Origin of the sequence: Streptomyces sp. NPDC091281, assembly GCF_044757425.1 — a bacterium.
Classification (GTDB): Bacteria; Actinomycetota; Actinomycetes; order Streptomycetales; family Streptomycetaceae; genus Streptomyces.
Genome location: NZ_JBIVUY010000017.1, coordinates 1 through 56,885, shown reverse-complemented (window position 1 = coordinate 56,885; position 56,885 = coordinate 1). Strand labels below are relative to the sequence as shown.

The window sequence follows — 56,885 nt, the reverse complement described above, 5'->3', positions numbered from 1 at the left end:
CGCCGAGGCCGTCGTTTACCAGGCAGGTCCTCGACGGTTGTGGGACGAGGTCTCCGATGCTCTTCGATGGTGGAAAGCCGCCGGAGCGCCGGGCCATGACCGGTTCGGCCTGACCGTCACCGCCACCGGCGAGCACCTCGCCTGGCTCGACTCTCCGGATGAGTCCTGGCCGGTGTGAGGCCCTGATCGGCCCCGTCTGTCCGCTTCCCCCGTGGCGGATGGGCGGGGTCTTCACTCTGCATCCCCAAGGAGGAAAGCGTCGTATGAACGCTCGGGACGCGGGACTGCCTGCCCCACCAGCCTTCATGTGGGCGTGTGACGACTGTGTTCGGCTGCTGTGCGCCGTCTGGCTGCGGATCAGGACAGGCGGCGCCTGTATGAGCGCCCAGTTCACCCTGGCCCGGCACATCGCTCGTGATCATCCTGACAAGGTGCCCGCGCCGCACGACGACGGCTGCCATCCGTGCTCCCGGTACGCGGACCGCCCCGACGGCGACCTATGGGCGCAACACAGGGCGCGCGGTCTGTTCCTCCCAGCACGGGTGGCACGCCTGCTGTAGACCGCGAGGGGTCAGTCCGAGCCGACGAGGGCGGAGATCTTCTGATCGAGCACCGAGGCCATGCGCAGGAGGTCTCCGAAGCGGGGATCGGTCTCGCCTGCCTCGATCCGTTGGAGAGCACTGCGCGAGATTCCGGTAGCGGCGGAGAAGCTCAGCTGGGTGTGGTGAGCTGCCGCGCGCATGTCAGCGATGCGTTCGCCCAGGTCGCGGCGTCGCCTGATGATCCATTCCGGGGTCTCGCGGGGCACTCGACAAAATTGGACGGGGCATGGTCAGATGTCAGCACCAGTTCTGATGCTTTTTCTGACGAAACGTCATATGGGGTGTCCAGTCTGGTACTCATCCGTCCCGCCGGGCTCCCGGAAGGGCTCGGCGGGACGGGTTTCTGCCTCTCCGGCGTCCCGGAGAATGTGCGGTTCACACGGGGTGCGCACCCGACGTACCGTCATAAGCCGACCGCGCGGTACTGAATCCGACGTTCCGGTCTAGTCTGAAGCGAGCCCCACCAGCCCCGCTGCGCACTGAGGTCCGGAAGCCTCATGCGCGGCGGGGCCGCTTGCGTGGCGGTCCCAGTCCGTGCACCGGTGGTCAAGTGCTAGTGATTACTTGTTTTTCATCCCGATGACGCCCGCGCCGACGATCACCATCGACTGCGGCACGCGTTCGATCGTGAGGACGTTGTCGGAGTCGAGGATCGTCCGCTCGTCGAACTCCACGCTCGCCGGACGGGCGGGCCGGGTGCCGGTCGCGATCACGATGTGGTCGGCACGCAGCAGTTGTTCCTGCCCGCCGGGTTCGCTGACGGCGACGGTGTGCGCGTCCACGAACCGGCCGGTGCCGGAGAACAGCGCGACGTGGTTGCGGGAGAGCTGGCTGCGGATCACGTCGGTCTCCCGGCCCACCACGTGCTCGGTGCGCGCGGTGAGGTCGGCGACGGTGATGTCCTCCTTCAGGCGGTAACTCTGCCCGTAGAGGTCGCGCTGCGTGAGACCGGTCAGATAGAGGACCGCCTCCCGCAGGGTCTTGGAGGGAATGGTCCCGGTGTGGAGCGAGACCCCACCGAGCATGTCGGGGCGGTCGACCACGGCGACGCGGCGGCCGAGTTTGGCCGCGGCGATGGCGGCCTTCTGGCCGCCGGGACCGGAACCGAGGACGAGCATGTCGAAGTCGGGCACCCTCCGGAGTCTGACACCCGGAGGGGCCCGCGCGTAAGGGTGAACGGGCAACGAGGTGCGGCGACGAGGCGCGGGAACGCGGCAACGCGGTGCGGCGGCGGGACGGGGAGGCCGTGGTCCCGGCCAGGCGCCAACAGACCCGAGCGGGGACCAACCGTCCCTGGCAGGGATCAACCGTCCCTGGCGGGGACCATCCGTCCGGCCGTTCGGACGCCCCTTGCCGACCGCCCGTGGTGGGCTTCGCCCGCCCTCGACTGACCCGTCCGTCAGGGCAGCAGTTTCTCGATCGCCGCCGGTCCCTCCTCGTCCAGCTTGCGCCGCGCCCAGGCGAGGTTCCCCGGGGTGAGGTCGCGGCCGGTGGCCAGCACCATGTCCTCGGGCGAGACCTCGGTGCCGGTCCTGGTGTGCAGCAGGGCGTCCGGAGTGACGCGTTCGGGAGAGGGCGGGGAGGCGTCGGGCTGTGAGGTCGGCATGGTCTGCTCCTCGGTCCGGTGGGGCCGCGGCGGCCCCGGTACTGACGTACGCGTCCACCACCGACGGCGTACGCGTCCACTAACACCGTCCACCGCGCGGCCCGACCCTGCATCCCGAGGGCGCCCCCGCCCGGATGCCGCCTTCCCCGTGCCGTCGTCTAATGGGCCGTATCGGGGCAGTCCGCAGCGTTCCCGGCAGAGAAGGCCAGGTCATGGAGACGAGCGGTGACGAGGCGAAGGGGAAGCCGGGGGACGGGCCAGGGAAGGACGCCGCCCCGCGGCCGGCCGGTGTGCTGCGGCGGCTGGGCACCTGGTGCGCCCGCCACTACCTGGTCGTGATCATCGGCTGGCTGGTCGCCCTCGTCGCGCTCCAGGTCGTCGACCGCTCCGTCGGCGGCACCTACCAGGACGACTTCCAGCTCTCCGACGTGCAGTCCGAACACGGTCTGGAAGTGCTGCGCCAGCACGACCCGCAGGCGGGGGGATACAGCAGCCAGATCGTGCTGCACGACGCGGACCAGCCGCTCAGCGCCCTGTCGTCGCAGATGTCCACCAGCGTGGCCGACCTCCAGAAGCTGCCGCACGTGCTGGCCGTGCAGAACCCGCTGTCCCAGACCGCGACCAAGGTCGGGCCCGTCTCCTCCGACGGGAAGACCGCCTACATCACGGTCGGTTTCGACGTGCAGCCCTCCACCCTCGGCGACAGCTACCTCGACGGCGTCGACACGGCCGTACAGCCGCTGCGCGCCGCGGGGGCCGACGTCGAGTACGGCGGGCCGCTCGGTGAACTCGCCCGGCCCGCCCCCGACGACCGGATCAGCGAACTCATCGGCTTCGCCGTCGCCGTCGTCGTGCTGCTGATCGGCTTCGGCAGCGTCATCGCCGCGGGCCTGCCGCTGCTCACCGCCCTGATCAGCGTGGTCGGCGGCCTCGCTGTCCTCGGGCTGCTCGCCGCCGCGTTCACCTTCGCCACCGTGTCACCGACCCTGGCCACCATGATCGGCCTGGGCGTCGGCATCGACTACGCCCTCTTCCTGATCACCCGGCACCGGCAGAACCTCATGGACGGCGCCGACCCCGACGAGGCCGCCGGACACGCCACCGCCACCAGCGGACGCGCCGTCCTCGTCTCCGGCTGCACGGTGATCATCGCGCTGGCCGGGCTCTACGCGTCCGGCGTGAGCTTCATCGGCAAACTCGGCCTCGCCGCCGCCGTCACCGTCGTCTCCGCGGTCGCCGGTGCCCTCACCCTCGTGCCCGCCCTGCTCGGCCTCATCGGCCGCCGCCTCGACCGTTACCGGGTCCGCCACCCCGTCGCCGAGACGAACGCGCCGCCCGGCAGCGACCCCACGGGCACCTGGCACCGGTACGCCAAGCGCGTCGAGCGCCGCCCGTGGAGCTACCTCGCCGCGGGCGTCGCCACGATCGCGGTCCTCGCCATCCCGGTGTTCTCCATCCAGCTCGGGCACATCGGCGACGGCGCCGACCCCACGTCCTTCACCGACCGGCGCGCCTACGACCTGATGACCGACGCCTTCGGCCCCGGCTCCAACGGGCCCCTCACCGTCGTCATCGACCAGACGTCCGTCCCCTCCGACCAGCGCTCCGACCTCTCCTCGCAGGCGCAGAAGACGCTGAACGCCGTCCCCGACGCCGCCACCGTCACCCCGCTCACCGCCACCTCCGACGGCGACGTGCTGATCGGCACCGTCTACTCCACGAAGTCCCCGCAGAGCGCCACCACCACCGACCTCACCAACCGCCTGATCCACGACACCCTCCCCGCCGCCGTCTCCGGCACCGACGCCAAGGGCTACGTCACCGGCACCACCGCCGCCCAGGTCGACTTCCGCGACATCGTGGCGAGCCGGCTGCCGCTGATCATCGGCGTGGTCGTCGCGCTCGCGTTCCTGATCATCCTGGCCGTCTTCCGCGGCCTCCTCGTCGCCGTCAAGGCCGCCGTCCTCAACGTCCTGTCCATCACGGCCTCGTACGGCGTCGTCGTCGCCGTCTTCCAGTGGGGCTGGGGCGGCCCCGCGCTCGGCGTCTCCGGCACGGTGCCCATCGAGAGCTACGTCCCGATGATGATGTTCGCGATCATCTTCGGCCTCAGCATGGACTACGAGATCTTCCTGCTGTCCCGCGTCCACGAGGCCTGGCTGCGCACGGGCAACGCCGAGGACTCCGTCGCCCACGCCCTGGAGATCACCGCGCGGGTCATCACCTGCGCCGCGCTGATCATGGTGAGCGTCTTCGCGGCGTTCATCATCAGCGACAACATCGTCGTGAAGATGCTGGGACTCGGCCTCGCGGTGAGCGTCCTCATCGACGCCACCGTGGTCCGCCTCCTCATGGTGCCCGCCGTGATGACCCTCCTCGGCCGCCACGCCTGGTGGACGCCGCGCTGGCTGGACCGCGTCCTGCCGCACATCGACGCCGAGGGCGGCGGCGCGGCCCCCGCGACGGGGCCCGCCGGACCGGGGAAAGCCGGTGGCCCCACGGCCGGGAGCCCCCCTGCCGTGTGACCGTCCCACCCGCGGCGCCGCCGCCCACGCCGAGGAGTTGGAGGCCGTGTACGCGCGGATCGGGCCGTGTACGCGCGGATCGGGGAAACCGTCGAACTCGTCGCCCCGGACGGCCCGGTGGCCGAGTTCCTGCTCCACATCGAGGACGACCGCGCCTGGTTCCGGTGGAACGACGAGCTTTTCGCCGAGGACTGAGACCGCCCCACGCGACCGCACGTGACCCGCCCGGAACGTCCCGTCGAAGTGGGCCGTCCCCCGCAGGTTTGCGACGGCGCTTCCCGTGCATCCGGAAGACGTACAGATTTTCCGACGGAAAGGGGAGAACCGTGGGCATCATCGCGTGGATTCTGATAGGGCTGCTCGCCGGAGCGATCGCCAAGCTGCTGCTGCCGGGCAAGGACCCGGGCGGCATCATCATCACCATGCTCATCGGCGTCGCCGGTGGTCTGCTCGGCGGCTGGCTCGGCAAGGTGATCTTCGGCGTCGACTCGATCGACGGGTTCTTCGACCTGTCGACCTGGATCGCGGCCATCGCGGGCTCGCTGATCCTCCTCATCCTCTACCGCGCCGTCACCGGCAACCGCCGCTCGCACCGGCACGCCTGACGGACCGTCAGGTAGACGCCTGTCAGGCCTGACGGTCCGTCATCACCGACCGACCGGCACACCTGGCAGACCGTCACCCCCGGTCACCCCGCCACCCGCGTGCCCCGGCTCCTCAGCCGGCGGCGCCCGGCACCCTCGCCAGTACGGCTTCCGCCTCCGCGAGGATCTCGGTGACCCGCAGGCCGAACGCGGCGTCACAGCCGTGGGGACGCCCGTCCCGGGCCGCGGCGCCCAGCGCGTCCGCGGCCCGGCCGAGCGCCACGGCCGCGTCGGAAGCACTCTCCGGCAGCCGTATGACCCCGGCCTCGCCCCGCAGCTCCACCGCCTGACCGGCCGCCTCGGGCGGCGCCGTCAGGCTCAGCGTGAGGGTGCTCGACGCACCCCCGGCGTGCTCCAGGACCAGGTGCGTGGTGTCCCCGGGACCCGGCGCCGCGGCGGCCACCCGGCGCACGTCGCCCAGGACGGGCAGCAGCACCGACAGCGCGTGCGGGCCGACGTCCCACAGGGCGCCCTTCTCCCGCCGCCACGGCGTGGCGAACATGTGGTCCTCGCTCGCGAACACCGAGCCCACCCACTGCGCGTGACCGGTGAACCAGCCGCCCGCGCCCGCCTGTTCGTCGATCCAGGCCGCGGGCTCCGGCAGGAACCGGGTGGTGAAGAAGACCACGGACGCGACCCGCGCCTTCCGCACCGCCCGCACCACGTCCCGGGCGCCCGCCACGGTCGCCGCGAGCGGCTTGTCGAGCAGCAGATGACGCCCCGCCCCGGCGGCCCGCACCGCCAGCTCCGCCTGGACGTCCGGCGGCAGCGCCACCGCCACCGCGTCGACGTCGGCGATCAGCGCGTCCACGTCGTCGTAGGCACGTGTGCCGTGCAGATCGGCCAGTTCCTTCGCCGCCTCGGGGCGCCTGCCCCACACGCCGACCAGGTCGACGCCCTCGTGGGCGCTCAGGACGGGGGCGTGGACCAGCCGCGCCCAGGGGCCGGTGCCGAGCAGACCGATGCGCATGTCGCTGACTCTCCCTGTTGCCGGGGTTCTCCGGGTTCTACCGGGGTTCTACGGGGTTCTCCGGGCCTCGCCCACGCTGACCGGGGCTGTGCCGGGAGGTGACGTCCGGCGTCTCCCGTGACGCCGTCCCGGAGGCGAGCCTCGCACACGTACGGCGCGACGGCGCACGCCGGGGGCGCCTCCCCCTGGCTTCCCCGGGGCCCCGCGCCTCTCCGGAGCGGGGCAGCGCCCTCAGGCGGCGTGCCGCGCGGAGTCCCCGGCCGGAGCGGCCTCCGGCTCCCCGGTGATGCCGCGCACCAGGCGCAGATGCCTGCGGCGGCCCGCGTGCCGGGGCCGGTCGGCGGCCGGGGCGGACAACCCCTCCTCCATCCGGTCCATCAGCACCAGCAGCACGGTCAGCGACGGAAGCAGGAGTACGGCGGTCCACAGCACGGTGAGATCCCCTCGGCAGGCGGTGGCCCCCGAGTGCTCAGCAGGCGACCGTTGATGCCCGCGCCGACCGGTCAGGTCCGTGAAGGTGCCGTGAAACCCGTGAGGAGGGCGTCCGCGTGCGCGAGACCGCTCTCCGCGGCGACCTCCCGCAGCGACTGCGGCGCCCGCACCGGCGCGAACACCACCGTCCCGTCCACCTCCCCGTCCGCCTTCCCCACGGCCACCGTCCCCGTGTCCGCCGTCTCCCCGCCGCGCAGAAAGCCGTACACACCCGGCCGGGGCACGCTGTTGTAGGCCCACGGCGCCGAGAAGTAGTACGCGCCCGTGTCGTGCAGGACGACCCAGTCGCCCTCCGCCAGCTCCGGCAGCGCCCGGTCGTGCGCCACCACGTCCCCGGCGAAGCAGAGCGGCCCTGCGACGTCCTGCCGCAGCGGCGCCGTCTCCTTCGGCGTGCCGTCGGGCCCGTACGCCGAGACCCGCAGCGGCCAGGACTCCGGCATGAACACCGTCCGGGTCGCGAGGTGCCCGCCCGCGTGGGTGAGGGCGATCCGGCGGCCCCCGGCGTCCTTGACGTACTCGACGCGCGCCGCGAGGAAGCCGTTCTTGGCGAGCAGGGACCGGCCGAACTCGGTGACCAGCCCGTAGCGGCCGTCCAGCAGTTCGGGCCGCGCCGCGGCGAGCGCCGCCACGTAGTCGCCGTACGTCGGCGTCACGGTGTCGTCGGCGAAGTTCACCGGGAGCCCGCCGCCCAGGTCCAGGCTGGTCACCTGGCGCCGCCCGGCCCGCGCGTCGATCTCCACGGCCAGGTCGTGCAGGGCCGCCAGCCCCTCCGCGATCAGCGGCAGCGGGCAGCCCTGCGAGCCGACGTGCGCGTGCAGCCGCGTCAGCCAAGGCCGCCGTACGAACGCCTCCACCACCCGCTCGCGGGCGCCCGGGTCGCGCAGCGCCACCCCGAACTTGGAGTGCGCCGTCGCGGTGCTCATAGGCCCGATCGCGCCCCCGCCGACCTGCGGATTGACCCGCAGCCCGAGCACCGAGGCGCTGCCGGGCGGGCGCAGCGCGTCCACCCGCTCCAGCTCGGCCAGGTTGTCGGCGTTGACCGCGACCCCCAGCGCGAGGGCCTGCGCCAGTTCGGTCCGGGTCTTGGCGGGGGAGTCCAGCACGATCCGCTCCGGCGCGAACCCGGCGTCCAGCGCCAGCCGCAGCTCGCCCGGACCGGCGACCTCGCAGCCCATCCCGCTCCCCGCGAGCAGCCGCAGCACCGGCACCAGCGCGCAGGCCTTGGCGGCGAACGTGTGCAGCACGTCCGGGACATGGGCGAAGGCCGCGCGCAGCCCGGCGACGCTGTCACGCACGCCCGCCACGTCCACGAACCCCGCCGACGGCCGGTCCGCGCCGAGCAGCCCCTCGGCGACGGCCCGCCGCAGCACGGGGGCGACGAGCGCGCCACGGTCGTGGGGCGCGGGGGAGGGGGACGGGGACGGGGGCTGCGGGCGGTCGGCGGGGTCGGGCATGCCGGTGCTCCTTCCGGTCGGCCACCGGGCGGCGGCGCTCCCCCCAGCCTGACCCGGCCGCCGCCCGCTGCCGACGGCGACCCGCACGAGACCGGCCACCGGCCGATTCAGCGGCCGTGCTGCTGAATCCGTTCGGATAATCGCGTTGGACCCCCGACGGCCCCCGGCCCCACCCTGGAACCCGTCCGGTGCGCCGCGACCACCTCCCGGCGCACCGGCGTCCGGCACGGGGCCCGCCACCGACCGCGTCCGCACCCTGGGGAGGGCTCCGCCGATGGCGTCGTCGTTCGACCGTCCCCTCGACCACCGCTACCGGGGCGAACACCCGGTCCGCACCCTCGCCTACCTCTTCCGCGCCGACCGGCACCGGCTGGCCGGGGCGGTCCTCGTCTTCACCGTGAAGCACAGCCCCGTCTGGCTGCTGCCGCTGATCACCGCGTCCATCATCGACACCGTCGTCCAGCACCGGCCGATCGCCGACCTCTGGACCAGCACCGGCCTCATCCTCTTCGTCCTGCTCATCAACTACCCCCTGCACGTGCTGTACGTCCGCCTCCTGTACGGCAGCGTCCGCCGCATGGGCACCACCCTGCGCTCCGCGCTCTGCACACGCATGCAGCAGCTTTCCATCGGCTACCACGCACGGGTCAGCGCCGGGGTGCTCCAGGCCAAGGTGGTGCGGGACGTCGAGGCCGTCGAACAGATGGTGCAGCAGACCGCGGAGAACGGGCTCGGCGCGCTCACCGTCCTCACCGGCGGACTCGTCATCATCGCCGTCCGCACCCCCGAGTTCGTGCCGGTCTTCCTCGTCGTGGTGCCCGCCGCCGCCTTCGTCGTGGCCCGGCTCCGCGCCCGGCTGCGCACCCACAACGAGGACTTCCGGCACGAGGTCGAGGCCCTCTCCTCCCGCGTCACGGAGATGACCCGGCTGATCCCGGTCACCCGCGCGCACGGCCTGGAGGGCAAGGCGCTGCGCCGCATGGACGGCACCCTGAGCCGCCTGCTCACCTCCGGACTCCGCCTCGACCTCGTCAACGGCCGCTTCGGCGCCCTCGCCTGGGTCGTCCTCAACGTCGTCGGCGTCCTCGTCCTCGCGGGCGCCGCGCTCGTCTCGTACCACGGCGTCTGGGGCGTCACCCCCGGCGACGTCGTCATGCTGAGCGCGTTCCTCACCACGCTCACCAACTCGACCACCACCCTCACCAGCCTCGCCCCCGTCATCACCAAGGGCCTGGAGTCGGTCCGTTCGGTCGGCGAAGTGCTCCAGGCGCCCGAACTGGAGGACAACGAGGGCAAGGCCGAACTCACCTCGCTGCGCGGCGCGGTGACCTTCGAGCACGTCACCCTCGCCTACGAGGGCGAAGCCGGGGCCGACGGTGAGGGCGGGGGCGGCGGGCGGCCCGCCGTGCGCGACGTCACCCTGTACGTGGCGCCCGGCGAGACCGTCGCCCTGGTCGGCGCGTCCGGCGCGGGCAAGTCGACGGTCCTCAACCTCGTCATCGGCTTCATCCGGCCGACCTCCGGACGGCTGCTGCTGGACGGCACCGACATGAACTCCCTCGACCTGCGCACCTACCGGCGGTTCGTCTCGGTGGTCCCGCAGGAGTCGATCCTCTTCGACGGCACGGTCCGGGAGAACGTGGCCTACGGCATGGAGGACGAGGCCGACGACGACGCGGTCCGCGCCGCCCTGCGGGACGCCAACGCGCTGGAGTTCGTCGAGCGGCTGCCCCAGGGCCTGGACACCCTGGTGGGGGAGCGCGGCGCCCGGCTGTCCGGCGGGCAGAAACAGCGGCTCGCCATCGCCCGCGCCCTGATCAGGGACCCGCGGGTGCTGATCCTCGACGAGGCGACGTCCGCGCTCGACACCCGCTCCGAGGCGCTGGTCCAGGAAGCCCTGGCCCGGCTGCTGCGAGGCCGCACCACCTTCGTGGTGGCCCATCGCCTGTCGACCGTGCGGGGCGCCGACCGGATCGTCGTCATGGGCGAGGGCCGCGTCCTGGAGACCGGCACCCACAAGGAACTCCTCGCCGGGGGCGGCGCCTACACCGCCGTGCACGGCGGGCAGGTGGCCTGAGACCCCCTCCGATCTCTCGGCGCCCTCCGCCCCCTTCGCCTCCTCCGGCCCTTCGGTCACCGAACGGCGAGTTTTCGCCACCGAAGAGTGAGATGTCCGTGCCCTACGCATGAAACGCCCGGGTCCGGGCACACGCAGCACACCACATGGAGAGAGGGGCGCTCGTGATCGTTCCGGACCCGAAGGCCGTCAGAACGCTGCTGACCCGCTACGCGACGCTGAAGATCGCGCAGGCGGAGGGGGAGAGCCCGCTCGCGGCGCGCGAACTGGAGGACGTCACCTACACCCTGTGCGTCCTCATGGGCACGTCCGACGTCCGCGAGGCGGTCGCCGCCGCGGACACCCTGCTCGCCGCCGCGCTCGGCTCCGGCCGGACGCCCGCGCCGCGCCGGGAGATGCCGTCGCGGCAGGACGGCGGGAACGAACTTCCCCTGGCGGTCTGAGACCGCGGGGCCACGGCTCCCCGGTCCCCGGCCCGCGCCCACGACGGGCACGCCCTGAGGGGTCGATCTGAGGAACCGGTCTGAGGACTGAGGGATCGGTCTAAGGGGTCTTGGAGCCGCAGCGGTCGACGGGCCGGCTCTCCCGCCCGGCGGGGGAGCCGGCCAGCCACTCCGCGATGGTGCGGGCGATCGGCTGCCCGGTGTCCACCTCGACGAAGCCGAACTGGCCCGACTGGTTGCACTCCAGGAACCACCACGTGCCGTCCGCGTCCTCCGCGAAGTCGAAGGCGCCGTACGCCAGTTCGGCCCCCTTGAGATAGGTGCGGACGGCGTCCGCGAGCCGGGGCGGGACCTCCACCGGCCGCCAGGGGTGCGGTGAGGGCGCGAACCGGACGTCCACCACCTCCGGATCACCCTCCCCGGCCGTCTCCTTGCGCGCCGCCAGCAGCCGTTCCCCCACGGCGGTCAGCCGGATGTCGGCCCGCTTGGCGATCCGCCGCTGGAGCAGCGTCGGGCCGTACGCCACGGCCGCGAAGTCGGCGCCCGGCGGCACCCGGGTGGTGGGCACCGCCCGTGGCGGGTCCTGCGGATGCGCCCCGGACACCGGCTTGACCACCAGGTCCGGGTACCGCTCGGCGAAGTCCCGCGCGGCCTGCGGGAACGTGGTGATGAGCGTGGCCGGGACCGGCAGCCCGCTGCGCTGGGCGAGCCGCAGCTGCCAGGGCTTGTGCCGGGCCCGGAGCGAGGCGTCGGGATGGTTCATCCAGCGGGCCTCGCTGCCCCGCAGCATCCCGTACAGCGCCTGCGAGGCCTCCTCCGTGAGCCACGCGGACGGTTCGGGCGCGCGGGCCGCCGCGGGGCCCGGCCGCCGCACCCACACCGAACGGAGCGAGTCGAGGCTCACCAGCCGCCCCGCGGACGAGAGATGACCCCGGAACGCTCCGTGCACGTACTCCGCGGAGAGGGCCACGCCGCCGGTGAGGTCGGCGGGGTCGAGCCGGACGACGGGGACCCCCGCGGCGTTCAGGTGGACGACCACCATGTCCGCCGTGACGTCCTCGGCGCAGGTGAGAATGAGCACGGTCATGATCGCTGACCCTGCGTCAGTCGTCGAAGTGGGTCTTGGACCCCGCGGTCGACGTCGTCGTCCCGAGTTCTCTGAGCAGAGCATGGTCGCGGGCGGCGATCCGGCCGTCGAAGAGCACGTTCAACTGCAGTCCTGGGTCGTAGGCGTATGGCGTGGCGAACTCCAACTCCGCCGCCGGGCGTGCGTAGTTGAGTGCGAACGGTTGCATCGTCTCTCCCTCGTCGGTACTGCCTCGATCACGCGGTGCCGCTGTGCGACGTCACTCGGGCCCGCTGCTTTGGTGCCACCTTCAGCTACTTATACGAATCGAACGGGTGGTTGGTTTCCTTACTCTCCGTGATCAACGCGGGGGTGGGGCGCGGCACACTGGGCTGAGCAGGGGCGATGGGCCTCGTACGGGGCGAAAACGTCTTTGAGAAAGGTCAGTTGGCGATGTCGGTGCGCTCGGGAACCCGCCGCATCGAGCGCAGGGCGAGCAGCAGGACACCGATGTCATCGAGATAGACCGGGTCGGGCACCAGATCGGTCGGCAGGACGAGGTACGCGACGGCACCCCAGAAGACCCACTTCGACCCGGTGGGCAGGCCCGCCCGCTTCAGCGCGCGCCGGGTCCGGACGAGGCGGACCAGCAGGAACGCCGCCACGGCGAGCAGAACCACCGCCACGACGACGGCGACGGTGACGAGCGTGGTGCTCGTGTCCACGGCCCCTCCCTGGGCGCGGTCCCGCCGCGCCGTCCGCAGGTCTCCCCGCTTGTCGATTTCCCCGTTCTCGGCTGCCGGATTCCCGTTTCGGGCCGAAATATCGCGCGGCCCGGCAGAAGTGTCCGGTGAGGGATGTCACACGGCTGCCTCCCCCGAGTGGCGGATGCCTCCGGCCGCCCCTACGAATGAGTCACGTCGCGTTCGCCTCTCGGGGGTTGCAGCAGCGACCGCATCCGTCAGAGAGAGCACAGCATGATCACCCGCTCCACGCGGTCCGTCACGGACGGTGCCGTCACGCCCCCCACTCCTCCGTCCCCCTCCCCCTCCGCCGGCCCCGCCGCGGAGCCCGGTCCCGCGTCCCCGGACGCGGGGGACGGCGTCGGCTACCCCGACCCCGTCGAGGGCCTGCTTCACACCGCCGCGGCCCACCGGCCGCTGGCGGACGTGGCCCATCTCGTCGCCCTGCTCGAAGAGTCCGAGGAGGGCGGCCCGGCCGCGGCCGACGTGCTGCGCGCCCTCGGGACCGACCGTCCGGTGGAGGACGTCGCCCGGCTGGTCGCCGTCCTGTCGCGGCCGCCGTACAGCCCCGACCACGCCGACCGGATGATCCACGCCGCCGCCGAGCACCGCCCGGTGGAGGAGGTGTCGCGGCTGATGACGCTGCTGTACCGGGAGCCCCTGGAGCCGCACTGCGGCGACGAGGCGGTCCGGGCCGCGGCCACCCGCCGGCCGGTCGAGGAACTCGTCGAACTCGTCGAGCGGTTGGCCCGCCACCGCCCCGCCCCGGCGCACCCCGCCGCCGACCCGGGCCCACCGGACGGCCCCGCCGTCCCGGAGGACGCCGACGGTCTCGCGGACGCGGAGCCTGACCCGTACGAGGCGTCCCTCGCCGCCGACGGCCTCCCGCCGCGTGCGCCGCGCCGGTCCGCACGCTCCGTGCGTCCGGGCCGCGCGCACCGTGAGCGCGGCGTCCGGCGCGATCCCGGAGGCGCCGCCTCCTGGACCGTGCGGGGCGCGGCGGTGGTGCTGGCCCTGTGCGGCCTCGCCCACGTCCCGCTGCACCGGGCCGGTGTCCCCACCGCGGCCCTGGCGGTGGCGGTGGCCCTGTCGGCGCTCTGTGTGCTGCTGGCCGTCGGCCTGACCCGCCGCGCGGCCCTGCCGCTGCTGGTGGCGGGCGTCCTGGTGCCGTCGGTGCTCGCGGCGGCCCAGGTCTCCGCGGGCCGCGTGGACGTGACGGGACTGCTGCCGCTGAGCGAGTCGACCCTCGTACCGCCGTGGATCGCGGGACCGCTCGCCGTCGCCGCCGCCCTGACGACGGCCGCCGCCCTGCTGGTCACCCTGCTCGGCGGCCGACACCCGCGGGCCACCGGGGCGGCCGTACGGCGGTCCCTGGCGGCCCGGCCGCTGGACTGAACCGCTGAACCGTCGGTGGAGCACCCCCCGCACGGCCGTGCCGGGCCGGTTCCGGAACCACCGGGACCGGCCCGGCCGGTGTGTGGGGGCGGCTGAGGGTGCGGGGGAGCGCCGAGGGCGCCGCGGAGGCGCCCGACGGGCCGACCGGTCTCAGCCGCACCGACCAGGCGCACCCTTCCGTCCCCTCCGGGGCGACTGCCGTCCCCGGGACGTCTACCGTCCCGTCGTCTCCGCGTGCCCCTCGGCGGCCTGGCGCTGCTCGGGCAGCCCGGCACCCTCGGAGGCGTCGGACGCATCGGACGCATCGGACGCGTCGGGCGGGCGGGGCGGCTCGGGTGACTCCGACGCGGGCCGCAGGCCCTTCGCCGTCTCCCTGAGCCGGTCCAGCGTCCGGCCGAACTGCTGGAAGGGCGACCCTGACTGCTTGGCGGCCTTCGCGGCCTTCGCGGACCCCTGCCGCGCGGTGTCGGCGCCCGTCTCCGCCGCGGCCTCCCGGTACACGGCCAGCGCCTCGTGGGCCTGCTCGGCGGCCTCCCGGTACAGGTCCCGGGCCTGCGTCATGGCCTCCAGGGCCTCCTTGTACATGGCCACGAGACTCCGCTCGCGGGCCAGCTCCTCCTCCAGCGTCAGCAGCCGCCACTCGTCGCGCAGCGCGCCGAGAGCGGCGGCGCCGCCCTCCGGCAGCGGGCGGGGCAGCGCGGCGAACCGGGTGACCGTGTCGAGGAGTTCGGTCGGGTGCGTGCCGTCGAGGAGCACGCTGCGCACCGAGAAGTCGCCCGACCCGTACCCCTCGGGCGCGGGCGACCCCGGCAGCACCAGGGCGCCGCCGCGCGGCAGTTCGACGTCGAAGTCGCGCAGCGCCCAGTTGACGGTGCGGAGTTGGTGCGGCGCCGCTCGGTGCTCGACCACCCGGTGGTGCAGCGCCTCGGGCAGCAGGGCGACCAGCGGGCGGCGGCCCCGTTCGTCGGGCGTCATCGCCTCGTGCACGACGACGTGGATCGCCCAGCCGTCCCGCTGGGCGTCGCGCAGGGCCCGCCGCAGGTCCTTCTCGTCGGCCGGGAGCGGGCTGATGTCGAGGAAGCGTCCGCCGCCCGCCGTCTCGTGGCCCCAGGGCGAGTCCGCCTCGCCGGGCCAGAACATCGCGGCGGGGGACGGCCAGCGCGGGTCCCAGGGCTGTTCCGCCTCCGCGACCAGCGTCCACTCCTGCCCGCGCCCGGACCACTCGCCGAGCGTCAGCCGGGCGCGCACCGTCACGTCGCCGGGCACCTGCCAGCGGGCTTCGAGGACCAGCTCCCCGGCGGTGTCGGCTTCCGGGACCTCCAGGAAGTCCTGGAGCCTCCCGTCGTCCTTGAGCGAGGCGAGATGCCCGCGCAGCACGTCGGGCGCGGTGGGCCCGGTGTGGCGGCCGCGGGTCAGCCAGACGGTGGACGGCACGGTCGACGGCGTCGGGCTCGGGGTCGGAGAGGTGAGCATGAGTCCCTTCGTGCGGGCGTGGGGGACGGGGACTGCCAGTATCGCCGCTGCGGCGACCGGCCCGGCGCCCGGGGTGGGTGGATTTCGGTCGCTTGGCGCATTCCCACCGCCGGGGCGTGTCACGCGTCCGTGGGGGCACCTGACCGGCGGCTCCCGCGCCGCGCCCGCGCGCCGCACGGGTGAGGGTGGCAGCAGCACCCCGGCGGCACGACAGCCGTACCGCAGCCGACCGCACCGCAGGAGGACCGCACGATGAAACTGGATCTCGAAGGACGGACCGCTCTGGTCACCGGCTCCTCGCAGGGGATCGGCGCGGCGATCGCCGTCGGGCTGGCCCGCGCGGGCGCCACCGTCGGCGTCAACGGCCGCGACGCCGACCGCCTCGAACGGAGCATCCGGGGCCTGCGCGAGCAGGTGCCCGACGGCCGGTTCACTGCCGTTGCCGCCGACGTCAGCACCGAGGAGGGCGCCGCCCGCGCCGTCGGACTGCTTCCCGAGGCCGACATCCTCGTCAACAACCTCGGCATCTTCGGCGCCCGGCCCGCGCTGGAGATCACCGACGACGAGTGGCGCCGCTACTTCGACGTCAACGTCCTCGCCGCCGTCCGGCTCACCCGCGCCTACCTGCCCCGGATGACCGGGCAGGGCTGGGGCCGCGTCCTGAACATCGCCAGCGACTCGGCCGTCGTCATCCCCGCGGAGATGATCCACTACGGCATGACGAAGACGGCGCTGCTCGCGGTGAGCCGCGGCTTCGCCAAGGAGGCGGCCGGTACCGGGGTCACCGTCAACTCGGTCATCGCCGGGCCCACCCACACCGAGGGCGTGGAGGACTTCGTCCGGCAGCTCGTCGGCGACGACCTCCCCTGGGACGAGGCCCAGCGCGAGTTCATGCGCGTACACCGCCCCCAGTCCCTCCTCCAGCGGCTGATCGAACCCGAGGAGATCGCCAACCTGGTCGTCTACCTCAGCACCCCGCTCGCCTCCGCCACCACCGGCGGCGCCCTGCGCGTCGACGGCGGCTACGTCGACTCCGTCCTGCCGTAGGACCGCCACTCCCTCAGGACCGCGACCCCCGTAGGACCGCGAGGCGGGACTCCCGCCCGGTGCCGCCGTCCGCGCACACGGGGTGTGCGCCGTTCACCCCGGCGCGTCGGCGCACACCCGTGGCCGCGCGCCGGGCGCATCCGCACAATCGAGCCAGCCGGACGGGACCCGCCCACCATCCGCGTCGGGGCGGGGCCCGTCCGCGCGCTCGTACACCCGTACGCCATGGGCCCGCGCGCCTGCGCCGACCGGGCCCAGATGCTGCCAGGCCGACGCCGTCTCGTGGCCGCCGCACATTCCAGCGGAAAATGCCGAAGCGGCCCCCGGGCGCCACCACTTTCCGTAACCTCGTCATCACGCTTCCCGGTGGCGCCGTCCCGCCGTGCCGCGTCCCGCCCTGCCCGTCCGTCCCGCCGGGTCCCGGGGGAGGGGGCCGACCGGTGACCGCCGTGCCGCCCTTCGCCACCGCGCCGCAAAGGAGATCCGTCATGGCCGTCGAGGCCGAGGTCCTGAACGAACTGCACCGGCTGCGCACGCGCGTGCCCCAGCTGACCGGGGCGCTCGCCGCGAGCGTCGACGGTCTCGTCCTCGCCCAGGACCTGCCCGGCGTCCAGCCGGAGGGGCTCGCCGCGCTCACCGCGGCGGCCCTCGGCGTCGGGCACCGCATCGCCGACCTCACGGTCCGCGGCGACTTCCGCGAACTGCTCGTGCGCGGCGCCGACGGCTACGTCGCCACCTACGCGGCCGGACCGACCGCCGTGCTCACCCTGCTCGCCGACGACCGCGTCAACGTCGGCCGCCTGCACCTGGAGGGCCGCCGCAGCGGTGCCCGCATCGCGGAGCTGATGGCGACCCGGCTCACCCCGGAACCGTTACGGGCCGAACGCCCGCCGCCGCCCCCGCAGGAACGCGCCCTGGGCTCCCTCCCGGTGCGCATACCCCGCCAGTTCAGGGTGGTCCCGGGACCCGACCTCGGCCGATGAGCCCCGGCCGGTCCCGCCCGTCCCCTCAGACGCCGCCGGGCGTCTGCGGCCGCCGCCTGCGGCCCACCCCCCGGCGGACCCGCTCCGGGCCGCCGCCGCCCGCGCCGGGCGCGCTGAACCCGCCCGGCACGAAACGGGGCGGCGCCACCGCCGGGAGCGGCGCGGACGGAGGACGGTCGTCCGCCGGACGCTCCCCGGCGCCCGTACGCTCCCCGGACGGCCCGGCCGCGCGGGGCGCGGGCGGCGCGGGGCGGCCGATGACCCGCGTGTGCGGCATGCAGGAGGCGCACGCCGAGCAGACCTCGCTCAGGCTCCACACCTGCCCCACGGCCGGATCGTGCCGCAGCACGAGGACCACCGAGCCCGCGCACGTGACCCGCGCGCCCTCGTGCGACGCGCAGCGCTGCCGACGGCACCAGCAGGCGGCGTCGGACCGGACCGCCGCCGCGCGCGCGTGCGCGGCGGCGTGGGCCTCGGCGAAGCGGCGCAGGGCCGCCAGATCGCGCGAGCGCGGCGGCATCGCGCACGCGGAGGAACAGGTGACGGACGCGGTGCGGTCCCGGTGCCCGACCACACGGATCGTCCAGCAACGGCCCGGACGTCGGGCTGACGGCGCTTCAGGGTACGTTTGAGCCAAGGCCAGTTGTCCTTAGTGGGGGCGGGCGGAGGGCGGACACTCCGAGCCGGTCGCGGCACGGCCACGGGGAGTGACCTCCCTCACATCATGCCCGTGCGGCGGCGGACCATTCGCGCGGCGCACCCTCGACCGGCGCACAACCCGCCCGCGTCGGAGCACACGGGGGACCGGACCGGGGGCACAAGGCGGCGCGTCCGGGCTCTAAGCTCCCCTTCATGAGCACTGGGGGATCGGACAGACGCGTCGTCGACGGGCGCTTCGAACTCGTCGAGCGGCTCGGCGCCGGAGGCATGGGCTGGGTGTGGCGCGCCCACGACACGGCGCTCCACCGCGACGTCGCCGTCAAGGAGGTCCGCCCGCCCGACCCGGCCCTCGCCGAGTACGATCCCGAGGGCGCCCGGACCCTCCGCGAGCGGGTCCTGCGGGAGGCCCGCGCCCTCGCCCGCGTCCACCACCCCAACGTCGTCACCATCCACCACATCGTCGACGGCGGCGACCGCACGTACCCGTGGATCGTGATGGAGCTGGTGACCGGCGGCTCGCTCCAGGACCGCCTGGACCGCGGCACGCTGACGCCGCGGGAGGCCGCCGGGCTCGGCCGCGAGCTGCTGTCCGCGCTGCGCGCCGCGCACGCCGTCGGCATCGAGCACCGCGACGTGAAACCCGCCAACGTGCTGCTGCGCCCCGACGGGCGGCCCGTCCTCACCGACTTCGGGATCGCCGCCCTGCGCGAGTCCGTCGGCCTCACCGTGACCGGCGCCGTCATCGGCTCCCCCGACTTCATGGCGCCGGAGCGCGTCACCGGCAAGGAGGGCGGCCCCGCCGCCGACCTCTGGTCCCTCGCGATGCTGCTGTACGTCGCCGTGGAGGGCCACCACCCGATGCGCCGCGGCTCCACCCTCGCCACCCTCGCCGCCGTCCTCGCCGAGGACGTGCCGCCGCCCGTCCGCTCCGGCCCGCTCACCCCGGTCCTGGCCGCCGTCCTGGTACGCGACCCGCTCGCCCGCCCCGACGCCGACACCCTCGACCGGATGCTCGCCGCCGTCACCGACGCCCACCCCGCCCCGAGCGCCCCGCACCCGTACGCCGACGGGCCGCCCGCCGGGACCTTCGGACCACCCGCCACGCCCTACACGCCCCCGGCGGCCACCCCGCCCGGCGCCTACGGCCCGCCCGCCGCCGCCCGCCCCGCGCAGGGCTCCCCGACGTCCTACTCCCTCTCGCCCCCGGCGCTCGCCCCGGACCTGCCGACGCCCGCGCCGTCGCCGGTCGTCGCGACGGTCACCCCCGGCGGCCGGCGGCCCCGCCGCGGGCGCGTCCTGCCGGTGCTCTCCGTGGTCGTCGCCATGGCGTTCACCGGCGTCCTGGTGTGGAGCCTGCGCCCCGACGACGGCGACACCACCGACAGCGGCAAGGGAACCACCCCCGGCGCGGGCGCGACCCGTACGCCCGGCCCGAAGGGCTCCTCCTCCGGCGACGCCGCGCCCGTGGACTCGGGGGAGGACACCGACGCGAAGGGCGAGAAGGTCAACCTGCTCACCGCCGACGGACTGCGCCGCACCCAGGACGCGCTGACCGCCGTCATGGGCGGCAGCAAGGTCACGCGCCTCGTGGTCTACCCCGAGTACGCCATGGCCAACGCGCTCGTCCCGGGCAAGACCAAGAGCCAGGACAGCTACATGTACCGGGGCGGCGACGTCGCCGTGAAGCAGGGGCCCGGCGGCAGCGCCGGGAACGGCGTCGTCCCCGTCGACCTGAAGAAGTACGACTGGGACGCCGTGCCCAAGCTGTTCGCGAAAGCCGAACGCACCCTCAACGTGCCCGACCCCACCAGCCGCTACCTCGTGATCGAGCCCGCCTCCACGGTCTTCGACACCGAGCCCGCGATGCTCGTCTACCTCGCCGACGACTACGGCGGCGGCTACCTCCGCGCCACCGTCCGCGGCGAGGTCATCGCCAGCTACCCGCGCGAGGACTGACGGCGCGACCGGTACGGCGACGGGCCCGGAGGCGGGATGCCTCCGGGCCCGTCGGCCGTGCGCACGGCGCCGCGTCCGTCGTTACGCGCCGCTCTCGCGGAGCATGTCCTCCCGCTCGACGAGCTTCACGCGCTCACGGCCCTGCGGCTCGCCCAGCGCCTTCTCGGCGGCGTCCAGCTTGTACCAGCCCTCCCAGGTGGTGAACCGCACGCCCCGGTCCGCGAGGAACGCGTCCACGGCCTCTGGGTCGGGCGAGGAGGGGGTGTGCAGGCGGCCGTGGGCGAAGTCGTCCAGCAGGTTCGCGACCGTCTCGTTGGCATCGCCCTTGGTGTGGCCGATCAGACCGACCGGCCCGCGCCGGATCCAGCCCGTGACGTACGTCGACTGCAGGTGCGCGCCGGTCTCCTCGATGACGCGGCCGCCCTCGTCCGGGACGGTGCCCGACTCGACGTCCCACGGCAGCTTCGGCAGCTTGTCGGAGAGGTAGCCCACCGCGCGGTACACGGCCGTGACGTCCCAGTCCTTGAACGCGCCGGTGCCCTTGACGTTGCCCGTGCCGTCCAGCGCGGTGCGCTCGGTGCGCAGGCCCACGACCTTGCCGTCCTCGCCGAGGATCTCGGTGGGCGACTCGAAGAAGTGCAGGAACAGCTTGTGCGGGCGCTCGCCGATGTCGCGGATCGCCCAGTTCTCCAGCGTCTTCGCGACCATGTCGGCCTGCTTGTTGCCGCGCCGCGTCGCGATCGAGCCCTCGTCGTAGTCGATGTCCTCGGGATCGACGATGACCTCGATGTTGGGGGAGTGGTCCAGCTCGCGCAGCTCCAGCGGGGAGAACTTCGCCTGCGCGGGGCCGCGCCGCCCGAAGACGTGCACCTCCAGCGCCTTGTTGGCCTTCAGGCCCTCGTACACGTTCGGCGGGATCTCCGTCGGCAGCAGCTCGTCCGCCGTCTTGGCCAGCACGCGCGCGATGTCGAGCGCCACGTTGCCCACCCCGAGGACGGCGACCTTCTCCGCCTCCAGCGGCCAGGTGCGCGGCACGTCCGGGTGGCCGTCGTACCAGGACACGAAGTCGGCGGCGCCGTAGGAGCCGTCCAGCTCGACGCCCGGGATCGCCAGCTCGCGGTCGGCGGTGGCGCCGGTCGAGAAGACGACGGCGTCGTAGAAGGCGCGCAGGTCGTCCAGGTTCAGGTCGGCCGGGTAGTCGACGTTGCCGAAGAGACGGATCTGCGGCTTGTCGAGGACCTGGTGCAGGGCGGTGATGATGCCCTTGATGCGCGGGTGGTCCGGAGCGACGCCGTACCGGATCAGGCCGAACGGGGCGGGCATGCGCTCGAAGAGGTCGATGGAGACACCGGGCTCGGTGGCCACATCGGACTTGAGCAGCGCGTCGGCGGCGTAGATCCCGGCGGGGCCGGCTCCGACGATGGCTACCCGCAGAGGGCGGGGCATGATCAGGTTCCCTTCGAGCGGCGACAGATCGACTCGAGGGAAGCCTAAACTAAGGCAAGCCTAACCCGGTACGCGGGTCCGGTCTATGAGCCCATAAACCTGATTTATGAGTCAGAACCGGCCGTTCCGGCGCCGCCGCCCGCGGCGGGCAGCGGCTGTTCGGCCCAGATCACCTTACCCGCGGGCGTGTAGCGCGTGCCCCACCGGTCCGTCAGCTGCGCCACCAGGAACAGGCCCCGCCCGCCCTCGTCCGTCATCGCCGCGTACCGCAGGTGCGGCGAGGTGTTGCTGCTGTCGGAGACCTCGCAGATCAGCGTCCGGTCGCGCAGCAGCCGCACCCGGACCGGCGGGCTGCCGTAGCGGATCGCGTTGGTGACCAGCTCGCTCAGGATCAGCTCCGTCGTGAACGACAGCTCCTCCAGGTCCCACACGGCGAGCTGCCGGGCGACCGCCGCCCGCACCTCACCCACCGCCGCCGGGTCCACCGGCACCTCCCACTCGGCGACCTGCCCCGCGTCCAGCGCCCGGGTGCGCGCCACGATCAGCGCGATGTCGTCGCTCGGCCGGGCCGGGAGCATCGCCTCCAGAACCGCCCGGCAGGTCTCGTCCGGCGAGCTGTCCGTCCGCTCCAGCGCCGCGCGCAGCCTCCCCAGCCCGGTGTCGATGTCCTGCCTGCGGTCCTCGACCAGCCCGTCGGTGTACAGCACCAGCCGGCTGCCCTCCGCCAGCTCCAGTTCGGTCGTCTCGAACGGCAGCCCGCCCAGCCCCAGCGGCAGCCCCGCCGGGACCTCCACGAACTCCACCCGGCCGTCCGGGTGCACCAGGGCGGGCGGCGGATGCCCGGCGCGGGCCACGATGCAGCGCCGCGACACCGGGTCGTAGATCGCGTACAGGCAGGTCGCGCCCGCCACCGGCGCGGCCGTGCCGTCCGCCGTCTCGTCCTGATCGATCCGGGCCACCAGCTCGTCCAGCAGCCCCAGCAGCTCCTCCGGCGCCAGGTCCAGCGCGGAGAAGTTGTGCACGGCGGTCCGCAGCCGCCCCATGGTGGCCGCCGCGTGCAGCCCGTGCCCCACCACGTCCCCCACCACCAGCGCCACCCGCGCGCCCGACAGCGGCAGCACGTCGAACCAGTCGCCGCCCACCCCGGCCTGCGCGGGCAGGTACCGGTAGGCGATGTCCAGCGCCCCCTGCTCGGGCAGGGTCCGCGGCAGCAGACTGCGCTGGAGGGTGACGGCCATGCCGTGCTCGCGGGTGAAGCGCCGCGCGTTGTCGATGGAGACCGCGGCCCGCGCGACCAGCTCCTCCGCCAGCGCCACCTCCTCCAGGTCGAACGGCTCGGGCCGCTCCGACCGCCAGAAGCTGACCACGCCCAGCATCAGCGCACCGGCCCGCACCGGCACCGTGATCAGCGAGTGGATGCCGAACTCCACCACCTGCTCGGTCCGCTCCAGGTCCTGCGCCCGCCACCCCGGCGACTCCGCGAGGCGCGCCTCCAGCACGGGCCGCCCCCCGGTCAGCGACCGGGACTGCGGCGCGCTCTCCACGAACCGGATCTGCTCGCCGACCCCGTACAGCGGCGCGCCCTTGCGGATGCCGCTCGACGCCGACCGTCGCAGCGCGCCCCGCGCCTCCGGCTCCTCGCCGTGCAGCACCGCGTCGAACAGGTCGACGGTCGCGAAGTCCGCGAACCGGGGCACCGCCAGCTCCGCCAGCTCCTCCGCCGTCCGGGTGACGTCCAGGCTGGTCCCGATGCCCACCCCGGCCGCGTACAGCATGTCCAGGCGCTCGCGCGCCGCCTCCGCCCGGCCCGACAGCGCGCGCAGCTCCGTCGAGTCCCGCAGGGTCGCCACGCTGCCCGCCGGTCCGCCGGTCAGGTCCGTGGGCCGCTGGTTGATCGCCAGCAGCCGTTCGCCGACCAGGTGCACCTCGTCCGTCGCGACCCGCCCGGAGGCCAGCAGCTCGGCGGTGTCGTCGTCGAGGCCCAGCTCGCGCACCGTGCGCCGCTCGGCGTCCGGCGGCAGGTCGAGCAGCCGGTGCGCCTCGTCGTTGGCGAGCAGCAGGTCGCCGTCCCCGCCGACGATGATCACGCCCTCCCGCACCGAGTGCAGCACCGCGTCGTGGTGCTCGTACATCCGGGTCATCTCGCGCGGCCCGAGGCCGTGCGTCTGGCGCAGCAGACGGCGGCTGACCAGCGCGGTGCCCCCGGTGGCGAGGACCAGTCCGACGGCGGCCGTGATCAGCACCAGCGGCAGCTGACGGTCCGCGTTGCCGCCGACGCGCTCCGTGGTGATGCCCGCCGACACGAGGCCCACGATCCGCCCGTCGGGCGCCTTCACGGGCACCACGGCCTGCACCAGCCGCCCGATCGTGCCGTCGATCTCCTCGACGACGGTGCCGCCCGCCTGGGCGGGGGCCAGGTTGCCGACGAACTGCTTGCCGATACGGTCCGGCTTGGGGTGGGTGAACCGGATGCCCTGCGGGTTCGTCACCACGATGAAGTCGACCTCGGACGCCTTGCGGGCCGCCTCGGCGCGCGGCTGGAGCACCGCCGTCGGGTCGGGGCTCGCCAGGGCCGCCACGATGCCCGGGGAGTTCGCGAAGGTCTGCGCCACCGCGAGGGACCGGTTGCGGGCCTCCTGGACCGTGTCGTGCCGCACTTGGAGCACCAGGGCGAACACCGCGACCACGCCGAGGATCAGCACGATGACGGCCTGGAGCACGAACACCTGGGCGGCCAGACTGCGGCCGCCCCGCTTGGTCTCGGGCACGGGAGGGGCGAGCGGGCCCCGGGTCCCCTGAACCTGCCGGGTACCCGAACGCCCCAGGAGTCGGACCATGTGCCATGTCTACACCGCCGGGCCCCGAGTGGCGAGAGGCACCACGCGTGACGGCGGCCTCCTGCACGCCGAACACGCCTACGGGGTCGGCGGATCGAGGCGCGTGGCGAGCAGCAGCGCGATGTCGTCCGGACGGTCGACGGCATGCCGGGCCGTCGCGGTGAGCCGGTCCGCCACCCCCGCCAGCGACCACCCCGGTCCGGCCGCCGCGTCGGCCAGGACCGCGCGCAGCGCCGCGACCCCCTCGTCGATGTCGTGCCCCGGCCGCTCCACCAGCCCGTCCGTGTACAGGGCCAGGATGGCGCCCGCGTCCAGGCGCAGCTCGGTCACCGGGTAGTGCGCGCGCGGGTCCACGCCGAGCACCACCCCGCCCGGCAGGTCGACGACCTCGGTGCGTCCGTCGGGGTGGCGCAGCAGCGGCAGCGGGTGCCCGGCGCGGGCGGCGCGGGCCACGCCCGTGACGGGGTCGAGGCGGACGTAGCAGCAACTGGCGAACTGGCCGGGGTCGAGGTCGATGAGGAGGTGGTTGGTACCGCCCATCACCTCCTCGGGCGGACGGTCGCCGAGCGCGAAGGCCCGTACGGCGCTGCGCAGTTGCCCCATGGTCGCGGCGGCCTGCACCCCGTGTCCCTGCACGTCCCCGATGACCAGCGCCAGACCGTCCCCGGCCTCCACCACGTCGTACCAGTCGCCGCCCACCTCCATGCCCTCGGTGCCCGGCAGATAGCGGCCCGCCGTCTCCACCCGCGGGTGCCGGGAGAGGCGGTGGGGCAGCAGCGCCTGCTGGAGGCCGCGGGCGACGGCGGCCTCGGTGTCGTAGCGCTGGGCCTTCTCCATCGCGTGGGCGATCAGCCCGGCGAGGGCGGTCAGGACGGTGCGCTCCTCGGAGCCGAAGCTGCGTTCGCGGTCGAAGCCGAGGATGCACGAGCCGACGGGGCGGCCGGAGGCGATCAGCGGCAGGAAGGCGCGGGCGCCCTGCGAGGCGTCGAGCGGGATGCCCGGGTAGGCGCCCGCCAGCTGCTGCATCGAGTCGAAGAACAGCGGACGGCCCGTGGTCAGGGTCTCCACGCCCGGCAGCCGCTCGTCGAGGCCCACGCCCTCGAACGGGGCGAGGAAGCCGTCGGGGAAGCCGCTCTCCCACGCCAGGTACAGATGCCGGTCCTGGAGCAGGTAGATGGCGATCCGGTTCCCGCCGAACGCGGGCAGCAGCTCTTGCATCACCATCGCGGAGACCTGGCGGGCGGTCACCGCCTCGGTGAGCGCGATGGCGAGCGCGATCGGCCGGTACAGCGGGTCCGTCGCGGTCGCCGCCGCCGGGTCGGGCGCCGGGACCGGCGGCTGCCTGCCGGAGGCGTCGGCGACCGCGTCGGCGTCGGCCGGGTCGTCGGAGCCCGCCGCCGCGCGCGCCGGGTCCGGGGTGACCCGGTTCGCGGGCACGGCGGTGCAGGTCAGCAGGTCGAGGCCGGGATAGACGGCCAGACTCAGCCAGTCGCCCTCGTACGGCCGCGGGGACTCCGGTCCGGCCGGGGCGGCGGGGCGCCGTACGTGGAAGTGCACCGGTTCGGGCGAGACCAGCGCCCCGCGCAGGTGCTCCTCGCAGGCGGGCTGGTCCAGCCAGGGCACCGCCTCCCACAGGGACCGCCCGAGCAGCCGGGTGCGGGCGACGCCCAGCAGGTGCGCGGCGCGGGCGTTGGCGTAGACGACCGTGCCCAGCCGGTCCAGGCAGAACACCCCCTCCGGCAGCAGGTCGGCGGCGCCGTCCGCCAGCGCGCCCGGCCCCGGGTCGAGCAGCACCCCGGCCACCCGGTGCGGTCCGGTCGCTCCGGCGGACGGCGCCGCGGGGCCCGTGGGCCACAGCTCCAGCAGCCGCAGGCCGCCCCCGGCGGTCCGGATCTGCACGGGCGGCGGGGACGTGCCGCCGTGCGCGCTCGCGCGCAGCAGTTCGGGGAGACGGTGGGCGTCGGTGGGTTCCATCGTCCGGGCCAGCGCCGCCGGCGAGACGGGCTCCTCGTCGGCCGGGAGACCGAGCAGGGTGAGGGCGGCCTCGTCGGCCGTGACGGTGTCCGTCGCCGGGTCCCAGGCCAGATGCCCGACCCGGCCCAGCACCCGGCCGACGGCGGGCGGCCGTACGCACAGCGGTGCGTCGTCCCAGAAGCCCGTGCCGCCGTCGGCCTCCCGCTGCCGCAGGGCGGCGCCCAGCGAGTCGGCCAGCCGGGTGAGCCGCTCCCGCTCCGCCAGCACCTCCCCGGCGTCGGCGGCGGCCGGGCGCAGCACGGTGATCACCCCGAAACTGCGGTCCCCGGCCAGGACCGGCACGCTCAGCGAGCCGAACTGGAAGGGCAGCCCCGCCGCGAACTGGGGGTAGCGGCGCATGGCCTCCGCCGCGTTGGCGAGCACGACCGGGACGCGCAGCCGGTGCGCGTCCGCGACCGGGAAGGGGCGGCCCGCGCTCACCTGCCACCAGGGCCGGAACAACTCGCCCGGCAGCCCCGACAGCACGGCGAGCCGCAGCAGACCGGGCGTGCGGGCGCAGAGGTAGACGCCCCCGGCGCGCCCGCCCGCGGCCCGCAGCGCGTCGGCCACGACCCCGGTGAGCAGCGCGACCGGCGGCGCGGACGACTCCCGTTCGTCCCCGGCGCTCCCAGTCATTGCCTTACCTCGTCCCTGCGCCGCCCGAAGGGCGATACAGCAAGAATGCGCCACAGGGGGGCGGGTCTGCATCCGCGCGCGGGCCGGCGAGTGCCCCGCCCGGAGGCTCGGCGCGGGGCGCTACCGCCCGTCCCCGCCCGCCCGGACGTCCCGCGTGTGGGCCAGGAACGCCGTGAGGGCGACCTCGAAGGCCGAGTCGGCCCGGCCCTCCCCGGCCGCCGCGAGGGCACGGGCCAGGCGGGGCGTCGCGGCGCGGTCGGTCGGCTCCCAGAGCCGCTCGGGGGCCGCGAGGTCGATCGCCGAGCCGAGGACGATGATCTCCAGGGCACTGATCAGCGGCATCACGTCCGCGTCGGCGAAACCGGCGTCCAGCAGCATCGACACGGCCCGCTCGTACTGCGCCAGCACCCCGGGCGCGCGGACCGGGGAGGTCATCAGCATCGGGATGGTCCGGGGGTGTGCGGCGAACGCGGCCCGGTAGGACCGGGCCCAGGCCTCCAGCGCCGTGTCCCAGGGCACCTCGTCCAGCGTCCCCGGGTCGATCGCGGCGGCGACCCGCTCGCGCAGCAGCTCGACGATGCCGTCCCGGCCGTCGACGTGGTGGTACACCGACCCGGTCTGCACACCGAGCCGCCGCGCGATCTGCGGGACGGTGAACTCCCCCTGCTCGTCGACGAGATGCAGCGCGGTCTCGGTGATGCGCTCCCGGTCGAGGAGCGGTGTGCGCGGCCGGCCCATGGTCTGCGGTCCCCCTGAAGCTCTCGCGAAGGTCTTCCCGGATCTGCGACGGAAGGCTACATTGCGCAGACCGCGAAAACCGAAAGCCTTTAGATTTACGGTCTCCGGCGCACGTTATCCCCCCTGCGCCGGACCCGCGGGCACCGTGGTCCACCCGCCCCGACCCCGGCGGCGACCGGCTCCACCCCCCCCCACCTCCGCCCACCCCGCCCCGCTCCGGTCACCCCTTCCCGGCTGCGTCGGCCCACCCGCGGCTCGGTCCGCCCGGCCCCCCTGCCCTCCCCACCCGGTTGACCGTGCCCACCCACCCGGCAGTCCGTCCCCCCTCGCCTGGCAGTACCTCCCCTGCCGCCCGGCAGGCCGTCTCTCCCCCCGCCCGCCCGGCCTTCCTCCCGTCCGCTGTTCGAAGGGCTTCCACCATGTCCGTGACCACCCCCGGACCCGCTCCGGACGCGGCGCCGTCCGCCCCGGCGGGGCGTCTGCGCACCGGCAGCCTCGGCACCGCCGACATCGCCTTCTTCGTCGTCTCCGCCGCCGCCCCGCTCACCGTCATGGCCGGGGTCGCCCCGCTCGCGATCCTCCTCGGCGGCATCGGCGCCCCCGTCGGCTACCTCGTCGCCGGGCTCACCCTCGCCGTCTTCGCCGTCGGCTTCACCACGATGAGCCGCCACGTCACCAGCGGCGGCGCCTTCTACGCGTACATCACCCGCGGCCTCGGCCCCACCGTCGGCGTCGGCGCCGCCCTCCTCGCCCTCGTCGGCTACAACGGCATGGAGATCGGCGTCTACGGCCTCCTCGCCACCACCACCCAGGACACCACGCACGCCCTGTCCGGCACCGACCTGCCCTGGCTGCCGATCTCCCTCGCCGGACTGCTGCTCATCGGCTGGGGCGGCTTCCGCTCCATCGACTTCGGCGCCAAGGTGCTCGGCGTCCTGCTCGTCGCGGAGACCGGCATCCTCGTCCTGCTCGCCGGGGGCGTCCTGCTCCGGGGCGGCGCGCACGGCCTGTCCGCCGCCTCCTTCGCCCCCGGCAACGTGCTCGTCCCCGGCACCGCCGCCGTCCTCGCCTTCGCGTTCGCCGCGTTCACCGGCTTCGAGTCGACCGTCATCTACCGCCGCGAGGCCCGCGACCCGCAGCGCACCGTGCCCCGCGCCACCTACCTCGCGGTCGGCTTCCTCGGCCTCTTCTACGCCTTCGTCGTCTGGATCGCCGTCCAGGCCTTCGGCGACGACCGGGTCGTCGCCGCCGCCGGGAACGACCCCGCGGGACTCTTCTTCACCGCGATCGACACCTTCGTGGGCGGCTGGGCCGCCGACCTGATGCACGTCTTCATCGTCACCAGCGTCCTCGCCTCCCTCCTCGCCTTCCACAACGCCATCAACCGCTACGGTCTCGCCCTCGCCGAGGAAGGCGTGCTGCCCCCGGTGTTCGCCCGCATCCACCCCCGGCACGGCTCCCCGTACGTCGTCGGCATCGCGCAGACGATCCTCGGCGCGGCCGTCGTCCTCGGCTTCCGGGCCGCCGACGCCGACCCCTACTCCCAGCTGCTGCTCTGGGTGAACACCCCCGGCATGATGGGCCTGCTGCTGCTCCAGCTGTGCGCGGCGATCGCCATCCCCTGCTACTTCCGGCGCGTACGCCACCAGGAGGGCGTCCTGCGGACGGTCGTCGCGCCCGTCGTCGCGGCGGTCCTCCTCGCCACCGCGATCGTCCTCGTCGTCCAGCACGTCGACCTGTTCACCGGCGCCTCCACCACCGTGAACACCGTCCTCGTCGCCGCCGCGCCCGCCGTCTTCGCCGCGGGACTCCTCCTCGCCCGCCGCCTGCGCCGCCGCCGACCGGAGGTGTACGCCCGCTTCGGCACCGAGCCCGCGGTGCCCGGCGAGCCCGCCGGGCCGGACGAACCGACGGGGGCAACGGGTTCGGCGGGGACGGCGGCGCCCACCGCCCGCCCGTAGCCCCGCCGTCGCCGTACCGCCGTAGCGCCGTACTGAAATTCCGTACCGAACAAGGGAGTTCCCCCATGCCCACCGCCGACCTCATCGTCACCGGAGCGCGGGTCCGTACGCTCGACCCGGAGCGGCCGTGGGCCGCCGCCGTCGCCGTGCGGGACGGGGTCGTCGCCGCGGTCGGCGAGGAGAGCGACGTACGCGACTGGCGCGGGCCCGGCACCGAGGTCGTGCGGCTCGGGGGCGGGCACCTGGTCCCCGGGCTGGTCGACGCGCACAGCCACCCCGTGTGGGGGCTGGACATGGCGACGGGCACCGACCTGTCGGGGGTGACCGACCTCGCCGGGCTGCGGGCAGCGCTGGCCGCCGCCGACCGCGTCGACGGCTGGGTCACGGGGTACGGCCTCGACCACAACGCCTTCGAGGGCTGCCCCGTCGACCGCGCCCTTGTCGAGGACGCGCTCGCCGGGTCACCGGCCTTCCTGCGCCTCTACGACGGCCACTCCGCCCTCGCCGACGGCAAGGCCCTGGCCGCCGCCGGGATCACCGGCCCGCGCGCTTTCGCCCAGCACTCGGAGGTGGTCTGCGACGCCGACGGCCGCCCCACCGGACACCTCGTCGAACACGCGGCCATGGACCTCGTCACCGCCCTCGCGCCGCGCGCCCCCCTGCACACCCGCCGCGCGCGGCTCCTCGACCTGCTGAACGCGATGGCCGCGCACGGGCTGACCGGCGCCCACGTCATGGACGCGGGCGACCCCGACCTGCTCGCCTCCGTCGCCGAGGAGACCCCGCTGCCCGTACGGCTGCGGTTCGCGCCCTGGTGCATGCCCGGCGCGGACCAGACCGCCCTCGCGGAACTGATCGGCCTCCAGGGCACGGGCGGGCGGCACTGGCGGATCGACGGGGTCAAGTTCTTCATGGACGGCACCGTGGAGGGCGGCACCGCCTGGCTGGAGCACGCGGACTGCCACGGCCGCGGCACCGACGCCTTCTGGCCGGACCCGGACGCCTACGCCGCCGCCGTCCGCACCCTCCACGCGGCCGGGGTCCGCACCGCCACGCACGCCATCGGCGACGCCGCCGTCCGCCACGTCCTGGACACCGTCGCCGCGCTCGGACCGGGCGGCCGGCACCGGCACCGGATCGAACACATCGAGACCGTCCCGGACGACCTCCTGCCCCGGTTCGCGGAGACCGGCACGGCCGCCTCCATGCAGCCGCCGCACACCGCCTACACCCGGTCCGACGGCACCGACGAGTGGTCCCGGCGGCTGGGCCCCGACCGCGCCGCGCGCGCCTGGCGGCTGCGCGACCTGCGGGACGCGGGCGCCACCGTCGCCCTCGGCTCGGACTGGCCCATCGCCCACCACGACGTCCGCGCGGTCCTGGCCACCGCCCGCAGCCCCCGCGGCGCCGCCGCCCGGCCCGGCCTCACCGGTCTGGAGGCCCTGGAGGGCTGCACCACCCACGCCGCCCGTGCCGCGGGCGAACAGGACCGGGCCGGACGGATCGCCCCCGGCCTGCGGGCCGACCTCACCGCGCTGGCCGTCGACCCGGTCGAGGCCCCGGCCGACGAACTCGCCGACAGCCCCGTCCTGCTCACCGTCACCGGCGGACACGTCGTGCACCGGGGGTGAGGGACGGTCGTACGAGGGCGGGTACGGGTGTGGCCACCCCCGGCGTTGCGGCGTGGCCGCCCCCGGTGTTCCGGCGTGGCCGCCCGAAGGGAATGCCCCCGCCTCCTCCCGTGTTGTGCACCATGACTGGCATGCACCGCTCAACCAGGGCGGGGTGTGGCCGGTGGAAGGAGACAGATCCCCATGGCACGCAGTACGGCCCGCCCGGTCGTCACCCTGAGGTCCACGGCAGGCACCGGCGCGACCTACGTGACCCGCAAGAACCGCCGCAACGATCCCGACCGGCTGGTCCTGCGCAAGTTCGACGCCGTCGCCGGACGGCACGTCGACTTCCGCGAGCAGCGCTGACGACGGCGCCGTGGCGGTGGCTCGCCGACCGAGACCGCCGCGACGGCCGAGAACGCCCAGGCCGCCCGGTACGACGTATCGACGGGGGAGAGGAAGAGGGAGACATGAAGGTCCGCAAGTCACTGCGCGCGCTGAAGGCCAGGCCCGGAGCCCAGGTCGTGCGCCGCAAGGGCGTGACGTACGTCCTGAACAAGAAGGAACCCCGCTTCAAGGCCCGCCAGGGCTGACGCGAGGCCGGGCCCGCCACGGGCCCGGCCCTGTTCCGCGGCCGTGTGCCGCGGCCCTGGGACGTGGCCCGCTCCGTCGGGCCGTCGCCGGGCCGCCCAGCCGCCGTTCACCCGCCGCCGTTCACCCGTCCCGCCCGTCCGCCGGGCGACGGGTGGGGGCGGCGGCCTACGGTGGGGGAGCGCCCGGCCGTCCCCGTGACGGCGGGTGCTCCCGGCCGGGCGCCGACTTCCCCGTGTCCGATCCGGCCGGGACCCGGCCCCCCTCACCGATGTCCCCTCCTGCCCCGGACCCACTGTGACCAGGTCGGAGTGATCCTCCGAGCCGCTCTCCGCGTCTACACAGGCGTACGAACCGGCGTGCGAGGGACCGCGCGCCGGTTGCCCACCCGGCCGCGCGCTCCCGCGTGCGGTGAGCGCTTGGAGAGACCTTGGGGACCGTGGGGCAGACGGAGAGACAGCCGCCGGGCGCGGACGAGGGGACCCGGCACCCCGCGAAGGCGGCGCCGCGACGTCCCTGGCCGCTGCGGGCCGCCCTCTTCGTGGCGCGCACCCTGCGCGACGAGGCCCACGCGATCGTCGTGGACCCGGTGCGGCGGCTGTGGCACCGCGGCCCCGGCGGACTGCTCCTCGCGGGCGTGGCCTGCGGCGGGGTGATCTTCTTCCACGCCCTCGCGCAGCGCCCGGCAGGGGCCGACGTCGTCCGGGCCGTCGGCGGCGTCCAGGGCGACCTGCCCCTGTGGCTGTCCCTGCTGCGCACCCCCGTCTCGCTCTACGTCCCGGCGCTCGACCTGCCGGTCTGGGCGGGCATCACCCAGCTCTTCCTCGCCTTCGCGCTCGCCGAGGTCACCCTCGGCCGGACCCGCACCCTCGTCGTCGCCTACGCCTCCACCCTCGCCGGGACGCTGACCGCCCGCGTGATGATCATGGCGGGGCCGGACCGGTTCGGGTTCGGACTCCCGCCCGAGGCCGGTCAGATCCTCGACACCGGCCCCTCGGCGGCGGTCGTGGGCCTCTTCACGTACCTGTCGGTCGTCCGCCGTGCCCCCGTCGTCTTCGTGCTCACCGGCGGCTCGATGGTGTGGGAGTCGATCGCCAAGCCCAACCTCGCCGGGCGCGAGCACCTCGTCGCCGTCGCCGCGGCCGTCGTCATGGGGCTGCTCCACGGCCGCCGCCTGCCGGGCAGGAGACTTCTCCCCTTCGGGCGGACAACCGCGCACACTCCGGCGGACTCTGACGGCGCGACACCCGCTGCGCCCCCGGAACGCGTCCCGGCCCCCGCCGATCCCGTGACCTGCGACGACCCCGGCCCCGGCGGGCGGGCGGCGCCGGTTCCGGCGGCCCGGTCCGGGACCTGACGTTCCCGCAGGCCGGCCGGATCGCCTCGGCCCCGGCTGAGAAACCGGCGTGAATCTGTGAGGCGGTTGAACACGCGTGCGTCCGGCTCCGTATTGAGGCGGGGGATTTCTTGTCCTGGCCGTCGATGACGTTTTGGAGCACTCCGTGGGACACACTAGGCGCAGGCGCCCGACGGGCGGACGGCGAGCGACGTTCGCCGCGGTCGCGCTGATGCTGGGCGGCGGAGGCCTGATGGCCGCCAATGTCTATGCCTCCGCCAGCGAGGACGATGCCGGTCCCTGGACCTCCGGCTCCGTCACGATCGACTGCCCGGACGTCGGCAGCAGACTCACCGACGTCCCGGAGGCCGCCGCCGAGCAGGTCGACAAGGAACTGGCCCAGCTCGACGCGCAGATCGCCGAGGCGTACCAGCGGCTCCAGGGCTCGGCCGAGGCCGTGCGCCAGGACCTCAACTTCGCCGACAACGCGGTGATGAACCCGCTGAAGGAGAAGCGCGCCGCGACGATCGAGCGCATCTCGATCGCCATCGACAACGCGGGCGACCGCCCCGAGGGCCTCGGCGACCTCGCCGCCTGCTCCCTGCGCACCGCCGACGACAAGGCCGGTGAGGACAACGGCGGCGACGGCGGCCAGGACCAGGGCGACAACCAGAACGGCGACGGTCAGAACGGCGACGACCAGCAGCAGGGCGACGACCAGCAGGGCGCCGCGGGCCCGGACAACGCGGGTCAGGACAACGCAGGTCAGAACAACGGCGGTCAGCAGGGCGGCAACGGCAACGGCGGCGGGAACGGCGGCCAGGCCGGGAACGGCCCCGTGGCCGCCGACTACGTCGACATCAAGTCCGTCCAGCCCGCGCAGGGCGCCGCCGACCCGGGCGCCGGTCCCTCCGGCGGCACCTTCGCCACCAGCTGCGGCGTCAACGCCAACGGCGTCTTCAACTCCGACAACGTGATCGTGGCCCCCGGTGTCACCAACGGCGCCCACCACTTCCACGACTACGTCGGCAACCAGGCCAACGACGCCTTCGCCTCGGACGACGACCTCGCCAAGGGCGACACCACCTGTGTCGACCAGGGTGACAAGTCCACGTACTACTGGCCGGTGCTGCGTCTCCAGAACGGCACCCAGGAGAAGGACGCCCAGTCGCCCGGCGGCGGCATCGAGGGTAACGCGGGCGAGATCGTGACGCCGAAGGAGGTGACCCTCACCTTCGTGGGCAACCCCAAGGACAAGGTCACCGCGATGCCGCGCCTGCTGCGCATCATCACCGGCGACGCCAAGGCCTTCGTCAACGGCACGGCCAACGCCAACGCCTCCTGGAGCTGCACCGGGTTCGAGGACCGGCAGGTGAAGGACAAGTACCCGATCTGCCCGAGCGGCAGTGACGTGGTCCGCAGCTTCCGCTTCCAGAGCTGCTGGGACGGCAGCAACATCGACAGCGCCAACCACCGCACCCACGTGGCCTTCGCCGCCGCCGACGGCAGCTGCGCGGCCGGGTTCAAGGCCATCCCGCAGCTCGTCCAGCGCATCGTCTACGACGTCGACGCCCCGAGCCTCCAGGACGGCGGCCGGACCACTCCGCTCTTCGCGGTCGACTCCTTCCCCGAGCAGCTGCACAAGCCGGTCACCGACCACGGCGACTTCATCAACGTCTTCGACGAGGACCTGATGAACGAGATGGTCGACTGCATCAACGAGGGCCGTGACTGCGGCGTCGGCGCCGACGACAACGGCGGCGGCGACAACGGCAACGGCAACGGCAACGGTGGTGACAACGGCGGCGACAACGGCAACGGTGGCGACAACGCCGGTGGCGCCGACAACGGCGGCCAGGACGGCGGCGCCGACAACGGCGGCCAGAACAACGGCGGCCAGGACAACGGCGGCCAGGGCAACGGCGGCAACGGCAACGGTGGCCAGGACGACAACGCCGACAACGGCGGCCAGGGCAACGGTGGCCAGGACGACGGTGCCGGCAACGGCGGCCAGCAGGAGGAGCCCCCGGCCCAGGGCGACGACGAGCAGCCCCCGGCCGAGCAGGAGCCCGCGAAGGGCGGCGGCGCCGCCGAGACCCCGCGGACCGCGGAGCCGCGCGCCGCGACCCAGTCGGCCGCACCCCCGGCCGAGGCGAAGCCGGAGACCGAGGCGAAGCCGGGGACCGACGAGAAGCCCCAGGGCGAGGTCGGCGCACCGGCCACCGCGCCCGAGTCGACCCCGCCCGCGTCCGACGACCAGGGTGACACCCCGATCCTGCCCCAGCCGCAGGCCCAGGGCGGCAGTCTCGCCGAGACGGGCGGCGACCTCTGGCCGGCCGCGGCGGGCGCGCTGCTGCTGATCGGCGGATTCGTCCTCCTGCGCCGCAACGCGAAGGGATAACCCCTGCTGCGGGGGCGCGCATCGAGCGCGCCCCCGCCCCGCACATTCGGGTGCTCCCCGCCCGACACGCCGCCCCGCCACCGGGCCGCACGGTATACGTCCCTCGGAGCGACCGCACCGGTCGCCTCCGACAGACGCGGCGATACCGTCTCCGGTACGGCGGGGCGGTCGCGCGACGAGGGAGTGCCATGCGGAACACGGAGCACACCGGGGACCACGACCGGGACGGCGGCGATCCCGACCGGGACGCCGAGTACGGCGCCTACTACGACCTCGGCGACCACGGCCGCCCCGTCACCACCTCCGCCGACGCGGCGGGCCGCTGGTTCGACCGGGGCCTGGTCTGGTCGTACGCCTTCCACCACGAGGAGGCCGTCGCCTGCTTCGAGGCCGCCGCCGAGGCCGACCCGGACTGCGCGATGGCCCACTGGGGCATCGCCTACGCCCTCGGCCCCAACTACAACAAGCCCTGGGAGTTCTTCGACGACCAGGACCTCGCCCGCACCGTCGAGCGCACCCACGCCGCCGTGGAACGCGCCCACGCCGCCGCCGGGGACCGCGCCACCCCCGTCGAACGCGCCCTGATCGGCGCCCTGCGCGCCCGCTACCCGCAGGACCGGCCCGCCGAGGACTGCGCCGTGTGGAACGCGCCGTACGCCGACGCCATGCGCGCCGTCTACGAGCTGGCCCCCGACGACCTCGACGTCGCCGCGCTCTACGCCGACGCCCTGATGAACCTCACCCCCTGGCAGCTGTGGGACCTGCGCACCGGCGAACCCGCCGAGGGGGCCCGCACCCGCGAGGCGCGGACCGTGCTGGAGGCGGCGCTCGCCACCGACGCCGGTGCCCGCCACCCCGGCGTCCTGCACCTCTACATCCACCTCATGGAGATGTCGCCCGCCCCCGAGCGGGCCCTGCCCGTCGCCGACCGGCTGCGCGACCTGGTGCCCGACGCCGGACACCTCCAGCACATGCCCTCCCACCTGGAGGTGCTGTGCGGCGACTACCGGGCCGTCGTCGCCGACAACACGCGGGCGATCGCCGCCGACGAGAAGTACCTCGCCCGGTCCGGCGCGATGAACTTCTACACCCTCTACCGCGCCCACAACCACCACTTCCGCATCTACGGCGCCATGTTCCTCGGACAGTCGAAGGTGGCGCTCGACGCCGCCGCCCGGCTGGAGGAATGCCTGCCGGAGGAGCTGCTGCGGGTGCAGAGCCCGCCCATGGCGGACTGGCTGGAGGCGTTCCTCGCGATGCGGGTGCACGTCCTGATCCGCTTCGGCCGCTGGGCCGACGTCCTCGCCCTCCCCGAACCGGGCGACCCGGAGCTGTACAGCATGACCACCGCGATGCGGCACTACGCCCGCGGCGTCGCCCTCTCCGCCACCGGCCGTGTCCCCGAGGCCGAGGCCGAACGCGTCCTCTTCCGCGAGGCCGCCGCCCGCGTCCCCGCCACCCGCATGCTCTTCAACAACACCTGCGCCGACATCCTCGCCATCGCCGACGCGATGCTCGACGGCGAACTCGCGTACCGCAAGGGCCGGTTCGACGCCGCGTTCGCCGCCCTCGCCCGCTCCGTCGACCTCGACGACACCCTGCCCTACGACGAGCCCTGGGGCTGGATGCAGCCCACCCGCCACGCCCTCGGCGCCCTCCTCCTCGAACAGGGCCGCGTCGCCGACGCCGAGGCCGTCTACCGCGCCGACCTCGGCCTCGACGACGCGCTGCCCCGCCCCTCCCAGCACCCCGGCAACGTCTGGGCCCTGCACGGCCTCCACGAGTGCCTGGTCCGGCTCGGCAGGCCCGCCGAGGCCCACCTCGTCGCCCAGCAGCTCAAGTTCGCCACCGCCCTCACTGACGTACCCGTCGAGGCGTCCTGCCTCTGCCGCCTCGACACGGTGCCCCCGCCCGGGGCCCCCTCGGCGGGCGGCTGCTGCGCGGGAGACAATTGATCCACTGAACCGCCGCGCCCCGACCGGCGCGGCACCGACCCGAGGGGGACCCCGGAGCATGGCGGACGCACGGTGAACGACATCCGCACCACCAGACCCCCGGACGACACCCGCCCGCAGGCCGCCATCGGCCGCGCCCGCGGCTGGGCCCGCGTCTCCCTCCTGCTGGTGGCGGGCTGCGCCGCCGTCGTCGCCTCCGGCGCCGACTCCGGCGGCTGGCTCGTCCTGCTCGCCGGGATCGCCGGACTCGCGCTGGCCGGAGTGGGCGTCTGGTGCGTCCTCGCCCGCCGCGGCGGACTCCGGCTGCTCGGCGGGCTCCTCGCCGTCGCCGCGCCCGTCGGCGTCCTCGTCCTCTACGCCCTGTCCGGCCTGTGGGTGGTGGCCGTCGGCGCGGTCGCCCTCTGGGCCGCCGCCCTCGCCTCCGCCCGCTCCGCGCTGCGCGCCCTGCGCCGCCCGCGCGGCATGCACACCCGCCGGGTCTCCCCGCCCCGCCGACCGGTGCTGATCATGAACGTGCGGTCGGGCGGCGGCAAGGTCGAACGGTTCGACCTGGTCCAGCGCGCCGAGGCGCTCGGCGCCCGGGTCGTCCTCCTCGGCCCGGACGACTTCCCCGACCCGGTGGACGTCGCCCGCAAGGCCGTCGCCGAGGGCGCCGACCTGCTCGGCGTCGCGGGCGGCGACGGCACCCAGGCCCTCGTCGCCGCCGTGGCCGCCGAGCACCGGCTGCCGTTCCTCGTCGTCGCCGCGGGCACCCGCAACCACTTCGCGATGGACCTCGGCCTGGACCGCACCGACCCCGTGCACAGCCTCGACGCCCTCACCGACGGCGTCGAACTCCGCGTCGACCTCGGCGACGTCGGCGGCCGCCCCTTCGTCAACACCGTGTCCTTCGGGGCGTACGCCGAGATCGTGCAGAACCCCGACTACCGGGACGCCAAGGCCGCCACCGCCCTGGAGCACCTGCCCGACCTCCTCGCGGGCGAGGCCGGGACCCACCTCGACGTCCGCGCCGACGACACCCGCCTCGAAGCACCGCAGGCCGTCCTCGTCAGCAACAACCCCTACGCCCGCGCCGACCCCCTCGGCGGCGGCCGCCGCCCCCGCCTGGACACCGCCCGCCTCGGCGTGATCGGCGTCCGCGTGGAAGGGCCCGCCCAGGCCGCCGAACTCGTCCTCCTCGGTGAGCGCGCCAGCGGCATCACCTCGCTGACCTCCCGGAAGGTCACCGTGGACGCGCCCGGCGACAGCATCCCCGTCGCCGTCGACGGCGAGGCCCTCGACCTGCCCACGCCCGTCGTCTGCACGCTGCGGCCCGGCGTCCTGCGGGTCCGGGTGCCCCGGCGCCGTCCGGGCGCCGCCTACGCCCCGCCCACCGTCGACTGGCGGCGCGTCGTCCGCCTCGCCCTCGGCCGCACCGACCCCCGCACCACCCAGGAGACACCCGATGCCTGACCACCGCCCCGCACCGCGCGTCCGCACCCCCCACCTGGTGCGGGACCTGGCCACCCTGGACCAGGCGCTGTACGAGACGGTCACCGTGACCCGCACACCCACCCTCGACACGGCGCTGCGCCGCCTGTCCGCCGCGGCCGACCACTCGAAGCTGTCGTTCGTGGTCGCCGGGGCGCTCGCGCTGCGCGGCGGCCGCTCCCGGCGGGCCGCCGCCCTCGGCGTCGCCGCCGTCGGCGTGGCCTCCGCGACCGCCAACCTCCTCGGCAAACGGCTCGTACGGCGCCCCCGCCCGCACCGCGCGGTCGACTCGCCGTACCCCGGCCGCCATGTGCCGATGCCCGACTCGGCGTCCTTCCCGTCCGGCCACACCGCGTCCGCCGTCGCCTTCGCCGCCGCCGTCGGCCCGGCCCTCCCGGCCGCCGCCGTCCCCCTCGGCCTCCTCGCCTGCGCGGTCGGCTACTCCCGCGTCCACACGGGCGTCCACTACCCCGGCGACGTCGTGGCGGGCGCCCTCCTCGGCACCGGCGCGGCGGCCGTCGTCCTGGCGACGGCATCCCGGATGGACGGCTGAGCCTGCCGCCGGGCGGGGTCACGTGGGCCGGCGTGGCGGCAGACCGGGAGCGCCCGCCCGGCGGGGCGTCTCAGTCGCGTGTGCAGTACAGGAACAGGTGGGGTTCCGGTACGGCATCGGGGTGGTCCGGGGTGAACAGGGCGATCTCGTCGACGTGCACGGTCAGGCCCGCCGAGGTGACCAGGGCCAGGGCGCCGTCCTGGTCGAAGCTGGTGACCCGGACCGGCTGGCCCATGAACTCCACGTCCACGCCAGCCACGTCGAGCGGCACGGTGGCCAGGACCAGGCTGCCGCCCGGCCGCAGCGAGCGGACCAACCGGCGCACCAGGCCGGTCTGTTCGGCGCGGTCCAGTTGCAGCAGCGAGAAGTACACGCACACCGCGTCGAACGATTCCTCGTCCAGGGGGAGTTCCCGCACGTCCGCGAGCCGGAACGTCGCACCGGGCACCTGGCGGGTGGCGAGGTCGACCATCACCGGGGAGATGTCCACGCCCAGCACGTCGAGCCCGGCCGCGGCGAGCGTCTGCGCGGTCGGCCGTCCCGTGCCGCTGCCCACGTCCAGTACCCGGCTGCCCGGCGCCAGTCGGCCGGTCAGCCACTCCAGGGAGCGGCGGTGCGCCCCGGAGTGCGCGAACGCCTTCTCGTAGGAGGCGCCCAGCGCGTCGAACACCGCCGCCGCACCTCGCCCGTGGTCCTCGCCGGTCACATCGGTCTCCCCTCTGCTCTACGGATGCCGCGCATCCTGTCATCCGCTCCGGCACCCGGCAACGCCGCCAACTCCTGCCGGGAGGCGCGGTGTTGACGAACGGTTGTGCCAGCCCGGCGGAGCCCGCCGCGTCAGAGCCTCTTGTGGTGGATCAGGAAGTCGCAGTCGACCGCGAGGAGCGGTTCGAGGTCGGGATAGGCCTCCTCGAAGGCGCCCTTCCTGACCACGTGGTAGTCGATGCGCGCATACCAGGAGAGCAGGAACTCCTTGACGGGATGCCGGACATGACGGGGCCTCAGCACCTCCAGCTGCATGATGCCGATGCCCTGGCCGCGGGCCCACTCCTCCACCCACGCGACCAACTGCCTCCCGACACCCAGCCCCTGCTGCTCCGCCCGGCACACCAGCATCCCGAACTCCGCCTCCCCGCTGGGCAGTCGCTGCACGCGGACGGCGCCGACCAGGTCGTCGCCGTGGTGGGCCAGCACCAACTCGCCGCCCGCGACGAGGGCGCGGACCTCCTCGGGGCTCGTGCGCAGGGCGCCCTCGCGCCACATGCCCGCCTCACCCGTGCCGTAGGTCTCGTTGACCAGCCGGGTGATCAGCGCGACCGTGTCCGCCTCGGCGGCCACTCCGGGCGGGGCGAGCGCGATCGTGCAGAGAGTGTGCTCGGGGGAAGGGCGGTTCGTCGGCATGGCGGGTCTGATTCTCCGGGTCGGGACGGCGGTACGGAGGCCCACACTAGATCCGCCCGGCCGCCCGGCACCCCCTCCCGGCGGCCCGCCCCGCCTCCTCCTTCAGGCCGGAGCGCACCTGTGCCGGGCCGGGCTCAGCCCGCCGACGCCGGTGGCGGGCACCCGCACGACTCGCGGCGCATGAACGCCGGTTCGATGGTGATCCTGCGGGGCGGCTGCTGGGGGTCACGGATCAGGTCGAGCGCCATACCGACCGCCTGCTCGCCGATGGACTGCGCGGGCTGCGCGACCGCCGTCAGCCGGGGATGGAACAGATCGGCCCACTCGAAGTCGTCGAACGAGACCAGCGCGATGTCGTCCGGCACCCGCAGGCCCGCGTCGCGCAGCGCCCGCATGCTGCCGATCGTCATCCGGTTGTTGCCCGCCACGATCGCCGTCGGCGGCCGCCGCAGCGCCAGCAGCTCCCGTACGGCCCGCGCCGCGCCGTCCTCCGTGGAGTCGCCGCCCGCCTCCAGCTCGGGGTCGGGCACCAGCCCGCCGCGCCGCAGCCCGTCCCGGAACCCGGCGAGCCGCTCCGACGTCGTCGTCAGCCCCTCCCGGCCGGTGATCATCGCGATGCGGGAGTGCCCGTGCTCCGTCAGGTGCGTCACCAGCGTCGCCGTCGGCTCCACGTTGTCCACGGCGATCTGGTGGACCGGCGCGGCCACGAAACGGTCGATCACCACGATGGGCACCTCGACCTGCCCCGCGTAGTGGATGGCCGTGGACCCGTCCCCGGTCGGGGCCAGGATGATGGCGCTCACCCGGCGGCGCAGCAGCTCGCTGACCGCCTTGACCTCCTGGTCGCGCTCGTCGTGGGTGTCGGCGAGCAGCAGGGAGTACCCGGCGGCGGACGCGTGCCGGTCGATGCCGTGGACGACGTTGCTGAAGTACGGGTTGGACAGGGCGGACATCGCCAGGCCTATCGTGCCGAACCCGCTGTCGCCGAGGGCACGGGCCACCGCGTCGGGGACGTAGCCGGTGGCGGCGACCGCGTCGAGGACGGAGCGGACGGTGGCCTCGGCGACGGGGCGGGTCTTGTTCAGCACATGGGACACGGTCGAGACCGACACGCCCGCGAGGCGGGCGACGTCGGTCATCGTCGGGGTCTGGCGCGGACTTCTGCCTGGCATGGGAGCACCCTACTGACCCTCGGTGAGGATCAGGTCGGCCCGGTGGGCGTCCAGGCGGATGCGACGGCTGGTGACCTCGTCCACGCCGTCGGTCTTGGCGCGCGCCGCCTCCGGGGTGAAGCCGTAGCGGACGTAGCGGGCCGTCAGCCGGTCGCGCCGGGCGGGGCCGTCCGCGTCCAGGAACCAGGTCTCGGTCAGGAGCCCGGCGGCCTGGTCCCAGGGGGCGCGGGTGCTGAGGAGGAAGTTGCCGTCCACGACGACCAGCCGGTGCGCGGGCGCCACCTCCACGGCCCCGGCGACGGGCTCCTCCAGCTCGCGGCGGAACTCGGGCCACCACACGGTGGTCGCCGTCTCGTCGCGCGTCCGGCGCAGCGCGGCGACGAAACCGTGGGCGTCGAAGGTGTCGATCGCCCCCTTGCGCGGCCCGTGCCCGCGCGCGTCGATCACCCGCTGCGCCAGATGGAACCCGTCCATCGAGACGGCCGCCGCCAGGCCGGGACGGCGGGCCTCGACGCTGCTCAGCAGATGCTCGGCCAGGGTCGACTTGCCGGAACCGGGTTCGCCCGCGATCCCGATGAGCGTCCGCCCCGGCCGCTCGGCGAGCGCCAGGGCCCGCTCCGTCAGGCGGTCCAGGCAGGCGGCGTCGTAGCGCCACGTGACGGGGGCGTGCCCCTCGTGGACCGCCCCGCCCGCGTCCGCGCCCCCGCCCGCGTCCGTCGCCGGGTCCGAGCCGACCTCCGTCCCCGTGCCCTTCGCGGTGCCCGTCCTGTTCACCTCGGTGTTCACCTCGTCGCCTTCGTCGTCTGCGGTGCCGTCGCGTGGTCCTCGTCCGGCAGGGGCTGTGCTCCGCTCTCGGCCAGGGTGCCGTCGGGCCGCAGTTCCAGCGCGCCGGTCATCAGGCCCACGACGTCCGTCATGGTGCAGGAGGCGGGGCTGATCACCCCGGCGCGGCGGCCCAGCCGGTGGACGTGGATGCGGTCGGCGACCTCGAAGACCTGCGGCATGTCGTGGCTGATGAGCACGACGGGCACCCCGCGTTCCCGGATGCGGTGGATCAGGTCGAGGACCTGCCGCGACTCCCGGACCCCGAGCGCGGCGGTGGGCTCGTCCAGGATGATCGCCCGCGTGCCGAACATGGCGGCGCGGGCCACCGCCACGGCCTGCCGCTGCCCGCCGGAGAGGGTGCCGACGAGCTGGGTGATGTCCTGGACGGTGGCGATGCCCAGCCGGTCCAGCTGGTCGGCCGCCCGTTCCCGCATCGCCTTGTGGTCCAGCATCCGCAGCACCGAACCGAGCGGGCCGGGGCGGCGCAGCGGACGGCCGAGGAACAGGTTGCCCGCGATGTCCGTCTGCGGCGCCACCGCCAGGGTCTGGTGGACGGTCTCGATGCCCAGGTCACGGGCGTCGCCCGGCCCGGAGAAGCGGACCGCCCGCCCGTCCAGCTCGATGGTGCCCGCGTCGGGGACGACGGCCCCGGTGAGCGCCTTGATGAGGCTGGACTTCCCGGCGCCGTTGTCGCCGACCACGGCCAGCACCTCACCCGCGCGCAGCTCGAAGTCCGCCTCGCGGATGGCGACCACGTTGCCGTACCGCTTGACCAGACCGGTGGCGCGCAGCACGGGGGTGGCGGAGGCGTCCGGGGCCCGGTCCGGAGCGCGCTCGTCGGTCTTCTTCGTCTCCTTCGTCACGCGGTCCTCCCTCGGACGACTCGGTCGACGGTCACGGCGGCGATGACGAGGATGCCGGTCGCGACCTGCTGGTAGAGGCTGTCGATCCCGGCCTGGGTCAGCCCGTTGGCGAGCACGGTGACGACGAGGGCGCCCAGCACCGTGCCGACCACGCCGCCCCGCCCGCCGAACAGGCTGGTACCGCCGATGACGACCGCGGTGATGCTCTCCAGGTTGCCGGTCTGGAAGACGTTCGCGTCGGCGTTCGGGATACGGCCGAGGGCCTGCCAGGCGGCGACGGCGTAGACGAACCCGGCGAGGACGTACACGCTCAGCAGCGTGCGGTCGACGCGGACGCCGTTGAGGCGGGCGGCCTCCGGGTCGTCGCCGACGGCGTACACGTTGCGCCCCCAGGCTGTCTGGGTGAGGGCGAACCAGAGGGCGACGGCGAGGACGGCCATGACGCCCATCCCGTACGTCACCTCGATCTGCCCGAACAGGTAGGAGCGGGTGCCGAGCCAGGTCAGGACGCCGGACGGCACGGTGTAGCTCTCGCCGTGCGCGTAGAGCTGGTTGGCGGCGGTCAGGATGCTCAGCACACCGAGGGTCACGATGAACGGCGGCAGCTTCAGCCGGGTCACGAGGGTGCCGGAGAGGGCGCCGACCGCCGTGCAGAGCAGGACCCCGGCGACCAGGGCGAGGCCCGTGGGCAGGGTGTCCTGGCTGAGGCGGGCGACGACGAGCGTGCCGAGGACCATCGTCGCCGCGTTGGCCAGGTCGATGCCCGCCGTGAGGATCACCAGGGTCTGGCCGAGCGCCAGCGTGCCGACGACGAGGAACTGCTGGGCGATCAGCGACCCGTTGTCGAGGGTGAGGAAGGTGTCCGTGGTCACCGCGAAGGCGACCACGGCCAGCACCAGGGCGGCGAGCGGACCGAGCGTGGGGGTGCGCGCGAGGAGCTTCGCACCGCGGGCGGCCAGGGGGGCCGCCGCACGGGACGCGGGGGAGCGCGTGGAGGTCAGCGTCATGATCTAGCCCCAGCAGTTCTTCAGGCCCCAGGCGGTGTCCTTCGACGCCACCGAGCCGACCTGCTTGTCGGTGATGAGTTCGGAGCCCGTGTCGACGAACCCCTCGGGCTTCTTCGTGTCGTCCTTGGCGTAGTCGGCGACGGCGTCGACGCCCATCGCGGCCATCTTCTGCGGGAACTGCATCACGGTGGCCGCGAACTTGCCCGCGGCGACGTTCCGTACGCCCGTGCAGGAGCCGTCGATCGAGCCGACGACGACGCCCTTGCGGGTGCCGATGGCCTGCGCGGCGCCCGCGGCGGCGGGCTCGTTGATGGTGTAGACGGCGTTGATGCCGGGCTCGCGCTGGAGGAGGTTCTCCATCGCGGTCTGCGCCTTGCTCTGGTCGCCGTTGGTGACGGCGGTGCCCTTGACCGCGGAGGACTTCTCCGCGATGCCGAAGCCCTCGAGGAACCCGTTGTGCCGCAGGTCGTCCACGGTCGACCCCGGAGTGCCGTCCAGGAGGACCACCTTCGGGTCGGCCTGGCCCAGGGCCGCCTTGACGTAGGCGCCCTGCTTCACGCCCGCGTCCTTGTTGTCGGTGGCGAAGGTGGCGTCGACCGCGTCGGCGGGCTCGGTCGCGGTGTCCAGCGCGATGACCAGGACACCCTTGGAACGGGCCGCGGCGATCGCGCCGAGGACGCCCTTGGAGCTGCTCGGGGTGATGAGGATGCCGGTCACCTTCTGCGCGACCAGGTTGTTGATGGCGTCGACCTGCCCCTGGTTGTCGCCGTCGAACTTCCCCGCCAGGGCGATGAGTTTCGCGCCCCGCTTGTCCGCCTGGGCCTTCGCCGACTCACGCAGCTTCACGAAGTAGGGGTTGCTGTTGGTCTTGGTCACGAGGCCGACGACCACCTTGCCGCCGGAGCCGGAGCCCGAACCGCCGTCGTCGCCACCGCTCTTGGTGGACGAGCAGCCGGCCACCGTACAGGCCAGGGCCACCACGGCCGTGGCGGTCAACCGGGCTGATCTGCGTACCCGTCGCATAGAAGTGCTCCTCTCCCGGACCAGGCCGTCCCGACCTGGTGGCTGTGGGAAACATACCGACCTGATTCCAGCCTGCATAGGTATTGCGCAAAGCTTTGCGGCACTTTTTTCGTCCGGTTCTGCGGTGACTTGCCCGCACATGCCTGGAGCGAATTCGACACACGGAAAAAATGTTTGCGCAATGCATTGCGCGACGGTCCGGGCGGGGTCACGATCTGTCCCGTCCTGACCGACGACACCTCGGAGGTGCGCCCCATGCGCCAGGAACGACCCACCGACACCCCGCACGGCGACCCGCGGACCGCACCGCAGGACGCCCCGCGGACCGATCCGCCCGGCCCCGCCCGCAGAGGAGTGCTGCGGACCGCCGCGGCGGCCGGTGCGGGCGCCGTGTTCTGGTCCGCGTTCGAGGGCCGCTCCGTGGCCCTCCCGCAGTCCGTGCCCCAGGACTCCCGGCAGTCCAAGGCGGTCAGGGCCGCCGACATCGTCGTGAACTCCTTCGACACGCCGGGCTGGGGGGACTGGCGCACGACGGGGTCCGCCTTCGGCGCCGGGCCCGCGATCGGCGCCGAACTGCTGCGCCGCCTGGAGATCACCAGCTACCGCGGCAACGGCGTGGCGACCAGCGAGCGCGACGGCGACGGGCCCACCGGCACGGTCACCTCGCCGGACTTCCGCATCCAGCGCGACTACCTCGCCTTCGGCGTCGGCGGCGGCGACTACGAGCGCGTGACCTGCCTGAACCTCCTCGTCGACGGCAAGATCGTGCGCAGCGCGACCGGCCGCAACAGCGACAACATCACCGAGGCCAGCTGGGACGTACGGCCCTGGAAGGGGCGTACCGCGCGCGTCCAGATCGTCGACACGGCGACCGGCGGCTGGGGCCACGTCAACGTCGACCACATCGTCCAGACCGACCGCCCGGCCCGGCTCCCCGTCACCACCCAGCCGCTCTACCAGGAGACATGGCGCCCGCAGGTCCACTTCACCGCCCGCCAGTGGGTGATGGACCGCCTCAACCCCGGCCAGCGGCAGGAGGGTTGGCTCAACGACCTCAACGGCCTCATCTACTTCGAGGGCGAGTACCACCTGTTCGCGCAGCGCTGGAACAAGTGCTGGATCCACGCGGTCAGTACGGACCTGGTGCACTGGACCGAGCTGGAGCCCGCGTTCTGGGAGGAGTCCCTCGGCAGCGGCGTCCAGTCGGGCTCCTGCGTCATCGACTACAAGAACACCTCCGGCCTCGGCCGCCCCGGCGGCACCCCGCCGATGGTCGCCTTCTGGTCCCGCAACGACAACCGCAGCCACGGCCTCTCGTACAGCCTCGACCGCGGGCGGACCTGGACCCACTACGCCGGCAACCCGGTCCTCGTCGCCCCGGAACGCGACCCGAAGGTCTTCTGGTACGCGCCCACCGGACGCTGGGTGATGTTCCTCTACGGCGACGGCAAGTACCACGTCTACACCTCGCCCGACCTGCTGCGCTGGACCGACGAGCGGCAGGCCTCCGACGGCTTCGAGTGCCCCGACTTCTTCGAGCTGCCCGTCGACGGCGACGCCCGCCGCAGCAAGTGGGTCCTGGTCCGCGGGGACGGCACCTACACCCTCGGCACCTTCGACGGCACCCGCTTCACCGAGGAGACGGCCCTGTTCACCGCCGACTCGGGCCCCAACTTCTACGCCACCCAGTCCTGGGCCAACACCGAGACCGGCGACGGCCGCCGTATCCAGGCGGCCTGGATGCGCGACGGCGGCTATCCCGAGATGCCGTTCAACCAGCAGGTCACCTTCCCCGCCGAACTCACCCTGCGCACCACCCCGAACGGCGTCCGGCTGCACCGCACCCCCGTCGCCGAACTCGCCCGGCTGCACGCGCGCGGCGTCCGCTTCACCGGCGTGCTGCGCGACGGGCAGACCGCGACCCTGTCGCAGGAGAACGAGGCGTTCCACATCGCCCTGCGGATCTCCGTCCCGGCCGGCGCGTCGCTCACCCTGGACGTCCGCGGCGTCCCCGTCGTCCTCGGCCACCGCAGCGTGGACAACGGCAGCGGCCCGCGCGAGCTGTCCGCCCCGCTGAAGACGCTGGACATCATCGTCGACCGCACGTCCGTCGAGGTCTTCGCCAACGCGGGCGAGGTGTCCGTCTCCCGCTGCTACCTCCCGGCCCACCCGGACCTCACGGTCACCGCACGGGGCGGCACCGTCGACCTGCCCGACCTCACGCTCTGGACGCTGCTGGGTGTCTGGCCCGTCGACGGGCGGGTGCCGAGGAGCAACGGCCGCCCGTCGGTGCGCCGTCAGCGCCTCGAACCGTCGTGATCCGGTCGCACCCTCCGCACCCTCCGCTCCGTCCGGGTCGGCCGGTACCGAAGGTCCGTCCGGCCCGGCGGGTGCGTGCGGTGCGTGCGGTGCGTGCGGTGTGCTCGCGCTCAGGTCCCTCACCGCCCGTCGGCACGGCTCCGGAAGATGTCGCGCCTCAGTAAACCAGCACTATTGGTTAATGGGAACGGGATCTTCCGGCCGGGCGGTGGAGCCGTGCGGTGGGGCGGTGGACGCGTCGGTCCCGGGGTGAGAACGGGGGGCTCACCCCGACGCGTCGACGACGGGGCTCATGTCCCGTGACCGGGCGACGGCGCCCGCCGCCCGGACCAGCGCGGCCACCCCGCGGCTGCGGGAACGCGCCGCCCAGGCGATGACGAGCGTCGCGGGAGGGCAGTCCTCGACCGGGACGTAGGCCACGCCGGGCCGGGGGTAGCGGGCGGCGACCGACGCGGGGAGCACGGTCGTCGTCGTGCCGAGGCCGACGAGGGCGAGGAGTTGTGCGAGATCGTGGACGCCGTGCCGGCCGATGTCGCGCTCGGCCCGCTCGTCGACCTCGTCGGCGGTGATGCCGAGGTCGGCGAGCCGGATACGGGCGGTGCCCGCGAGGGCGTGGTCCGTGGGCAGCGCCGCGACGCGGGGCTCCCGCGCGACGACGTCCGCGTCGATGCCGTCCGGGTCGTACGGCCGGAACATGAGCGCGGCGTCGGCCTCGCCGGTGCGCAGCAGCCGGGTGTGCTCGCGCCACCCGCACAGCCGGACGGCGACCGGCTCGGCGCCTGGTTCGGCGGCCGTCGCGGTGAGGAGGTCCTCCAGCAGGCCCCCGTCGGCGTCCGCCTTGACGGCGAGCAGCAGACTGCGGTGCGGCGCCGAGGCCCGCACGGCCCGCAGGACCGCCGCGTCCACCGCCTCCAGGGCGGGTCGCACCTGGTCCAGCAGCGTCGCGCCGGGCTCGGTCAGCTCCACGACCCGCGTGGTGCGCTCGAAGAGGCGTACGCCGATCTCCGCCTCCAGGGCGCGGATCGCCCGCGACAGGGCGGGGCCCGCGATCCCGAGCCGGTGCGCGGCGCGCGTGAAGCTGCGCTCCTCCGCCACCGCGACGAAGTACCGCAACGGCCGCGACTCCACAGTCATGAGCCGCATACTACGACCCCTTCGGCACCACTATTGATACCCGCAGGTTCTGAGTCGGTTCCGGATCGGTCCTTCACGCGGGTGGCTCCGCCGCCGCACGCTGGTCCTGTCGCAGGGCGAACGACCTGCGTGGACGGGAGAACGAGCGATGCGAGGAATCGGTGTCGAGCGCTTCGGGCAGACCCCGGAGCTGAGGACCCTGGCCGTGCCCGAGCCGGGCCCCGGTGAGGTACGGGTGGCGATCGAGGCGGCGGCGCTCAACCCGCTCGACCTGGCCGTCGCGTCCGGGGCGCTGGCCGCGCTGGGGGAGTACCGCTTCCCCCTGACGCTCGGCATGGACGGCGCCGGGACCGTCACCGCGGTCGGCGACGGCGTCACACGGTTCGGTGTGGGGCAGCGCGTCTTCGGGCAGTTCTGGGGCCGACCGCTGCGCCACGGCACCTTCGCGGAGGTCTGCGTGGTCCAGGAGACCCCCGAGTTCGGCGCGCTGGCCGCCGTCCCCGACGGCATGCCGGGCCAGGTGGCCGCCGCGCTCCCGACCTCGGGCATGACCGCGCTCGGCGCCCTCGACCACATGGGGGTGGCCGAGGGCGGAACGCTCCTGGTCGTCGGGGCGACCGGGGGCGTCGGCACCTTCGCGGTGCAGGCCGCCGCCGCCCGTGGACTGAGGGTCGTCGCGACGGCCGCCGCGGACGTCGCCGAGGAGATGCGGGCCCTCGGCGCCGACGAGATCGTCATCCGGGGTGCCGAGCCGCTGGAGCAGGCGGTGCGCAGGGTCGCTCCCGGGGGAGTCGACGCGATCCTCGACACCGTCGGCGACACCTCCCTCACCAGCGGGGCGGCAGATGTCGTGCGGGACGGCGGAGCCCTGTTCTCCACCGCCTTCGGTATCGACGAGGGCCTTCTCGCCGGTCGGCGCATCCGCGCCGCGCACTACCGCCTCGACCGCAAGCCCGAGCGGCTCACCGCCCTCACGGCCCTCGTCACGGCCGGTGCCGTCCGGCCGGTCGTCGGCGCGGAGATCACGCTGGAGGAGACACCGCGCGCCCTCGGCGGCGAGACGAAGGTGACGGGGCTGCGCGGCAAGACGGTGATCCGGGTCGGCTGAGACCGGTCGCGGACGGTGCGCGCGGAGCGATTCGGCGCCGGGGCGGCGCACACGGGGGACTCCATGGAAAAGCTCTGACGTCAGGGAACGTCTAGGGATTTCACTGAACCAAGGTCAATTGCGGTAACCGTCAGTAACGTGATGCACTTTCGTCGCCGGGGCCTACTCGTCAGTAGTAACGGGGTGCCCGGTGTGCCGTCCCGCCCCATCCGTCTTGTTCGGAGGACCCCCCATGCCCTCGCCCGAGGACACCCTGCTGGAGACCCGTGCCGCCTACGAGCAGCACGCGCACACCTGCCGTCAGTGCCACGCCGACGGGATGCCCTGCCCGGTGTCGAAGCTGCTGCTGCGGGCCTACAACAACGCCCGCCGCCAGCAGATGCGCGCCGGTTCCGCCGTGCGCTGAGCAGCACCGCGGGGCGCGGTGGAGTGCCGCACCCAGGGGCCGGGGCGGTGCTCAGGGAGGGGCCGGGCGGTGGTGTCGCTCACGCGGCGGGGGACGCGGGCACCGTCATGGTCATGTCCCTGATCTCGTAGCCGCCGATGTCGTCCTTGAACGACACCCGCGGCCGACCCGCCAGGCGCAGGCCGTCCAGCGCGAACAGCCTGCTGAGCAGCGCGTCCGCCTCCAGTACGGCCACCGTCGCTCCGGGGCAGCGGTGCGCGCCGTCACCGAACGCGAGCCCGGCCGCACCCGGGCCCAGTCCCAGCACCCGCCCCGGACGCACCCGGCCCGCCTCCGGACCCACGACCCGCTGATCCGTGTTGGCCGCGTCGACGTACAGCGTGATCAGCTCACTCGGCCCCACGGACGCCGTGCCGTCGGCCGTGGTGAGCCGCAGGGGCGCCGTCGTCCGGCGCGCGAGGCGCCCCACCACCGGCTCCAGCCGCAGGATCTCCTGGAGCAGCGCGAGCCGTTCGGGCTCCGCCGCCGCACGGTAGCGGCCCCGCAGCTCCGGGTCGTCGAACAGGTGCCAGGCGGCGACGCAGATGAATTCGCGGGTGGTCACCATCCCGGCCGCCGCGTACGTCAGACACTCGCCCAGGATCTCCGCCGGTGAGCAGCCCTCGGCCAGCAGATGCGAGATCAGGTCGTCCCGCTCCTGACGGCGGTGGGCGCGGATCGCGGGGCGCACGTCGGCGAGGTGGATGCGCAGCCAGCTCGCGTTCTGCCGCGCCAGCCAGTACAGACCGCTCGGGCTGGTCAGGCCCGGCCGCCCGAACCGTTCCGGGAAGAAGCGTTCCAGTCGCCGCTTGAGGCCCGGTCGGCTGTGCCGCAGCCCGATGATGTCGCTCACCACCTCGATCGCCATGGTGAAGCTCAGATCGGAGAGCTGGGCGGTGCCCGCCGTCCGGAGCACGGCGATCTGCTCCTCGGCCACCCGCGCCATCAGCGGCCGGTAGTGCTCGTCCACCCGGCGCGGAGTGAAGAAGCGGGCCGTCTGCCGACGCTGCTCACGGTGTCCGGGCTCGTCCTGGTACAGCACGGGGCGCCGGATGCGGGCGGGCAGTTTCTCCACCGTCTCGACGCCCAGCCCGGCCTGGAGGGTGTCGGGGTGACGCAGCACCTCGCGGGCGACCGCGTACTCGTGGACCTCCCACCCGCCGTGGACCGGACAGCCGGACAGCTCCCGTCGCCGGTCGACCTTGCGCCCGCCCGCCGGGCCGCCGCCGCGTGCGCCCGCCGGGTCGGCGTCGGCTGTGCCCGTCGGATCGGCGTCGGGTGTGCCCGTCCGGTCGGTGTCGCGCGCGTCGTCCCGTGCGTCCGTCATCGGGCCCCCTCCGTCACCGGTCGGACGCCCAGTGTGACGGCGACGGCGGGGCCGTGGTGCGCGCATTCCGGCCACAGCGGAAACCGGTCGGCGGCCGGGGGAGAAGGGGTGCGAGGGAGGGGCCGGGGCTTCCGGGTCAGGCGGGGCGGACGGCTCCGCGCAGCGCGCCCTCACCGAGGGCGTGGATCGACTCCTCGCGGATGGCGACGCCGGGCCCCGGAGCGTGGATCATCGTGTCACCGCTGGTGCAGATGCCGGTGTGACTGAGGTCGTCGTGGAAGAAGACCAGGTCACCGGGGTGCAGCGCGTCCAGCCCTACGCGGGTGAAGGCCTGCGCCTGGTCGATGACGGCGCGGGGGAGCGCGACCCCCGCGGCCCGCCACGCGGCCTGGCTGAGACTCGCGCAGTCGTACGACTCGGGTCCCGTCGCGCCCGTGACGCACGGTCGGCCGATCTGCGCCCGCGCGAAGGCGAGCGCCTTGTCCGCCTTGCCGAGGTAGCCGGAGCCGGTGGCGTGGGCGGTGACACCGAGCGGCGCGGGGGCTGCCGCCGGGGAAGGGGCGGGGGGAGGCGCGGTGGGGGTGCCCGGTACCGGGAGGTAGAACTCCGGTACGGCCGGGGCGGGTTCGGGGACGGCGGCAGGCAGGGGAACGGACACGGGGGTCGCGTACGCCTCCGGGGAGGCCCAGCCGGGGTCGGGCGCGGGGAGGGCGCCGGTCGCCGCGGGCGCGGCGGCGGGAACGGGCGTCGGCGCGGCGTGGGGCGCCGGTGCGGGCGGGGCGGTGAGGAGGTCGCCGTAGCTCGCCGCCAGGAGGCCGGTCTCGGGCGTCGGGAAGCTGCTCGCCTGCTGGGCCAGCGGCGGGGCGGGGACCGCGAACCCCGAGGTGGCGGCCAGGTCGGGACCCGGCGCGGGGTGTCCGACGGTCCCGAGCGGGTCGCCGCCGGACGCCGGTTCGGGCCACGTCTGCGCGGGCTGCGCCTGCCCGGACTCCGCGACCTGCTGGACCGGAAACTGCCCGGTCTCCCAAGGCGGTTGCGCCGGGACCGGCCCGGTCTGCGCGGGCTGCTGCACGGGGATCGGACCGGTCTCCCAGGTCTGCTGGACGGGGATCGGTCCCGTCTCCCACGGCTGCTGCACGGGCAGCGAACCGGTCTCCCAGGTCTGCTGCACAGGGAGCGACCCGGTCTCCCACGGTTGCTGCACGGGGAGTTGTCCCGTCTCCCAGGACTGCTGGACCGGCAGCGCTCCTGTGTCCCAGGTCTGCTGCACGGGGAGCGGCCCGGTCTCCCATGTCTGCTGGGTGGCGAACTGCCCTGTGTTCCAAGGCTGTTGCTGCGCCCCGGCACCGGACTGCCCGGGATCGGCGGCCTGGTGCACCGGAAGGTGTCCGGTGTCCCAGCTCTGCGGCACGGGGAGGCTGCCGGTGTCCCACGGCTGGCGCTGCGGAGGTATCTGCCCGGCCAGGCCCGCCTGCGGCGGCGGCGCGAACTGCCCCGTCGGGCTCGCCTGACCGGCCCGACTCCCCTGACCTGCCTGGCCCGTCTGCCCGGACACTCCGGTGTCGTACGGCTGCTGGACGGGCGACTGCCCGGTCTCCCAAGGCTGCCCGCCCCCCTGTGCGCCCTGGCCGTACCCGGCCTGGCCGGGCGTGGCGGCGGGCGCGGGCGGCAGGGCCAGGGGTGCCTGCCGTGCCTGCGGCGTCTGTGGCTCCGGCGCGGCCTGCGGTGCGGGGCGCGCGGGCGCGGGGAGCGCGGCGACGGCTGCCCGGGAGGGCAGTTCGGGGGCGGGACGTGCGCCGGACCCCAGCTCGCGCGGGCCGGGACCGGCCGGCAGGTCACGGTCCCGTCCGGCGTCGCGGTCGCGCGTCTGCTCCGGTGCCGTGCGGGGGCGGGGGAGTGCGGGCCTGCGGTCGGTCGGCAGGGTGGCCGCGCTGGTCGGACCGATCCGGTCCCGGGCCTGGTCGAACCACTGGCGGGCCACGGACTCCAGCGTCGGATCGGCCGCCGGACGGCCGCCCCCTCCGACGGGGCCACCGACCGTACGGCGGCGGGGGGCCGACATGGCCCGGGTGGCGTTGAACGTCCCGCTGTCGGTCTCGGCGCGGTCGTAGAGGGAGTTGACCCGTTGCCGGACCTCGTCCCGGTTCGGTGCGCCGGCGTCCTTCAGGCGTGCGGAACCCGTGCCCGTGGGGAGCGTGGTGCCATCCGTCGCCATGGGGGACGTACTCCTTCCGTGCTCCGCCGCCCGGACGGTGCCCGGCCCCTGCCGGGGGCGCCGGTGTCACGGATGCGGCGGAGGCCGCGCGGCCCGGCGGGGTTCGCCGGAGTCGGTCGGGCGGCCTGGCGTCAACCTAGCCAACTTGTGAGGCTGGCGTGAAGATTCGAATGTCAAATGCCCGATACGTTTCCGTGACCTTCGTCTCTCTTGATCGGAACGACGTTTGGCCCGGCCCGACTTGACCGATACGCGCCCCGATCTGTACGCCGCGACGGAATCGAGCGTCGCCACGATCGAATCTGTCGTCGGATCTTGTCGATGGCGCTTTTCTGGTCGTAGATTTCGGACTTCCGACATCTTTGACCCGGGGTGTGCCCATGGACCGTGCTCGACTGCGACACCTGCTGGCCCGTGAGAGCGCGGAGGCCGAACGGTGCAACCCGCGCTCCCGGGACGCCTACGCCCGCGCCGCCCACCTCTTCGGGCGCGTGCCGATGACCTGGATGAACAAGACCGCGGGCGCCTTCCCCCGCTACCTCGACTCCGCCCGCGGCGCCCGGGTGAGCGACATCGACGGCCACACGTACGTCGACTTCTGCCTCGGTGACACCGGAGCCATGGCGGGGCACTCGCCCACCCCCGTCGCGGACGCCGTCCAGCGCCGCTTCTCGGAGCGGGGCGGGGCGACCGCGATGCTGCCCACGGAGGACGCGGAGTGGGTCGGCGCCGACCTCACCCGCCGCTTCGGGCTGCCCCGTTGGAGCTTCGCGCTCACCGCGACCGACGCCAACCGCTGGGCGATCCGGCTGGCCCGCGCGGTCACCGGGCGCCCGAAGATCCTCGTCAACAGCTACTGCTACCACGGCAGCGTCGACGAGTCCCTCATCGTCACCGACCCCCACGGCGGCCCCGGCCTGCCCCGGCCCGGCAACGTGGGCGCGCCCTGCGACGTGACGCTGACCAGCCGCGTCGCCGAGTTCAACGACCTGGACGGCCTGGAGCGCGCCCTCGCCCACGGCGACGTGGCCGCCGTCCTGATGGAGCCCGCGCTCACCAACATCGGCATCGTCCTGCCCGACCCCGGCTACCTGGAGGGGGTGCGCGCCCTCACCCGCCGCCACGGCACCCTGCTCGTCAACGACGAGACGCACACCTTCTCCGCCGGGCCCGGCGGCTGCACCGCCGCCTGGGGGCTCGAACCCGACGTCCTCACCATCGGCAAGGCCATCGGCGGCGGCATCCCCACCGCCGCGTACGGTCTCTCCGCCGAACTCGCCGACCGCCTGCTGGGCCGCGCCGACCTCGACCTTGTCGACATGGGCGGCGTCGGCGGCACCCTCGCCGGGAACGCCCTGTCCGTCGCCGCCACCCGCGCCACCCTCGAACACGTCCTGACCGACGCGGCGTTCGCGCGGATGGACACGCTGTCAGCCCGGTTCGAGGCCGGGGTCCGCGCGGGCGTCGAGGCGCACGGACTGTCCTGGTCGGTCAGCAGGCTCGGGGCCCGCACCGAGTACCGGTTCGCCGACCCCGCCCCGCGCACCGGTACCGAGGCGGAGGCCGCCGCCGACCCCGAACTGGAGGACTTCCTGCACCTGTTCCTCGCCAACCGGGGCATCCTGCTCACGCCGTTCCACAACATGGCGCTCATGTGCCCCGACACGACCGAGGAGGATGTGGACCTGCACACCGGCCTGTTCGCGTCGGCCCTCGCCGAACTGACCGGCTGACGAACCCGGTCCGGGCAGCGGACGAAGCAGAAGGAGAAGCCCCGTGGACGAGATCGACCGCGCCATCCTGCGCGAGTTGCAGACCGACGGGCGTATCGCCTACGCCGATCTCGGCCCCCGCGTCGGCCTGTCCGCCTCCGCCGCCCGCCAGCGGCTGCAACGCCTGCTGGACTCACGGGCCGTCCAGGTCGTCGGCGTCACCGACCCGATGGCCATGGGCGGTCAGGCCATGGCCCTGCTCGGCATCACCGCCGACGGCGACCCCCGCCCGGTCGCGGACGCGCTCGCCGGACACCCCGAGGTCGTCTACTCCGTCCTCACCTCCGGCGGGTTCGACCTCTTCGCGGAGGTCGTCAGCCCCAGCGCCAGGGACCTGCTCGACTTCGTCAACGACACCGTCCGCCAGACCGAGGGCGTCGCCGGGGTCCAGTCCTTCCCGTACTTCGCCATCCACACCCACCGGTTCCTCTGGGACGTGGGCTGAGCGGACGGATACGGCATGGGCTGAGCGGACGGACCGAGGGAGTCCGGGGCTAGGTTCTGTCGTCAAATGTCACGCCCACATCAGGAGTGAGGCGAGGGCGACAGCTGCGTGGTAGGACTCGGCGGTCTTGTCGTAGCGGGTGG

The 56,885-nt window shown here is 74.2% G+C and carries 48 protein-coding genes and 2 pseudogenes (1 of these 50 running past the window's edge); 25 read left to right on the top strand and 25 right to left on the bottom strand.

What is annotated here, in order from left to right:
* Positions 1-178: the 3' portion of a methyltransferase domain-containing protein gene (locus ACIQPQ_RS34235; RefSeq protein ID WP_401311911.1), read on the top strand. The gene continues 986 nt to the left of window position 1, outside the view; the window shows 178 of its 1,164 coding nt (coding positions 987-1,164); the start codon falls outside the window, past its left edge; its stop codon occupies positions 176-178.
* 393 nt (positions 179-571) lie between these two features.
* On the opposite strand, the gene ACIQPQ_RS34230 is transcribed toward ACIQPQ_RS34235, so the two are convergent.
* The 3 genes and pseudogenes from ACIQPQ_RS34230 to ACIQPQ_RS34220 form a co-directional block, all read right to left on the bottom strand.
* Positions 572-808, bottom strand: coding sequence for a helix-turn-helix domain-containing protein (locus tag ACIQPQ_RS34230; RefSeq protein WP_401311908.1), 237 nt, complete (start codon positions 806-808; stop codon positions 572-574).
* Between the two features lie 363 nt (positions 809-1,171).
* Positions 1,172-1,735, bottom strand: a pseudogene (locus tag ACIQPQ_RS34225) (FAD-dependent oxidoreductase); the annotation flags it as partial.
* Between the two features lie 266 nt (positions 1,736-2,001).
* Entirely contained in the window at positions 2,002-2,208 is a 207-nt protein-coding gene (locus ACIQPQ_RS34220) for a hypothetical protein (RefSeq protein ID WP_383778859.1), read from the bottom strand.
* A 134-nt stretch (positions 2,209-2,342) separates the two neighbouring features.
* Here ACIQPQ_RS34220 and ACIQPQ_RS34215 point away from each other — a divergent pair.
* From ACIQPQ_RS34215 to ACIQPQ_RS34200, 4 genes and pseudogenes are all read left to right on the top strand, one after another.
* Positions 2,343-3,545 (top strand): annotated as a pseudogene (locus ACIQPQ_RS34215) (MMPL family transporter); the annotation flags it as partial.
* Positions 3,546-3,731: 186 nt separating this feature from the next.
* Complete coding sequence (locus ACIQPQ_RS34210; protein WP_401312221.1) at positions 3,732-4,733, top strand: MMPL family transporter; 1,002 nt, start codon at positions 3,732-3,734, stop codon at positions 4,731-4,733.
* Between the two features lie 66 nt (positions 4,734-4,799).
* Positions 4,800-4,928, top strand: coding sequence for a hypothetical protein (locus tag ACIQPQ_RS34205; RefSeq protein WP_401312226.1), 129 nt, complete (start codon positions 4,800-4,802; stop codon positions 4,926-4,928).
* Between the two features lie 131 nt (positions 4,929-5,059).
* On the top strand, positions 5,060-5,338 hold the full coding sequence (locus ACIQPQ_RS34200) for a GlsB/YeaQ/YmgE family stress response membrane protein (protein WP_401311905.1): 279 nt from the start codon (positions 5,060-5,062) through the stop codon (positions 5,336-5,338).
* Between the two features lie 112 nt (positions 5,339-5,450).
* Here the strand turns inward: ACIQPQ_RS34200 and ACIQPQ_RS34195 are convergent, their stop codons facing one another.
* The 3 genes from ACIQPQ_RS34195 to ACIQPQ_RS34185 form a co-directional block, all read right to left on the bottom strand.
* Positions 5,451-6,347, bottom strand: a complete 897-nt coding sequence (locus ACIQPQ_RS34195) for a Gfo/Idh/MocA family protein (protein ID WP_401311902.1) — start codon at positions 6,345-6,347, stop codon at positions 5,451-5,453.
* A gap of 231 nt (positions 6,348-6,578) precedes the next feature.
* Positions 6,579-6,779 (bottom strand): hypothetical protein, encoded by a 201-nt coding sequence (locus ACIQPQ_RS34190; RefSeq protein ID WP_401311899.1) that lies wholly within the window; start codon positions 6,777-6,779, stop codon positions 6,579-6,581.
* A gap of 71 nt (positions 6,780-6,850) precedes the next feature.
* Entirely contained in the window at positions 6,851-8,293 is a 1,443-nt protein-coding gene (locus ACIQPQ_RS34185; RefSeq protein ID WP_401311897.1) for a diaminopimelate decarboxylase, read from the bottom strand.
* A gap of 274 nt (positions 8,294-8,567) precedes the next feature.
* Here ACIQPQ_RS34185 and ACIQPQ_RS34180 point away from each other — a divergent pair, with 274 nt between their 5' ends.
* Together ACIQPQ_RS34180 and ACIQPQ_RS34175 are read left to right on the top strand one after the other, a co-directional pair.
* Positions 8,568-10,370, top strand: coding sequence for an ABC transporter ATP-binding protein (locus ACIQPQ_RS34180; RefSeq protein WP_401311894.1), 1,803 nt, complete (start codon positions 8,568-8,570; stop codon positions 10,368-10,370).
* A 164-nt stretch (positions 10,371-10,534) separates the two neighbouring features.
* Positions 10,535-10,813, top strand: a complete 279-nt coding sequence (locus tag ACIQPQ_RS34175) for a DUF5133 domain-containing protein (RefSeq protein WP_401311891.1) — start codon at positions 10,535-10,537, stop codon at positions 10,811-10,813.
* 100 nt (positions 10,814-10,913) lie between these two features.
* On the opposite strand, the gene tgmB is transcribed toward ACIQPQ_RS34175, so the two are convergent.
* The 3 genes from tgmB to ACIQPQ_RS34160 form a co-directional block, all read right to left on the bottom strand.
* Positions 10,914-11,900, bottom strand: a complete 987-nt coding sequence (tgmB, locus tag ACIQPQ_RS34170; RefSeq protein WP_401311888.1) for an ATP-grasp ribosomal peptide maturase — start codon at positions 11,898-11,900, stop codon at positions 10,914-10,916.
* Positions 11,901-11,916: 16 nt separating this feature from the next.
* Positions 11,917-12,108, bottom strand: a complete 192-nt coding sequence (tgmA, locus tag ACIQPQ_RS34165) for a putative ATP-grasp-modified RiPP (protein WP_383778869.1) — start codon at positions 12,106-12,108, stop codon at positions 11,917-11,919.
* A 214-nt stretch (positions 12,109-12,322) separates the two neighbouring features.
* Positions 12,323-12,604 (bottom strand): YkvA family protein, encoded by a 282-nt coding sequence (locus ACIQPQ_RS34160; protein WP_383778871.1) that lies wholly within the window; start codon positions 12,602-12,604, stop codon positions 12,323-12,325.
* A gap of 252 nt (positions 12,605-12,856) precedes the next feature.
* Here ACIQPQ_RS34160 and ACIQPQ_RS34155 point away from each other — a divergent pair, with 252 nt between their 5' ends.
* Positions 12,857-14,017, top strand: a complete 1,161-nt coding sequence (locus tag ACIQPQ_RS34155; protein WP_401311884.1) for a hypothetical protein — start codon at positions 12,857-12,859, stop codon at positions 14,015-14,017.
* Between the two features lie 213 nt (positions 14,018-14,230).
* On the opposite strand, the gene ACIQPQ_RS34150 is transcribed toward ACIQPQ_RS34155, so the two are convergent.
* Positions 14,231-15,490, bottom strand: coding sequence for a hypothetical protein (locus ACIQPQ_RS34150; protein WP_401311882.1), 1,260 nt, complete (start codon positions 15,488-15,490; stop codon positions 14,231-14,233).
* A 252-nt stretch (positions 15,491-15,742) separates the two neighbouring features.
* On the opposite strand from ACIQPQ_RS34150, the gene ACIQPQ_RS34145 reads away from it, so the two are divergent.
* Both ACIQPQ_RS34145 and ACIQPQ_RS34140 read left to right on the top strand, forming a co-directional pair.
* Positions 15,743-16,537, top strand: coding sequence for an SDR family NAD(P)-dependent oxidoreductase (locus tag ACIQPQ_RS34145; RefSeq protein WP_401311879.1), 795 nt, complete (start codon positions 15,743-15,745; stop codon positions 16,535-16,537).
* 488 nt (positions 16,538-17,025) lie between these two features.
* The gene (locus tag ACIQPQ_RS34140; protein ID WP_383778878.1) at positions 17,026-17,520 is read left to right on the top strand and encodes a roadblock/LC7 domain-containing protein; all 495 of its coding nucleotides are present in this window, start codon (positions 17,026-17,028) and stop codon (positions 17,518-17,520) included.
* 25 nt (positions 17,521-17,545) lie between these two features.
* On the opposite strand, the gene ACIQPQ_RS34135 is transcribed toward ACIQPQ_RS34140, so the two are convergent.
* Positions 17,546-18,094 carry a hypothetical protein gene (locus ACIQPQ_RS34135; RefSeq protein WP_401311877.1) on the bottom strand — a complete coding sequence of 183 codons (549 nt, stop codon included), beginning with the start codon at positions 18,092-18,094 and terminating at the stop codon, positions 17,546-17,548.
* 278 nt (positions 18,095-18,372) lie between these two features.
* Here ACIQPQ_RS34135 and ACIQPQ_RS34130 point away from each other — a divergent pair, with 278 nt between their 5' ends.
* Positions 18,373-20,136 carry a protein kinase gene (locus tag ACIQPQ_RS34130; protein WP_401311874.1) on the top strand — a complete coding sequence of 588 codons (1,764 nt, stop codon included), beginning with the start codon at positions 18,373-18,375 and terminating at the stop codon, positions 20,134-20,136.
* Between the two features lie 81 nt (positions 20,137-20,217).
* Here the strand turns inward: ACIQPQ_RS34130 and ACIQPQ_RS34125 are convergent, their stop codons facing one another.
* From ACIQPQ_RS34125 to ACIQPQ_RS34110, 4 genes are all read right to left on the bottom strand, one after another.
* Complete coding sequence (locus ACIQPQ_RS34125) at positions 20,218-21,582, bottom strand: FAD-dependent oxidoreductase (RefSeq protein WP_401311871.1); 1,365 nt, start codon at positions 21,580-21,582, stop codon at positions 20,218-20,220.
* A 104-nt stretch (positions 21,583-21,686) separates the two neighbouring features.
* Positions 21,687-24,320 (bottom strand): SpoIIE family protein phosphatase, encoded by a 2,634-nt coding sequence (locus ACIQPQ_RS34120; protein WP_401312218.1) that lies wholly within the window; start codon positions 24,318-24,320, stop codon positions 21,687-21,689.
* Between the two features lie 177 nt (positions 24,321-24,497).
* Entirely contained in the window at positions 24,498-27,068 is a 2,571-nt protein-coding gene (locus ACIQPQ_RS34115) for a SpoIIE family protein phosphatase (RefSeq protein WP_401311868.1), read from the bottom strand.
* 120 nt (positions 27,069-27,188) lie between these two features.
* The gene (locus ACIQPQ_RS34110; protein WP_401311865.1) at positions 27,189-27,806 is read right to left on the bottom strand and encodes a TetR/AcrR family transcriptional regulator; all 618 of its coding nucleotides are present in this window, start codon (positions 27,804-27,806) and stop codon (positions 27,189-27,191) included.
* A 419-nt stretch (positions 27,807-28,225) separates the two neighbouring features.
* Between ACIQPQ_RS34110 and ACIQPQ_RS34105 the strand changes: the two genes are divergently transcribed.
* From ACIQPQ_RS34105 to ACIQPQ_RS34065, 9 genes are all read left to right on the top strand, one after another.
* The gene (locus ACIQPQ_RS34105) at positions 28,226-29,767 is read left to right on the top strand and encodes an APC family permease (protein WP_401311862.1); all 1,542 of its coding nucleotides are present in this window, start codon (positions 28,226-28,228) and stop codon (positions 29,765-29,767) included.
* A gap of 65 nt (positions 29,768-29,832) precedes the next feature.
* Positions 29,833-31,398: an amidohydrolase gene (locus ACIQPQ_RS34100; protein ID WP_401311860.1), complete on the top strand. Its 1,566-nt coding sequence runs from the start codon at positions 29,833-29,835 to the stop codon at positions 31,396-31,398.
* Positions 31,399-31,581: 183 nt separating this feature from the next.
* A complete protein-coding gene (rpmG, locus tag ACIQPQ_RS34095) occupies positions 31,582-31,746 on the top strand; it encodes a 50S ribosomal protein L33 (protein WP_383778888.1) in 165 nt (54 codons plus the stop codon).
* A gap of 104 nt (positions 31,747-31,850) precedes the next feature.
* Entirely contained in the window at positions 31,851-31,973 is a 123-nt protein-coding gene (gene ykgO / locus ACIQPQ_RS34090) for a type B 50S ribosomal protein L36 (RefSeq protein ID WP_383778889.1), read from the top strand.
* Between the two features lie 437 nt (positions 31,974-32,410).
* Positions 32,411-33,328 (top strand): hypothetical protein, encoded by a 918-nt coding sequence (locus ACIQPQ_RS34085; protein WP_401311857.1) that lies wholly within the window; start codon positions 32,411-32,413, stop codon positions 33,326-33,328.
* A gap of 232 nt (positions 33,329-33,560) precedes the next feature.
* Entirely contained in the window at positions 33,561-35,708 is a 2,148-nt protein-coding gene (locus ACIQPQ_RS34080; protein WP_401311854.1) for a DUF1996 domain-containing protein, read from the top strand.
* Between the two features lie 188 nt (positions 35,709-35,896).
* Positions 35,897-37,663 (top strand): hypothetical protein, encoded by a 1,767-nt coding sequence (locus ACIQPQ_RS34075; RefSeq protein ID WP_401311851.1) that lies wholly within the window; start codon positions 35,897-35,899, stop codon positions 37,661-37,663.
* Between the two features lie 72 nt (positions 37,664-37,735).
* Entirely contained in the window at positions 37,736-39,115 is a 1,380-nt protein-coding gene (locus ACIQPQ_RS34070) for a diacylglycerol/lipid kinase family protein (RefSeq protein WP_401311849.1), read from the top strand.
* Entirely contained in the window at positions 39,108-39,686 is a 579-nt protein-coding gene (locus ACIQPQ_RS34065; RefSeq protein ID WP_401311846.1) for a phosphatase PAP2 family protein, read from the top strand. The genes ACIQPQ_RS34070 and ACIQPQ_RS34065 overlap by 8 nt, the downstream gene beginning before the upstream one ends.
* A 70-nt stretch (positions 39,687-39,756) precedes the next feature.
* On the opposite strand, the gene ACIQPQ_RS34060 is transcribed toward ACIQPQ_RS34065, so the two are convergent.
* The 7 genes from ACIQPQ_RS34060 to ACIQPQ_RS34030 all read right to left on the bottom strand — a co-directional run bounded on the left by ACIQPQ_RS34060 (position 39,757) and on the right by ACIQPQ_RS34030 (position 45,977).
* Positions 39,757-40,392 carry a class I SAM-dependent methyltransferase gene (locus ACIQPQ_RS34060; RefSeq protein WP_401311843.1) on the bottom strand — a complete coding sequence of 212 codons (636 nt, stop codon included), beginning with the start codon at positions 40,390-40,392 and terminating at the stop codon, positions 39,757-39,759.
* 131 nt (positions 40,393-40,523) lie between these two features.
* On the bottom strand, positions 40,524-41,087 hold the full coding sequence (locus ACIQPQ_RS34055) for a GNAT family N-acetyltransferase (protein ID WP_401311841.1): 564 nt from the start codon (positions 41,085-41,087) through the stop codon (positions 40,524-40,526).
* Between the two features lie 134 nt (positions 41,088-41,221).
* Entirely contained in the window at positions 41,222-42,259 is a 1,038-nt protein-coding gene (locus ACIQPQ_RS34050) for a LacI family DNA-binding transcriptional regulator (RefSeq protein ID WP_401311839.1), read from the bottom strand.
* Between the two features lie 9 nt (positions 42,260-42,268).
* The gene (locus ACIQPQ_RS34045) at positions 42,269-43,045 is read right to left on the bottom strand and encodes a nucleoside/nucleotide kinase family protein (RefSeq protein WP_401311836.1); all 777 of its coding nucleotides are present in this window, start codon (positions 43,043-43,045) and stop codon (positions 42,269-42,271) included.
* The gene (locus ACIQPQ_RS34040; protein ID WP_401312215.1) at positions 43,042-43,878 is read right to left on the bottom strand and encodes an ATP-binding cassette domain-containing protein; all 837 of its coding nucleotides are present in this window, start codon (positions 43,876-43,878) and stop codon (positions 43,042-43,044) included. The genes ACIQPQ_RS34045 and ACIQPQ_RS34040 overlap by 4 nt, the downstream gene beginning before the upstream one ends.
* 65 nt (positions 43,879-43,943) lie before the next feature.
* Entirely contained in the window at positions 43,944-44,954 is a 1,011-nt protein-coding gene (locus tag ACIQPQ_RS34035) for an ABC transporter permease (protein ID WP_401311833.1), read from the bottom strand.
* 3 nt (positions 44,955-44,957) lie between these two features.
* Positions 44,958-45,977 (bottom strand): substrate-binding domain-containing protein, encoded by a 1,020-nt coding sequence (locus tag ACIQPQ_RS34030; RefSeq protein WP_401311830.1) that lies wholly within the window; start codon positions 45,975-45,977, stop codon positions 44,958-44,960.
* A gap of 255 nt (positions 45,978-46,232) precedes the next feature.
* Here ACIQPQ_RS34030 and ACIQPQ_RS34025 point away from each other — a divergent pair, with 255 nt between their 5' ends.
* On the top strand, positions 46,233-48,296 hold the full coding sequence (locus tag ACIQPQ_RS34025; RefSeq protein WP_401311827.1) for a GH32 C-terminal domain-containing protein: 2,064 nt from the start codon (positions 46,233-46,235) through the stop codon (positions 48,294-48,296).
* A gap of 264 nt (positions 48,297-48,560) precedes the next feature.
* Here the strand turns inward: ACIQPQ_RS34025 and ACIQPQ_RS34020 are convergent, their stop codons facing one another.
* Complete coding sequence (locus tag ACIQPQ_RS34020) at positions 48,561-49,430, bottom strand: LysR family transcriptional regulator (protein ID WP_401311824.1); 870 nt, start codon at positions 49,428-49,430, stop codon at positions 48,561-48,563.
* A gap of 148 nt (positions 49,431-49,578) precedes the next feature.
* Here ACIQPQ_RS34020 and ACIQPQ_RS34015 point away from each other — a divergent pair, with 148 nt between their 5' ends.
* Together ACIQPQ_RS34015 and ACIQPQ_RS34010 are read left to right on the top strand one after the other, a co-directional pair.
* On the top strand, positions 49,579-50,538 hold the full coding sequence (locus ACIQPQ_RS34015; protein ID WP_401311821.1) for an NADP-dependent oxidoreductase: 960 nt from the start codon (positions 49,579-49,581) through the stop codon (positions 50,536-50,538).
* Positions 50,539-50,770: 232 nt separating this feature from the next.
* Positions 50,771-50,944, top strand: coding sequence for a hypothetical protein (locus tag ACIQPQ_RS34010; protein ID WP_401311819.1), 174 nt, complete (start codon positions 50,771-50,773; stop codon positions 50,942-50,944).
* Between the two features lie 79 nt (positions 50,945-51,023).
* Here ACIQPQ_RS34010 and ACIQPQ_RS34005 read toward each other — a convergent pair whose 3' ends face one another.
* Both ACIQPQ_RS34005 and ACIQPQ_RS34000 read right to left on the bottom strand, forming a co-directional pair.
* Entirely contained in the window at positions 51,024-52,310 is a 1,287-nt protein-coding gene (locus tag ACIQPQ_RS34005; RefSeq protein WP_401311816.1) for a cytochrome P450, read from the bottom strand.
* 136 nt (positions 52,311-52,446) lie between these two features.
* Positions 52,447-54,525, bottom strand: a complete 2,079-nt coding sequence (locus ACIQPQ_RS34000) for an NlpC/P60 family protein (RefSeq protein WP_401311813.1) — start codon at positions 54,523-54,525, stop codon at positions 52,447-52,449.
* Between the two features lie 380 nt (positions 54,526-54,905).
* Here ACIQPQ_RS34000 and ACIQPQ_RS33995 point away from each other — a divergent pair, with 380 nt between their 5' ends.
* Together ACIQPQ_RS33995 and ACIQPQ_RS33990 are read left to right on the top strand one after the other, a co-directional pair.
* Complete coding sequence (locus ACIQPQ_RS33995; RefSeq protein WP_401311810.1) at positions 54,906-56,258, top strand: transaminase; 1,353 nt, start codon at positions 54,906-54,908, stop codon at positions 56,256-56,258.
* A 43-nt stretch (positions 56,259-56,301) separates the two neighbouring features.
* Positions 56,302-56,742, top strand: coding sequence for an Lrp/AsnC family transcriptional regulator (locus ACIQPQ_RS33990; protein WP_401311808.1), 441 nt, complete (start codon positions 56,302-56,304; stop codon positions 56,740-56,742).
* Positions 56,743-56,885 lie beyond the last annotated feature (143 nt).

Excerpts from the sequence above, each read along its gene's own strand:
- ACIQPQ_RS34220 (WP_383778859.1), bottom strand. The coding sequence starts at position 2,208 with ATGCCGACCTCACAGCCCGACGCCTCCCCGCCCTCTCCCGAACGCGTC.
- ACIQPQ_RS34210 (WP_401312221.1), top strand. The coding sequence starts at position 3,732 with ATGACCGACGCCTTCGGCCCCGGCTCCAACGGGCCCCTCACCGTCGTC.
- ACIQPQ_RS34195 (WP_401311902.1), bottom strand. The coding sequence starts at position 6,347 with ATGCGCATCGGTCTGCTCGGCACCGGCCCCTGGGCGCGGCTGGTCCAC.
- ACIQPQ_RS34185 (WP_401311897.1), bottom strand. The coding sequence starts at position 8,293 with ATGCCCGACCCCGCCGACCGCCCGCAGCCCCCGTCCCCGTCCCCCTCC.
- ACIQPQ_RS34180 (WP_401311894.1), top strand. The coding sequence starts at position 8,568 with ATGGCGTCGTCGTTCGACCGTCCCCTCGACCACCGCTACCGGGGCGAA.
- tgmB (WP_401311888.1), bottom strand. The coding sequence starts at position 11,900 with ATGACCGTGCTCATTCTCACCTGCGCCGAGGACGTCACGGCGGACATG.
- tgmA (WP_383778869.1), bottom strand. The coding sequence starts at position 12,108 with ATGCAACCGTTCGCACTCAACTACGCACGCCCGGCGGCGGAGTTGGAG.
- ACIQPQ_RS34155 (WP_401311884.1), top strand. The coding sequence starts at position 12,857 with ATGATCACCCGCTCCACGCGGTCCGTCACGGACGGTGCCGTCACGCCC.
- ACIQPQ_RS34150 (WP_401311882.1), bottom strand. The coding sequence starts at position 15,490 with ATGCTCACCTCTCCGACCCCGAGCCCGACGCCGTCGACCGTGCCGTCC.
- ACIQPQ_RS34145 (WP_401311879.1), top strand. The coding sequence starts at position 15,743 with ATGAAACTGGATCTCGAAGGACGGACCGCTCTGGTCACCGGCTCCTCG.
- ACIQPQ_RS34140 (WP_383778878.1), top strand. The coding sequence starts at position 17,026 with ATGGCCGTCGAGGCCGAGGTCCTGAACGAACTGCACCGGCTGCGCACG.
- ACIQPQ_RS34130 (WP_401311874.1), top strand. The coding sequence starts at position 18,373 with ATGAGCACTGGGGGATCGGACAGACGCGTCGTCGACGGGCGCTTCGAA.
- ACIQPQ_RS34125 (WP_401311871.1), bottom strand. The coding sequence starts at position 21,582 with ATGCCCCGCCCTCTGCGGGTAGCCATCGTCGGAGCCGGCCCCGCCGGG.
- ACIQPQ_RS34115 (WP_401311868.1), bottom strand. The coding sequence starts at position 27,068 with ATGACTGGGAGCGCCGGGGACGAACGGGAGTCGTCCGCGCCGCCGGTC.
- ACIQPQ_RS34110 (WP_401311865.1), bottom strand. The coding sequence starts at position 27,806 with ATGGGCCGGCCGCGCACACCGCTCCTCGACCGGGAGCGCATCACCGAG.
- ACIQPQ_RS34105 (WP_401311862.1), top strand. The coding sequence starts at position 28,226 with ATGTCCGTGACCACCCCCGGACCCGCTCCGGACGCGGCGCCGTCCGCC.
- ACIQPQ_RS34100 (WP_401311860.1), top strand. The coding sequence starts at position 29,833 with ATGCCCACCGCCGACCTCATCGTCACCGGAGCGCGGGTCCGTACGCTC.
- rpmG (WP_383778888.1), top strand. The coding sequence starts at position 31,582 with ATGGCACGCAGTACGGCCCGCCCGGTCGTCACCCTGAGGTCCACGGCA.
- ykgO (WP_383778889.1), top strand. The coding sequence starts at position 31,851 with ATGAAGGTCCGCAAGTCACTGCGCGCGCTGAAGGCCAGGCCCGGAGCC.
- ACIQPQ_RS34080 (WP_401311854.1), top strand. The coding sequence starts at position 33,561 with ATGGCCGCCAATGTCTATGCCTCCGCCAGCGAGGACGATGCCGGTCCC.
- ACIQPQ_RS34075 (WP_401311851.1), top strand. The coding sequence starts at position 35,897 with ATGCGGAACACGGAGCACACCGGGGACCACGACCGGGACGGCGGCGAT.
- ACIQPQ_RS34065 (WP_401311846.1), top strand. The coding sequence starts at position 39,108 with ATGCCTGACCACCGCCCCGCACCGCGCGTCCGCACCCCCCACCTGGTG.
- ACIQPQ_RS34055 (WP_401311841.1), bottom strand. The coding sequence starts at position 41,087 with ATGCCGACGAACCGCCCTTCCCCCGAGCACACTCTCTGCACGATCGCG.
- ACIQPQ_RS34050 (WP_401311839.1), bottom strand. The coding sequence starts at position 42,259 with ATGCCAGGCAGAAGTCCGCGCCAGACCCCGACGATGACCGACGTCGCC.
- ACIQPQ_RS34035 (WP_401311833.1), bottom strand. The coding sequence starts at position 44,954 with ATGACGCTGACCTCCACGCGCTCCCCCGCGTCCCGTGCGGCGGCCCCC.
- ACIQPQ_RS34030 (WP_401311830.1), bottom strand. The coding sequence starts at position 45,977 with ATGCGACGGGTACGCAGATCAGCCCGGTTGACCGCCACGGCCGTGGTG.
- ACIQPQ_RS34025 (WP_401311827.1), top strand. The coding sequence starts at position 46,233 with ATGCGCCAGGAACGACCCACCGACACCCCGCACGGCGACCCGCGGACC.
- ACIQPQ_RS34020 (WP_401311824.1), bottom strand. The coding sequence starts at position 49,430 with ATGACTGTGGAGTCGCGGCCGTTGCGGTACTTCGTCGCGGTGGCGGAG.
- ACIQPQ_RS34015 (WP_401311821.1), top strand. The coding sequence starts at position 49,579 with ATGCGAGGAATCGGTGTCGAGCGCTTCGGGCAGACCCCGGAGCTGAGG.
- ACIQPQ_RS34010 (WP_401311819.1), top strand. The coding sequence starts at position 50,771 with ATGCCCTCGCCCGAGGACACCCTGCTGGAGACCCGTGCCGCCTACGAG.
- ACIQPQ_RS34005 (WP_401311816.1), bottom strand. The coding sequence starts at position 52,310 with ATGACGGACGCACGGGACGACGCGCGCGACACCGACCGGACGGGCACA.
- ACIQPQ_RS34000 (WP_401311813.1), bottom strand. The coding sequence starts at position 54,525 with ATGGCGACGGATGGCACCACGCTCCCCACGGGCACGGGTTCCGCACGC.
- ACIQPQ_RS33995 (WP_401311810.1), top strand. The coding sequence starts at position 54,906 with ATGGACCGTGCTCGACTGCGACACCTGCTGGCCCGTGAGAGCGCGGAG.